The 56,209-nt window shown below is 63.9% G+C and carries 55 protein-coding genes and 1 riboswitch (2 of these 56 running past the window's edge); of the genes, 32 read left to right on the forward strand and 23 right to left on the reverse strand.

What is annotated here, in order from left to right:
• Positions 1-485: the 5' portion of an SDR family oxidoreductase gene (locus tag NOV72_RS06365; RefSeq protein WP_106853769.1), read on the reverse strand. It extends 358 nt beyond the left edge of the window; only the first 485 of its 843 coding nucleotides appear in the window; its start codon is at positions 483-485; its stop codon lies off the left edge, out of view.
• Positions 486-498: 13 nt separating this feature from the next.
• Here NOV72_RS06365 and NOV72_RS06370 point away from each other — a divergent pair, with 13 nt between their 5' ends.
• Both NOV72_RS06370 and NOV72_RS06375 read left to right on the forward strand, forming a co-directional pair.
• Positions 499-1,704, forward strand: a complete 1,206-nt coding sequence (locus tag NOV72_RS06370) for a class I SAM-dependent methyltransferase (protein WP_106853770.1) — start codon at positions 499-501, stop codon at positions 1,702-1,704.
• 10 nt (positions 1,705-1,714) lie between these two features.
• A complete protein-coding gene (locus NOV72_RS06375; protein ID WP_061173965.1) occupies positions 1,715-1,909 on the forward strand; it encodes a DUF2905 domain-containing protein in 195 nt (64 codons plus the stop codon).
• Between the two features lie 824 nt (positions 1,910-2,733).
• On the opposite strand, the gene NOV72_RS06385 is transcribed toward NOV72_RS06375, so the two are convergent.
• The 4 genes from NOV72_RS06385 to NOV72_RS06400 form a co-directional block, all read right to left on the reverse strand.
• A complete protein-coding gene (locus tag NOV72_RS06385) occupies positions 2,734-3,969 on the reverse strand; it encodes a multifunctional CCA addition/repair protein (protein WP_106853772.1) in 1,236 nt (411 codons plus the stop codon).
• Positions 3,966-4,586, reverse strand: a complete 621-nt coding sequence (locus NOV72_RS06390; RefSeq protein WP_106853773.1) for a glutathione S-transferase family protein — start codon at positions 4,584-4,586, stop codon at positions 3,966-3,968. Before NOV72_RS06390 ends, NOV72_RS06385 begins: the two co-directional genes overlap by 4 nt.
• Before the next feature lie 16 nt (positions 4,587-4,602).
• Positions 4,603-5,559 (reverse strand): complex I NDUFA9 subunit family protein, encoded by a 957-nt coding sequence (locus tag NOV72_RS06395; protein WP_106853774.1) that lies wholly within the window; start codon positions 5,557-5,559, stop codon positions 4,603-4,605.
• 124 nt (positions 5,560-5,683) lie between these two features.
• Entirely contained in the window at positions 5,684-7,651 is a 1,968-nt protein-coding gene (locus NOV72_RS06400; protein ID WP_106853775.1) for a lytic transglycosylase domain-containing protein, read from the reverse strand.
• 7 nt (positions 7,652-7,658) lie between these two features.
• On the opposite strand from NOV72_RS06400, the gene NOV72_RS06405 reads away from it, so the two are divergent.
• A complete protein-coding gene (locus tag NOV72_RS06405; protein WP_425428715.1) occupies positions 7,659-8,288 on the forward strand; it encodes a 5-formyltetrahydrofolate cyclo-ligase in 630 nt (209 codons plus the stop codon).
• Here NOV72_RS06405 and NOV72_RS06410 read toward each other — a convergent pair.
• A complete protein-coding gene (locus tag NOV72_RS06410) occupies positions 8,285-8,797 on the reverse strand; it encodes a winged helix DNA-binding protein (RefSeq protein WP_008352632.1) in 513 nt (170 codons plus the stop codon). The genes NOV72_RS06405 and NOV72_RS06410 overlap by 4 nt on opposite strands.
• Before the next feature lie 183 nt (positions 8,798-8,980).
• On the opposite strand from NOV72_RS06410, the gene pxpB reads away from it, so the two are divergent.
• The 15 genes from pxpB (at position 8,981) to NOV72_RS06485 (ending at position 25,182) form a co-directional block, all read left to right on the forward strand.
• Positions 8,981-9,634, forward strand: a complete 654-nt coding sequence (gene pxpB, locus NOV72_RS06415; RefSeq protein ID WP_106853776.1) for a 5-oxoprolinase subunit PxpB — start codon at positions 8,981-8,983, stop codon at positions 9,632-9,634.
• A complete protein-coding gene (locus tag NOV72_RS06420) occupies positions 9,631-10,671 on the forward strand; it encodes a 5-oxoprolinase subunit C family protein (protein WP_106853777.1) in 1,041 nt (346 codons plus the stop codon). Before pxpB ends, NOV72_RS06420 begins: the two co-directional genes overlap by 4 nt.
• Positions 10,672-10,737: 66 nt before the next feature.
• A complete protein-coding gene (gene pxpA / locus NOV72_RS06425) occupies positions 10,738-11,487 on the forward strand; it encodes a 5-oxoprolinase subunit PxpA (RefSeq protein WP_106853778.1) in 750 nt (249 codons plus the stop codon).
• Between the two features lie 101 nt (positions 11,488-11,588).
• Positions 11,589-12,308: a DUF969 domain-containing protein gene (locus tag NOV72_RS06430; RefSeq protein ID WP_106853779.1), complete on the forward strand. Its 720-nt coding sequence runs from the start codon at positions 11,589-11,591 to the stop codon at positions 12,306-12,308.
• Positions 12,305-13,261, forward strand: a complete 957-nt coding sequence (locus NOV72_RS06435; protein ID WP_106853780.1) for a DUF979 domain-containing protein — start codon at positions 12,305-12,307, stop codon at positions 13,259-13,261. Before NOV72_RS06430 ends, NOV72_RS06435 begins: the two co-directional genes overlap by 4 nt.
• A gap of 398 nt (positions 13,262-13,659) precedes the next feature.
• Positions 13,660-15,057: an undecaprenyl-phosphate glucose phosphotransferase gene (locus NOV72_RS06440; protein WP_106854041.1), complete on the forward strand. Its 1,398-nt coding sequence runs from the start codon at positions 13,660-13,662 to the stop codon at positions 15,055-15,057.
• 16 nt (positions 15,058-15,073) lie between these two features.
• Complete coding sequence (locus NOV72_RS06445) at positions 15,074-16,252, forward strand: polysaccharide biosynthesis/export family protein (protein ID WP_245932924.1); 1,179 nt, start codon at positions 15,074-15,076, stop codon at positions 16,250-16,252.
• Positions 16,253-16,266: 14 nt separating this feature from the next.
• A complete protein-coding gene (locus NOV72_RS06450) occupies positions 16,267-16,686 on the forward strand; it encodes a low molecular weight protein-tyrosine-phosphatase (protein WP_281261801.1) in 420 nt (139 codons plus the stop codon).
• Positions 16,683-18,896 (forward strand): polysaccharide biosynthesis tyrosine autokinase, encoded by a 2,214-nt coding sequence (locus NOV72_RS06455; RefSeq protein ID WP_106853782.1) that lies wholly within the window; start codon positions 16,683-16,685, stop codon positions 18,894-18,896. The genes NOV72_RS06450 and NOV72_RS06455 overlap by 4 nt, the downstream gene beginning before the upstream one ends.
• Positions 18,897-18,937: 41 nt before the next feature.
• Positions 18,938-20,083, forward strand: coding sequence for a non-hydrolyzing UDP-N-acetylglucosamine 2-epimerase (wecB, locus tag NOV72_RS06460; RefSeq protein WP_181290872.1), 1,146 nt, complete (start codon positions 18,938-18,940; stop codon positions 20,081-20,083).
• A 26-nt stretch (positions 20,084-20,109) separates the two neighbouring features.
• On the forward strand, positions 20,110-21,354 hold the full coding sequence (wecC, locus tag NOV72_RS06465; protein ID WP_106853784.1) for a UDP-N-acetyl-D-mannosamine dehydrogenase: 1,245 nt from the start codon (positions 20,110-20,112) through the stop codon (positions 21,352-21,354).
• Positions 21,351-22,592 (forward strand): polysaccharide biosynthesis protein, encoded by a 1,242-nt coding sequence (locus tag NOV72_RS06470; protein WP_106853785.1) that lies wholly within the window; start codon positions 21,351-21,353, stop codon positions 22,590-22,592. Before wecC ends, NOV72_RS06470 begins: the two co-directional genes overlap by 4 nt.
• A gap of 48 nt (positions 22,593-22,640) precedes the next feature.
• Complete coding sequence (locus tag NOV72_RS06475) at positions 22,641-23,702, forward strand: glycosyltransferase family 4 protein (RefSeq protein ID WP_181290874.1); 1,062 nt, start codon at positions 22,641-22,643, stop codon at positions 23,700-23,702.
• A 25-nt stretch (positions 23,703-23,727) separates the two neighbouring features.
• Positions 23,728-24,435, forward strand: coding sequence for a hypothetical protein (locus tag NOV72_RS06480; RefSeq protein WP_106853787.1), 708 nt, complete (start codon positions 23,728-23,730; stop codon positions 24,433-24,435).
• A 12-nt stretch (positions 24,436-24,447) separates the two neighbouring features.
• Positions 24,448-25,182 carry a WecB/TagA/CpsF family glycosyltransferase gene (locus tag NOV72_RS06485; RefSeq protein WP_106853788.1) on the forward strand — a complete coding sequence of 245 codons (735 nt, stop codon included), beginning with the start codon at positions 24,448-24,450 and terminating at the stop codon, positions 25,180-25,182.
• Between the two features lie 6 nt (positions 25,183-25,188).
• Here the strand turns inward: NOV72_RS06485 and NOV72_RS06490 are convergent, their stop codons facing one another.
• From NOV72_RS06490 to NOV72_RS06540, 11 genes are all read right to left on the reverse strand, one after another.
• Complete coding sequence (locus NOV72_RS06490; RefSeq protein WP_425428716.1) at positions 25,189-26,178, reverse strand: TraB/GumN family protein; 990 nt, start codon at positions 26,176-26,178, stop codon at positions 25,189-25,191.
• A gap of 146 nt (positions 26,179-26,324) precedes the next feature.
• Positions 26,325-27,329 carry a peptide ABC transporter ATP-binding protein gene (locus NOV72_RS06495; RefSeq protein ID WP_106853789.1) on the reverse strand — a complete coding sequence of 335 codons (1,005 nt, stop codon included), beginning with the start codon at positions 27,327-27,329 and terminating at the stop codon, positions 26,325-26,327.
• Complete coding sequence (locus NOV72_RS06500; protein ID WP_106853790.1) at positions 27,326-28,318, reverse strand: ABC transporter ATP-binding protein; 993 nt, start codon at positions 28,316-28,318, stop codon at positions 27,326-27,328. Before NOV72_RS06500 ends, NOV72_RS06495 begins: the two co-directional genes overlap by 4 nt.
• 1 nt (position 28,319) lies before the next feature.
• Positions 28,320-29,237, reverse strand: coding sequence for an ABC transporter permease subunit (locus NOV72_RS06505; protein WP_106853791.1), 918 nt, complete (start codon positions 29,235-29,237; stop codon positions 28,320-28,322).
• Between the two features lie 13 nt (positions 29,238-29,250).
• Complete coding sequence (locus NOV72_RS06510) at positions 29,251-30,261, reverse strand: ABC transporter permease subunit (RefSeq protein WP_061132439.1); 1,011 nt, start codon at positions 30,259-30,261, stop codon at positions 29,251-29,253.
• 124 nt (positions 30,262-30,385) lie between these two features.
• Positions 30,386-32,017 carry an ABC transporter substrate-binding protein gene (locus NOV72_RS06515; protein ID WP_106853792.1) on the reverse strand — a complete coding sequence of 544 codons (1,632 nt, stop codon included), beginning with the start codon at positions 32,015-32,017 and terminating at the stop codon, positions 30,386-30,388.
• 322 nt (positions 32,018-32,339) lie between these two features.
• Positions 32,340-33,179 (reverse strand): methylenetetrahydrofolate reductase [NAD(P)H], encoded by an 840-nt coding sequence (gene metF, locus NOV72_RS06520; protein WP_106853793.1) that lies wholly within the window; start codon positions 33,177-33,179, stop codon positions 32,340-32,342.
• A 38-nt stretch (positions 33,180-33,217) separates the two neighbouring features.
• The gene (locus NOV72_RS06525; RefSeq protein WP_106853794.1) at positions 33,218-33,571 is read right to left on the reverse strand and encodes a phage holin family protein; all 354 of its coding nucleotides are present in this window, start codon (positions 33,569-33,571) and stop codon (positions 33,218-33,220) included.
• 76 nt (positions 33,572-33,647) lie between these two features.
• Positions 33,648-35,066, reverse strand: coding sequence for an adenosylhomocysteinase (ahcY, locus tag NOV72_RS06530; RefSeq protein WP_106853795.1), 1,419 nt, complete (start codon positions 35,064-35,066; stop codon positions 33,648-33,650).
• A 32-nt stretch (positions 35,067-35,098) separates the two neighbouring features.
• A riboswitch (S-adenosyl-L-homocysteine riboswitch) is annotated at positions 35,099-35,235 on the reverse strand.
• Between the two features lie 69 nt (positions 35,236-35,304).
• Entirely contained in the window at positions 35,305-36,027 is a 723-nt protein-coding gene (locus tag NOV72_RS06535; RefSeq protein WP_106854043.1) for an LrgB family protein, read from the reverse strand.
• Positions 36,028-36,037: 10 nt separating this feature from the next.
• Positions 36,038-36,481 carry a CidA/LrgA family protein gene (locus tag NOV72_RS06540; protein ID WP_106853796.1) on the reverse strand — a complete coding sequence of 148 codons (444 nt, stop codon included), beginning with the start codon at positions 36,479-36,481 and terminating at the stop codon, positions 36,038-36,040.
• A gap of 113 nt (positions 36,482-36,594) precedes the next feature.
• Here NOV72_RS06540 and NOV72_RS06545 point away from each other — a divergent pair, with 113 nt between their 5' ends.
• Positions 36,595-37,539: a LysR family transcriptional regulator gene (locus tag NOV72_RS06545; RefSeq protein WP_106853797.1), complete on the forward strand. Its 945-nt coding sequence runs from the start codon at positions 36,595-36,597 to the stop codon at positions 37,537-37,539.
• A gap of 84 nt (positions 37,540-37,623) precedes the next feature.
• Here the strand turns inward: NOV72_RS06545 and NOV72_RS06550 are convergent, their stop codons facing one another.
• Complete coding sequence (locus NOV72_RS06550; protein WP_106853798.1) at positions 37,624-39,300, reverse strand: OmpA family protein; 1,677 nt, start codon at positions 39,298-39,300, stop codon at positions 37,624-37,626.
• A gap of 310 nt (positions 39,301-39,610) precedes the next feature.
• Between NOV72_RS06550 and NOV72_RS06555 the strand changes: the two genes are divergently transcribed.
• Positions 39,611-41,308 (forward strand): isovaleryl-CoA dehydrogenase, encoded by a 1,698-nt coding sequence (locus NOV72_RS06555; RefSeq protein WP_106853799.1) that lies wholly within the window; start codon positions 39,611-39,613, stop codon positions 41,306-41,308.
• Between the two features lie 9 nt (positions 41,309-41,317).
• Here NOV72_RS06555 and NOV72_RS06560 read toward each other — a convergent pair whose 3' ends face one another.
• From NOV72_RS06560 to fliE, 5 genes are all read right to left on the reverse strand, one after another.
• A complete protein-coding gene (locus NOV72_RS06560) occupies positions 41,318-41,632 on the reverse strand; it encodes an EscU/YscU/HrcU family type III secretion system export apparatus switch protein (protein ID WP_106853800.1) in 315 nt (104 codons plus the stop codon).
• Complete coding sequence (fliK, locus tag NOV72_RS06565; protein WP_106853801.1) at positions 41,629-42,942, reverse strand: flagellar hook-length control protein FliK; 1,314 nt, start codon at positions 42,940-42,942, stop codon at positions 41,629-41,631. Before fliK ends, NOV72_RS06560 begins: the two co-directional genes overlap by 4 nt.
• Positions 42,943-42,985: 43 nt before the next feature.
• Positions 42,986-43,315, reverse strand: a complete 330-nt coding sequence (locus tag NOV72_RS06570; RefSeq protein WP_106853802.1) for a flagellar protein FliT — start codon at positions 43,313-43,315, stop codon at positions 42,986-42,988.
• Positions 43,316-43,343: 28 nt separating this feature from the next.
• Positions 43,344-43,763 (reverse strand): flagellar export chaperone FliS, encoded by a 420-nt coding sequence (gene fliS / locus NOV72_RS06575; protein WP_106853803.1) that lies wholly within the window; start codon positions 43,761-43,763, stop codon positions 43,344-43,346.
• 216 nt (positions 43,764-43,979) lie between these two features.
• Positions 43,980-44,345 (reverse strand): flagellar hook-basal body complex protein FliE, encoded by a 366-nt coding sequence (fliE, locus tag NOV72_RS06580; RefSeq protein ID WP_106853804.1) that lies wholly within the window; start codon positions 44,343-44,345, stop codon positions 43,980-43,982.
• 303 nt (positions 44,346-44,648) lie between these two features.
• Between fliE and fliF the strand changes: the two genes are divergently transcribed.
• The 12 genes from fliF to fliQ all read left to right on the forward strand — a co-directional run.
• The gene (gene fliF / locus NOV72_RS06585; RefSeq protein ID WP_106853805.1) at positions 44,649-46,430 is read left to right on the forward strand and encodes a flagellar basal-body MS-ring/collar protein FliF; all 1,782 of its coding nucleotides are present in this window, start codon (positions 44,649-44,651) and stop codon (positions 46,428-46,430) included.
• On the forward strand, positions 46,420-47,415 hold the full coding sequence (gene fliG / locus NOV72_RS06590; RefSeq protein WP_035499267.1) for a flagellar motor switch protein FliG: 996 nt from the start codon (positions 46,420-46,422) through the stop codon (positions 47,413-47,415). The genes fliF and fliG overlap by 11 nt, the downstream gene beginning before the upstream one ends.
• Positions 47,408-48,082 carry a flagellar assembly protein FliH gene (fliH, locus tag NOV72_RS06595; RefSeq protein WP_106853806.1) on the forward strand — a complete coding sequence of 225 codons (675 nt, stop codon included), beginning with the start codon at positions 47,408-47,410 and terminating at the stop codon, positions 48,080-48,082. Before fliG ends, fliH begins: the two co-directional genes overlap by 8 nt.
• Entirely contained in the window at positions 48,037-49,599 is a 1,563-nt protein-coding gene (gene fliI / locus NOV72_RS06600) for a flagellar protein export ATPase FliI (protein ID WP_106853807.1), read from the forward strand. Before fliH ends, fliI begins: the two co-directional genes overlap by 46 nt.
• Positions 49,600-49,663: 64 nt before the next feature.
• Positions 49,664-50,119, forward strand: a complete 456-nt coding sequence (gene fliJ / locus NOV72_RS06605) for a flagellar export protein FliJ (RefSeq protein WP_106853808.1) — start codon at positions 49,664-49,666, stop codon at positions 50,117-50,119.
• 26 nt (positions 50,120-50,145) lie between these two features.
• A complete protein-coding gene (locus NOV72_RS06610) occupies positions 50,146-51,483 on the forward strand; it encodes a flagellar hook-length control protein FliK (protein WP_106853809.1) in 1,338 nt (445 codons plus the stop codon).
• 1,083 nt (positions 51,484-52,566) lie between these two features.
• Entirely contained in the window at positions 52,567-53,055 is a 489-nt protein-coding gene (fliL, locus tag NOV72_RS06620; RefSeq protein WP_106853811.1) for a flagellar basal body-associated protein FliL, read from the forward strand.
• A 24-nt stretch (positions 53,056-53,079) separates the two neighbouring features.
• Complete coding sequence (gene fliM, locus NOV72_RS06625; RefSeq protein ID WP_106853812.1) at positions 53,080-54,078, forward strand: flagellar motor switch protein FliM; 999 nt, start codon at positions 53,080-53,082, stop codon at positions 54,076-54,078.
• Positions 54,071-54,514 carry a flagellar motor switch protein FliN gene (fliN, locus tag NOV72_RS06630; protein WP_106853813.1) on the forward strand — a complete coding sequence of 148 codons (444 nt, stop codon included), beginning with the start codon at positions 54,071-54,073 and terminating at the stop codon, positions 54,512-54,514. Before fliM ends, fliN begins: the two co-directional genes overlap by 8 nt.
• Positions 54,511-55,002: a flagellar biosynthetic protein FliO gene (fliO, locus tag NOV72_RS06635; protein WP_106853814.1), complete on the forward strand. Its 492-nt coding sequence runs from the start codon at positions 54,511-54,513 to the stop codon at positions 55,000-55,002. The genes fliN and fliO overlap by 4 nt, the downstream gene beginning before the upstream one ends.
• 308 nt (positions 55,003-55,310) lie before the next feature.
• The gene (gene fliP / locus NOV72_RS06640; protein ID WP_425428717.1) at positions 55,311-56,018 is read left to right on the forward strand and encodes a flagellar type III secretion system pore protein FliP; all 708 of its coding nucleotides are present in this window, start codon (positions 55,311-55,313) and stop codon (positions 56,016-56,018) included.
• A gap of 10 nt (positions 56,019-56,028) precedes the next feature.
• Positions 56,029-56,209: the 5' portion of a flagellar biosynthesis protein FliQ gene (gene fliQ / locus NOV72_RS06645; RefSeq protein ID WP_008352562.1), read on the forward strand. The gene runs 89 nt beyond the window's last position; only the first 181 of its 270 coding nucleotides appear in the window; it begins with the start codon at positions 56,029-56,031; its stop codon lies beyond the right edge, outside the window.

The raw sequence follows: 56,209 nt of genomic DNA on the forward strand, positions 1-56,209 counted from the left end.
ACGTTGATGACGACGCCGCGTTGCGCGTCGTCCGCGGCGGCGGCATCGGGCATGATTTCGTGCAGCATGCGCGCGAGCGTCAGCGGCGCGGCGACGTTGATCGCGGTCATCGCGAGCAGTTTCGCGTAGCCGAAGTCGATGGCCGTGTCTTCGTCGAAACGCGACGCGCAGTTCACGACGCAGTTCAGCCCGCCGAACGCCTCGACGCACGCCGGCACGAGGCGAACGACGTCGGCCTCGACTTCCAGATCCGCTTTCAGCGCGATCGCGCGCCGCCCGAGCGCCTCGACATCCGCGACGGTTTCTCGCGCTTCACGCTCCGAACCGCCGTAGTGCACGGCCACGTCCCAGCCTTGCCGCGCGAATTCCAGCGCGACGCCGCGCCCGATGCGCTTCGCCCCGCCGGTCACGAGCACGGCGCGGGAACGAGAAACGGCACCGGAAGACGGCGAGTTGGGGGAAGAAAACGGCGTGGAAGCGCTCATTTACAATACTGGGATGAATCCGAAAGCCAGACAAACCGATAGTTTACCTGCTCCGGGCGCCGATGCGCTCGCGCAGTCCGAAGCGCTGACCGACCTGCTGCGCGGACGCATCGCCGCGGCGGGCGGCTGGTTGCCGTTCGACCGCTACATGGACCTCGCGCTGTACGCGCCGGGCCTCGGCTACTACAGCGGCGGGGCGATGAAATTCGGCCGACGCGCGGAAGACGGCAGCGATTTCGTCACCGCGCCGGAATTGTCCCCGCTTTTCGCGACGACGCTCGCGCGGCCCGTCGCGCAGGCGTTGCAGCAAAGCGGCACGCGGCAACTGATGGAATTCGGCGCGGGCACCGGCAAACTCGCCGCAGGATTGCTGACCGCGCTCGCCGATCTCGACGTGCCGTTCGACAGTTACGCGATCGTCGATCTGTCCGGCGAGTTGCGCGAGCGCCAGCGCGAGACCATCGAAAAGCAGGCGCCCGCGCTCGCCGCGAAGGTGAAATGGCTCGACGCGTTGCCCGAGGCATTCGAGGGCGTCGTGATCGGCAATGAAGTGCTCGACGCGATGCCTGTGCGCCTCGTCGTGCGCAAGCTCGGCGCGTGGCATGAGCGCGGCGTCGTCGTGCAGGGCGAACGTCTCGCTTTCGACGACCGGCCGATTACGCCGGACGCGCAAGTCGATCTGATCGATACCGCCATCGACGACGCCAACGACGAGCCGTTCGCCGAGTACGTCACCGAAACGCACGAAGCGGCGCTGGCGTTCACCAAGACCATTTGCACGATGCTCACGCGCGGCGCGGCGTTTTTCATCGATTACGGATTTCCGCGACGCGAGTTCTACCACGCGCAGCGCGCGACGGGCACGCTGATGTGTCACTACCGGCATCGGGCGCACGCGGATCCGTTTCTGTATCCCGGTTTGCAGGACATCACCGCGCATGTTGAGTTTACGGGCATCGCGGAGGCTGGCGTCGAAACTGGCGCCGATCTGCTCGGCTTTACGTCGCAGGCGCGTTTTCTGATGAACGCGGGCATCACCGATGTTTTGAGCGACCTCGATCCCGCCGATGTGAAGCGCTTTTTGCCGGCTGCAAATGCGGTGCAGAAGCTGCTGTCGGAAGCGGAGATGGGCGAGCTTTTCAAGGTGATCGCGTTTTCGCGCGGCATTCCCGGTACGCTCGACGCTTTCGCGACGGGCGATCGTTCTCACACGTTATGAGTGCGCGATCATGATCCGCTGGCTGCTTACCACGTTTATCGCACTCGCGATTCTTTCCGGCTCGATGCCGTGGCTGAAGAAAATCGGAATCGGGCGGTTGCCGGGGGACTTCACATTGCGGATTTTTGGGCGCGAGTATTCGTTTCCGTTTATGTCGACGTTGTTGTTGTCGGTTTTGTTGTCTTTGATTGCGCGGGCGCTTTAGGCCTTTTTTGTCGCCGGATCCCGTTTTGCTTTTGGTCTATTGGCGTTGCCCCTGTGCGGGGCGGCAGTCACTTTCTTTGCTGCTGCAAAGAAAGTAACCAAAGAAAGCAGCTTTTCCATCCAAAGTGCTTCATGCCGGCCGCGGCACGGGCGATTGGCTGAATGGCCCGGCAGTAGCGAGTGCCCTCAAAGGTCTCGCGCGGCGTGGACCGCGCACGGTCTGACACATCGCACCACAAAACAAACTGGTTCAGCACCAAATAGCTCCAGCCCGCTTCGCGGCCGACCGGTCAATCGGGTGGGCGCGCGCTTTCTTGCTAACGCCGCCATCTCACGGCGCTCGTTATTCGTCGGTTTCCCTTGCAGACCCGACGGCAGCGCGAAGCGCTGTGCCGGAGCTATTTCGTGCTGAACCAGCGCGCTAAAACATATGGTGCGGCGGACCGTGCGCGAGCCAAGTCCGGTTGGGCCTGTGAGGGCGACACTTAGGCGAGGGCCAACTTGAGGGAGAAAATTGGCCAAGTTGCGTGTGACCGCGGGCCTGAAAAGCTGCTTTCTTTGGTTACTTTCTTTGCAGCAGCAAAGAAAGTGACTGCCGCCCCGCACAGGGGCAACGCTAATAGACCAACACGAAATCGGGATCCGGCAAAGAGTCAAAACTCTGGGTTCCATTCAGCCAATCGCCTGTGCCGCGGCCGGCATGAAGCACTCTGGATGGGGAAAGCTGCTTTCTTTGGTTACTTTCTTTGCAGCAGCAAAGAAAGTGACTGCCGCCCCGCACAGGGGCAACGCCAATAGACCAATAACGAAACGGGATCCGGCGATTCAAATCTTCAAAGCATCCTTCACCGCCGCGACCCGCGCATCATGCACGGCATCCTTAATCCCGGCAGGCCGATCGGCCAACTGCCCCGCGACAGCACCCGCATCCACCGACCGCGCAGCCACCAAAGCCTCCCGCAACCGCTCCGCCTGCGGATAAGCCTGCTGCTCCATTCCAAGCCGCCCGCGCGCATCCGCGAGACACGCCTGCAGCGCCTCGGCAAACCGCGCCGGCTTGCGCAACGCATCCGATCGTTCGAACAGTCTCACGAGCGCGGCCGCGCCCATCTCCATCACGCGATGAATATTGCCGTGCTCACGCGCGACGAGCATCGCCAGATCGCGGCAGTCGTTCGGCACGCGCAAGCGCTCGCACAGCGGCCGCAGCAAATCGACGCTGCGCCCCTCATGGCCGATGTGACGCGGCAAGATGTCCTCCGGCGTCGTCGCCTTGCCGAGGTCGTGCGTAAGCGCGGCAAAGCGCACCGGCAACGCGAATCTCTGCGACGCGGCGTAGTCGAGCACCATCATCACATGCACGCCCGTGTCCACTTCCGGGTGATAGTCCGCGCGCTGCGGCACGCCCCACAAGGCATCGACTTCGGGGAGAATCCGCGCGAGCGCGCCGCAACTGCGCAGCACGTCGAACATGCGCGACGGCTTCTTTTCCATCAGTCCGCGCGACACTTCCTGCCAGACGCGCTCCGGCACGAGCGCATCGACTTCGCCCGCGGCGACCATCTTCTTCATGAGTTCGGCGGTTTCCGGCGCGACGTCGAAATCGGCAAAACGCGCCGCAAAGCGCGCCAGCCGCAGAATGCGCACCGGATCTTCGATGAACGCATCGCCGACATGCCGAAACAGCTTGTTCGCGAGATCCGCGGCACCGCCGAACGGATCGATGACCGGTCCGGTCAGCTCGCCCGCCGGCGTGACCTCGCGCGCCATCGCGTTGATCGTGAGATCGCGCCGCGCGAGGTCTTCCTCGAGCGTCACATCGGGCGAAAAGTAAAACTGGAAGCCGTGATAGCCCGCCGCCGTCTTGCGCTCGGTGCGCGCGAGCGCGTATTCCTCGTGCGTTTCGGGATGCAAAAACACCGGAAAATCCTTCCCGACCGGCCGATACCGCTGCGCCACCATCTGCTCCGGCGTCGCGCCCACGACGACATAATCGCGATCCACCACCGGCACGCCCAGCAACGCGTCGCGGATCGCGCCGCCGACTGCGTAGATGTTCATCGCGCTTCCTCGCGCGCGCCGTCGATCCACGCCGCGACCGCCGGCAGCGCCGTGACGCGCTTCCCATAGTCGAGCGATGTCGCGCTCAGCTTCGGCGCGTAGCTGTTGAAACGCATGACGACCGGCGCGAACATCGTGTCCGCTATGCCGAACTCGCCGAACAAAAACGGCCCGCCCGATTTGCCGAGGCATTCCGCCCAGATCGCCTCGATGCGCGCGATATTCGCAAGCGCATCCGGCGTCGCGCCCGCGCCCGGCGCGTGCGTCGTGATTTCCATCGGCATGTTCTGGCGCAGGTCCGCAAAACCCGCGTGCATCTCCGCGCTGACGCTTCGGGCGCGCGCGCGAGCGGCGGCGTCGCGCGGCCACATCGCGTGTTCGGGATGCAGCTCGGCAATCGTTTCGACGATCGCGAGCGATTCCCACACCGAATCGCCCGCGTCGGTGACGAGGCACGGCACCTTGCCGGACGGCGAGACGTCGAGAATCTTCGCTTTCGTGTCGGGATGGCCGAGAGGGATCAGCGCCTCCTCGAACGGGATGCCGAAATGTTTGAGCAGCACCCACGGCCGCATCGACCAGGAAGAGTTGAGCTTGTCACCGATAACGAGTTTCATGCGATCACAAAAAGTTTTAACGATGCGCGGTTGCGCGGAATGTGTTGAAGCGCGAGCGCGACGAATTGCCGGTCAGATACAGCGGCGCGATGGTCTCGATGCTCGCCGGCTCGTCGATGCCCAGTTCCGGCGCGAGCGGTCCGCTCGCGATGTTCGGCGTCTTCATCGAATCGAGATTGTCGCGCGAGATGATGGGCTCGCCGGGCGCCATTTCCATGGTCATCGCCTGAAGGCGGCCGAGGCTTTCCGGCAGCTTGATGATGCGCGAATGCTTGCCGATGGTCGCACCCGCGAAACGCACGAGCTCCGCCAGCGTGTAGACGCCCGGCCCCGCGAGTTCGTAGACCTGGCCGTTGGCGGCGTCGAGATCGAGCACGTTGACCATCGCCTTCGCCACGTCGCCGACGAACACCGGCTGGAACTGCGCGTCGGCGCACGCGAGCGGGATCACCGGGAACATGCGCTCGAGAAAGGCAAACTGGTTGAGCAGATTGTCCTCGGGCCCGAACACGACGGAACTGCGGAAAATGGTCCAGTCGAGTCCCGATTCGCGGACGATCTTCTCGCCATCGCCCTTCGAGCGCAGGTACATGCTCGGACCTTCGGGGTCCGCGCCGAGCGCGCTCATGTGCAGGAGACGCCGCACGCCCTTCGCCTCGCACGCGGCGGCGATCTTGCGCGGCAGCTCGACGTGAGCCTTCGCGAACTCCGGTCCGTATGGATCGTCGCGGCGCCCCTGAAGAATGCCGACGAGATTGATCACCGCATCGCATTGATCGATAAACGCGGCGAGTTGCACGGGATCGTGCACATCGGCTTCGATGACATCGATGGGCAGCAGCGTGAGATGCGCCGCGTTGACGCGCCGCCGCGTCGCGACTCGCACGGTCTTGCCGAGATCGACGAGCGCATTGACGAGATGACTGCCGATGAAACCCGAACCGCCGATCAGCGCTACATGTTGGTGTCGCATAGTTCGCCTCTTGGGTCGCGGCCTGACGAATGCGGCTTCGATTCAGAACGGCGGGGGCCGAAAATGAAAACGCCCGCGCGTCCTTTCGTTCGACGCGCGGGCGTGAGGTTTCGCTGCAAGACGGTCAGGGAGCGATGTAGCCCAGACGCGCCTTCAACGACTGCGGACGGCCTTCGAACAGTGCCGCGTAATAGACGGTGTTCGACAGCACGTTCTTCACGTAATCGCGAGTCTCGGTAAACGGGATCGTTTCAGCAAAAACCGCGCCCTCCACGGGTGCGCGCAAGCCTTGCCGCCATTGGCTCGGACGGCCCGGCCCGGCGTTGTAGCCCGCGGTGGCGAGTACGGCCGAGTTATCGAATTGATTGTAGATCATCGACAGGTAATTCGTGCCGAGCAGGATATTCGTGTTGATGTCGTTCATCTGCGCGCGCGACACCGGACCGAGACCGATTTTCTTCGCGACGAGTTGCGCCGTGCCGGGCATCAACTGCATGAGGCCGCCCGCGCCGACTTCCGAGCGCGCATTGATGATGAAGCGCGACTCCTGGCGGATGAGGCCATACGCCCATTCGATGTCGAGACCGGTGTTCTGCGCATCGCGCTCGACGATATCGCGGAACGGCGACAGATAGCGCAGCGTGAAATCGTGCTCCGCTTTTGTCTTGTCGGCCGTGTTGACGGTGCGGTCGAACAGTTCGATGCGCTTAGCGTACTGCGCAGCCGCGATCAGTTGCCGGTCGGTCATGGTGCGCAGCGGCCAGTTCCATTCGCGATTGCCTTCGAGACGCATGTTCAGCGCGTAGAAACGCTGCGACAGCGCGAAGCCCGGCACCGATTGCATCTGCGCGATCTCGGCGTCCGAAACCGTGGTGCGCGGCGGCACGCTGATCTTTTGACCGAGTTCTTCGAGCGCGAGCTGACCATAGAAGTTGTATTGATCCGCGATGGTCTGGAGTTCCTGGTTCGCCGTGGCCGTGTCGCCAGCCTGCTTCACGGCGCGCGCGTGCCAGTAGATCCACGCCGGTTGCGCGCGCAATGTGGGCGGCATCTGTTCGATGGACCAGCGCACCATGTTCCAGTCGTTGACGAGCAGCGCGCTGCGCGTGCGCCATTCGTACGCCGGATTCGACAGTTGCGCATTCGCCGACAGCCGATACCAGTCCGCCGCCGCCGGCATGCGCTTGAGCGCCGCCTGATAGCCGATGGTGCCCCAGCCGACCGCGCGCTCGGCGGGCGTCAGGCTCGGCGCGACGGAAGGAAAGGTGGCGGCGGCCATCGCCGGATCGTTGCGGGCCATGCGCGTGATCGCGAGCAGCGTCAACTGATGCGCCGGCGTATTGGGCATCACGCCGCGCGCGAGATAAAGCGGCGGCTTGTTGACGGCGTCGTCCAGCAGCGAATCCTTCGGCTTTTCCTGGCCGAGCGCTTCGACGATGTTCGAGCCGGTCGACGTGTAGTTCTGCTCGTAGGCGAGACGAATTTGCTGCCAGATGTCGTCGCTCGTGAACTGGCCCGACTGCGCGAGTGCGCCGATCAGGTCGACGCAGCCGTCGCCGTACCATTTCGGATCGACGAGCAGCGCGCGCGCCGCTTCCGCGACGTTTTCGCCGCGCGACAGGCGCCCTTCGAGCGCGTAGCACTTGACCTGCGTGTCGTCATTGAGAACGAAACGGGAATATTGCTGCTCGAAGTTCTTCCAGTCGTGACGGCTGCCGAGCACGACGAGATAGTCGTTGCGCATGCGGTCGGCGATCGCCTGACCGTCGTAGCGCTGCAGGAACGAGAGCACGGGCGCGTCGGGCGCGTCGATGCGCGCGTGGCCTTGCGAATCGAAAAGCTGCGGCTTGATGGTGAAGTATTCGATATAGCTCGGCGCCGGATAATCCGGAATCTGCGCGGCGAGCGCGGCGGCCTTGCCGGCATCGTTCGCACGCGCGGCTTCGCGCAATTGCAGGAAGATGCGGTCGTCGGACGTGGGCGGGAGATCGGCATCGGGACGGACGGCGGAAGCCGTTCCGCAAGCGACGAGCGCCGCTGCGGCAAGGGCCGCGCCGACCGCGAGATATACTCGGTTGAGGCGTTTTGACATCTATTTTCTGGAGCGCGAGGTGGTCCTGAGATCGGAGGAAAGCATAGCACGCAACGTTTGCGATCAACCCAAGAACCAGCCGAAAAGCGCATTGCGCGCAAGGCTTCTCGCGGCGCGCGAGGCGCAAAGCGAGCAAGCCGGCCAGGCCGCGATAAACGACTCGCTCGCGGCGCGCATCCAGGCCGTGCTCGCGCGGCACGACGCGCGGTGCGTCGGCTTATACTGGCCCGTCGCGGGCGAGTTCGACGCGCGCGACGCGCTCGCACGCTGGCTCGACGCCGACGCAACGCGCGGCGCCGCGCTGCCGGTGGTCGTGAAACCGCACGCGCCGATGGTTTTCCACGCATGGAGCGCGCACTCGCCGATGAAGGAAGGCCGCTACCGGATTCCGGTGCCCGCTGAAGAAAAGGTCGTGGTGCCGGAACTGCTGCTGATTCCGTGCGTCGGTTTCGACACGGATCGGTACCGGCTCGGTTATGGCGGCGGCTATTACGATCGGACGCTCGCCGCCTGGCCGAACGAAGCGCGGCCGGTGACGATCGGCATCGCGTACGAATCGGGGAAATGCGGCGCGTTGCCGCGCGAGGTTCACGACATGCCGCTCGACGCGATCGTCACCGAATCCGCGATCTATTAGAGCGATGCCGCCGCGCGCGCGGCGGTATCGTAGAGGCCGGACGCATTGCGCATCAATTGCGCGGCCTCGCCGATCTGCTCGTTGGTGAGACCGCTTTCGCGCAGTGTCTCGATGAGGCACGCCTCGCGCACTTCGCGATACTTGCCGCACAGTTCGCGTCCCGCCGGCGTCGCGGAAAAGAACACTTCCTTGCCGGATTTCTCGCTCTGCACGTAACCGCGAGCGACGAGTTTTTTCAGCGCATACGTGGCAACGTGTGTGTCCTCGATGTTCAGCACGAAGCAGATGTCGGCGAGCTTCTTCTTGCGGTCGCGATGGCTCACATGATGCAGCAGCGACACTTCCACCGCCGTCATGTCCTTCGCGCCCGCCGCGGACATGCAGCGCACCATCCAGCGATTGAACGCATTGCCCGCCATGATGAGGCCGTATTCGAATTCCGACAGTTCCGCGCTGGCTTCGGAGACGAGATGCTCGGACGAGACGATCTTGGTGGGATGACGCGGCATGGCGATGACCGGTTTGCAGTGCGTTGGAGTGTAGCGCAACGTCATTTTTGCGAGCGACGCATGCCTCGGCAAAAACGTGAATTGATAATTTCTTGATAATTTATTGACAATGTAACATTCTGCGACGACGCGAAGCGCATCGGATAGACGAATTTCGCGTCCCGAAAAGGCAAATTTTCAGGCATGACAAGACCACGTATTCATTCGCTGGGCGACGCCGCGCTCGTGTGCGAAGCCGCGCCGCCCGCCACGCTCGACTGCCAGCGCCGTATCTGGGCGCTGGCGGAACGCGCGCGCCTCATGCCGCACGTCGTCGAGGTGGTGCCGGGCATGAACAATCTGACGATCGTGTTCGATCCGCTCGAAGCGGACTACGAAACGCTCGCCGCCGAACTGGACAGCGGCTGGGACGCCGCCGAGCCAACCGACATGGACAGCGCCGAAATCGAGATTCCGGTGCGCTACGGCGGCGCCGACGGCCCGGATCTCGCCGCGCTCGCGCAGCACACAGGCCTTTCCGTCGACGAAGTGGTGAAGCGTCATACGCAAGCCGAGTACGTCGTGTTCTTTCTCGGATTCCAGCCGGGCTTCGCCTATCTCGGCGGGCTCGATCCCGCGCTCGCGATGCCGCGCCGTTCCGAGCCGCGTCTCGAAGTGCCGGCGGGATCGGTCGGGATCGGCGGGGCGCAGACGGGCATTTATCCGGCGGTGTCGCCGGGCGGCTGGCAGTTGCTCGGACGCACGGAGCTGAAGCTCTTCGACCCGGCCAGAAACCCGCCGACGCTCATGCAGCCTGGCGACCGCGTGCGCTTCACCGCGCTGGAGGTGCGCGCATGATCGACGTGATTCGCGCAGGCGTGCTCACTTCCGTGCAGGATCTCGGACGACGCGGCTACCGGCATCTCGGCGTGAGTTCGGGTGGCGCGCTCGATGCGCTGTCGCTGGAAATCGGCAATCGCATCGTCGGGAACCGGCCGGACGCGGCGGGCATCGAGGTCACGTTCGGGCCGACGGTGCTGCGCTTCAAACATGCAACGCGCATCGCCATCACTGGAACCGATTTCGGCGCGACGCTCGACGACAAGCCCGTCTATTCGTGGTGGAGCCTGCCCGTGCGCGCGGGCCAGGAACTGACGCTGCGCGTGGCGAAGCGCGGCATGCGCGGCTATGTGTCGATCGCGGGCGGCATCGACGTCTTGCCGATGCTCGGCTCGCGCTCGACCGATCTCGCCGCGTGCTTCGGCGGCCTCGGCGGGCGTGCGTTGCGCGACGGCGACCGTCTGCCGGTCGGCGTGCCGCAGCCGCACAAGGGCATCGCGTTTTCGCCGGAAGAACCCGCGTTCGGCGTGAAGGCGCCCGCGTGGTGCAAGTTCGTGCTCGTCGACGAACCCGTGCGGCGCGGCCGCCATTCGCCGGGACTCGCGTGGGCGGTGCCGATCCGCGTGCTGCGCGGCCCGGAATACGACAGCTTCAACGACGCGGCCCAAACGAGTTTCTGGAACGAGGAATGGACGATCACGCCCAACAGCAATCGCATGGGTTTCCGGCTTGCGGGCACGGCGCTGGAGCGGCGCGAAAAGATCGAACTGCTGTCGCACGCGGTCTTGCCCGGCACGATCCAGGTGCCGCCGAACGGCCAGCCGATCATCCTGATGGGCGACGCGCAGAGCACCGGCGGCTATCCGAAGATCGGCGCGGTGATCAGGGCGGACCTGTGGAAGCTCGCGCAAGTGAAGCTGAACGGCGGCGTGCGCTTTATCGAGACATCGGTGGAAGAGGCGCGCCACGCGCTCGCCGACGAGCGGCAATACGTGAGCCAGGTGGAAACGGCCATCGCGATGCACGAGGAGCGCATCGCGCGCGCGGGCTCCTGAGTTGAAAGCCGCGCGAGAGACGCGGCGCATCACTTCAACACTAACGGAACGACTGCACAAAACATCATGGAAATCGATCTCAATGCCGATCTCGGCGAAGGCTGCGGCTCCGACGAAGCCCTGCTCGATCTCGTGAGTTCCGCGAACATCGCGTGCGGATGGCACGCGGGCGGCGCCACCGCGATGCGCGATTGCGTGCGCTGGGCCGTCGAAAAGGGCGTCGCTATCGGCGCGCACCCGAGCTTCAACGATCCCGAGAACTTCGGCCGCAAGGAAATGGACCTGCCGCCCGAGGAAATTTACGCGGGCGTGCTGTATCAACTCGGCGCGCTCTCGGCGATCGCGCAGGCGGAAGGCGGGCGCATCGCGCACGTGAAGCCGCACGGCGCGCTCTATAACCAGGCCGCGAAAAGTACCGCGATCGCCGATGCGATCGTCTCCGCCGTGCACGACTTCGATCCGTCGCTGCTCGTGTTCGGGCTGGCGAACAGCGGGCTCGTCGAAGCGGCGCGGCGCGCGGGGCTGATCGCGATCGAGGAAGTGTTCGCGGATCGCGGCTATCGCGCGGATGGTTCGCTCGTGCCGCGCAAGGAGCCGGGCGCGCTGCTCGACGACGAAAACCTCGTGCTCGACCGAACGCTGGCGATGGTGCGCGAGCAGCGCGTGCGGGCCGTGTCCGGCGAATGGGTGCCGCTCAACGCGCAGACGATCTGCCTGCACGGCGACGGCGCGCACGCCCTCGACTTCGCCCGGCGCATTCGCGATGCGCTGGCCGATGCGGGCATCGAAGTCCGCGCCGCGCACGCCGCCGCCTGAAGCATCCCGCAGCAAATTTCGACGCCCCGCATGCCGGGGCGTTTTAACAAGCAAGCGCCCGATTCGAGACGCGAGTGTTTCTTGTCAGTACGGAGATAAAAATGACGAATGCAGTGAATCTATGGCCGCTCATCGGCGTGGCCGTCATCATCGCAGGCTTCGTGCTGCGCTTCAATCCGATGCTGATCGTCGCGGCCGCCGCGATCATCACCGGCTTCGCGGCGCACTTTCCCGTCGAGCGCATTCTGACCGCGATCGGCAGCGGCTTCATGAAGACACGCAACATTCCGCTCATCATCCTGTTGCCGCTCGCGGTGATCGGTCTGCTCGAACGGCACGGCCTGCGCGAGCGCGCCCAGATGTGGATTTCGAGCATCAAGGCCGCGACGGCGGGCCGTCTGCTGATCGTGTATCTGTTCGTGCGCGAGATCACGGCGGCGGTCGGCCTGACGGGACTCGGCGGACATCCGCAGATGGTCCGCCCGCTGCTCGCGCCGATGGCCGAAGGCGCCACCGAAGCGCGCTACGGCAAGCTCTCCGACGCGACGCGCCACAAGCTGCGCGCCTACTCGGCGGCCACCGACAACGTCGGCCTGTTCTTCGGCGAGGACATTTTCGTCGCGTTCGGCGCGATCGTGCTGATGGTCACGTTCCTGAAGGAAGCGGGCATCGTCGTGGAGCCGATGCACGTCGCCGTGTGGGGCATCCCCACGGCGATCTGCGCGTTCCTGATCCACGGCTTCCGGCTGTGGCTGCTCGACCGCAGGCTCGCCCGCGAACTGGAAGCGCTCACGCGCAATGTTGCGGGAGAAAAAGCATGACGCTCACGATCAACTATCTGTTCTATCTCGTCGGCATCATTCTGCTGGTCGTCGGCGGGATGATTCTCACCGACAAGGCGCATCCGAAGCGATTCAGCGCGGGCGTGTTCTGGCTCATTTACGCGCTGATCTTTCTGATCGGCGACTGGATTCCGGTGCCGGTGGTCGGCGTGCTCGTCGTGGCGATGGCGCTGATCGCGGGCCTGGGCGGCGTCACGGGCGCGAAGCCGAAAATGCTCTCCGACGAAACGCGCCGCCAGAGCGCCGTGCGGCTCGGCAACAGGCTCTTCGTGCCCGCGCTGACGATTCCGGTCGTCACCGTGATTCTCACGCTCGGCGCGAAGTATCTCGTGTTCGGCGGCGTGCCGCTGATCGAGCTGAAGAACGTGACGCTGATCGGCTTCGGCGTCGGTTGCGTGATCGCGCTCGCCATCGCGTGCGTGATGACGCGCGACACCGTCGGCCAGTCGATGCGCGAGACGCGCCGTCTCATCGACGCGCTTTCGTGGGCCGCCGTGTTGCCGCAGATGCTTGGCATGCTCGGCCTCGTGTTCTCGGATGCGGGCGTCGGCAAGGCGGTCGCGCATGTGACGACCGCTTACGTCAACATGGACTACCGGCTCGTCGCGGTGACCGTGTATGTCGTCGGCATGGCGCTCTTCACGATGGTCATGGGCAACGGCTTCGCCGCGTTTCCGGTGATGACGGGCGGCGTCGGCGTGCCGATTCTCGTCGGCGTGTTCCATGGCAATCCCGCGACGATGGCGGCGATCGGCATGTTCTCCGGCTACTGCGGCACGCTCATGACGCCGATGGCCGCGAACTTCAACATCGTGCCCGCCGCTTTGCTGGAACTGCCGGACAAGAACGCGGTGATCAAGGTTCAAGTGCCGACGGCGGTCACGTTGATGATCGTCAATATCTTTCTGTTGAACTGGTTGATGTTCATCTAAGCGAAAGCGTTTGACCCGCGCGCGTATCGCGGAACAAGGCCGCGATACGCGCGCGTGATTGCGTCATCTCCCTTCTCCTTGCCCTTCCTCATGCATGACTGGCTGCATCTTCGCCGCGCGTCGTGCATCGATCCGTTATCGCAAACCTGCATCGTATATCGCTGACGCTCAGCAATTCGGACTGCTCTTATATGTCCGTACCGGATGCATGACGGAGACTCCTGCGCTTTCTGTGGCGCTTAAGGAAAACATGGCGTGCGACATCTTCGCCGCTTGACCGATCAAGCGTGACACGGCATCCCTCCGCGCATTTCCCGGACTGACCGGGGCGTCGGTTTGCGGTTTCGCACCTATTAACGCGAGCGTTGGCGAGCATTCTTTCCGTCAAAGATTCTTTCATGCGTTTGCCGAGTTACTCCCGTCTGCTCGCCTTGCCCTCGGGTTCCAATCTGCTGCTTCGCTGGCTCGAGACGATCATCGTCACGGCCAGTGTGCTCGCGGCCTCAGGAATCTCCGGCGACGGCGCTGCCGCCCGCTATGACAGCGCGGTCGTTGCCTTCACCGTCATCTTCGCGTGGAGCGCGTCGTCAGGACTCCGCATGACGGGCCTGGCGCGCCGCGTGTCGCTGCCGTGTGCCGTTCTCCTTCCAGCGCTTGGCTGGATGATCTGCGAGGCCGGCGCGGTATTCGTGATCGAGTGGATGCATGGCGAATACCACCCTTCGGGCGCATGGCTCGTCAGTCTTTTCGCGCCGACGGCCATCGGCGTGATGCTCTGCCGTCTCATCGACCGGATCGCTCGTGCGCGCTGGGGCCGGCGCTTGTCGGTGGCGGTGGTCGGGCGAGGCGAGCGCTGCGCGGCATTCGCGCGAACCATCGCCGCCATGGACGATTCGACTTGCCGCGTCGACGCGCTCCTCGACCTGAACGCCGATGCCGATGCGACAGTCGGCGGCGTTCCGCTCTTTCACGACATCGAGACATTCGCTGCCCAGTTGCGCGCGCGACATACCGACGAGTTGTGGCTCGCGCTGCCGCTCGCGGACGAGGCGGCGCTCCTGCGCTGTCTCGACGCGTTCCGCGACGACCTGCTGAACATTCGCTTCGTGCCGGACGTGAGCCGCGTCGTGCGCTTTCACGGCCATCGCGTCGATCTCGACGGCGCGCTCGCGATCAACCTCGTCGCCTCGCCGCTCAGCGCTCGCGCCTTCGCCAGCAAGGCGGTGTTCGACTGGCTCTTCTCCGCTTGCGCCGTCGTCGCACTTGCGCCCGTGTTGGTCGCGATCGCGCTTGCCGTCAAGTTGACGTCATCCGGACCGGTGTTTTTCAGGCAGCGGCGCCGGGGCGCGAACGGAAAGCCTTTCGACATCTACAAGTTCCGCACGATGCGCACGCATGCGACGCACGGCGGCGTGCTCGTGCAGGCCACGCGCGGCGATCCGCGCGTGACGCGCGTCGGTGCGTTCCTGCGCCGCACGAGCCTCGACGAGCTGCCGCAGTTCTTCAACGTGCTGCGTGGCGAGATGTCGGTCGTCGGCCCTCGTCCGCATGCGATGGAGCATGACGCGCTCTATCAGCATGTCGTCGACGGCTATATCCATCGTTACCGCTTCAGGCCGGGCATCACCGGCTGGGCGCAGATCAACGGGCTGCGTGGCGAGACGGACTCCATCGACAAGATGGAGCGGCGGGTCGAACACGATCTCCACTACATCGGCAACTGGTCGTTCGCGCTCGACATGCGCATCGTGCTCGCGACGATCGTGCGCGGGTTCGTTCATCGCAACGCGTACTGACTTGCAGGACTCACCCATGAATCAAATCATCGAACGCGTTATTTCGGCTAACTGGCGCGCGTCCTTTCCGCGGACAGCGGCAACTCTCGCGCTCGCGGCAATGCTGAGCGCGTGCGCGATCGCGCCGGGCTTTCACATGCCGGTCGATTCCGACGAGGCCGCGGAGGGCGGCGATGCCGCCCCGCACATCGACGCGACCGCGGCCACGCCCGAGATCCCCGTCACGGAACTCGATCTCGCGCTCGTCAGGCGCGACGTGGAACAGCGCAAGACGAATCAGGACCAGCAGGCGAAGCGGCTGCTCGGCGCGCCGACGGCCTACACGGTCGGCGCGGGCGACGTGCTGCAGATCGTCGTCTGGGATCATCCGGAGTTCGCGGCGGCGCTCGGCTCCGCTCAGAATCAGGCGAGCGCGAAGGCGAGCGATCCGGCGGCCGGTTTCGTCGTCGATCAGAACGGCAATCTGCGCTTTCCCTACGCGGGCACGCTGGCCGTGGCCGGGCTGCGCACCGACCAGATTCAGCAAGAGCTGACCGCCGCGCTCTCGACGTATCTCGTCAAGCCGCAAGTCACCGTGCGAATGGCGTCGTATCGCGCGCGGCAGGTTTATGTCGATGGCCAGGTCCGCGACCCCGGCGCGCTCTCGCTGACGGACGTGCCCCTCAGTTTCTACGACGCGATCGCGCGCGCCGGCGGCTTCAACGAAAACGCCGATCAGAGCGACATCATGCTGGTGCGCGGCGGAGATTCGTATCGGATCGATCTGCCGCAACTGCTTGCGCAGCGGCTCAATCCGGCGAAGCTGTATCTGCGCGAAGGAGACCTTCTGCGCGTCGCGTCGCGCAACGACAACATCGTCTACGTGATGGGCGAAGTCAGCAAACCGGGGTCGGCCGCGCCGCGCCGCGATGGCCGGCTTACGCTCGCCGATGCGCTTTCTCAGGTCGGCAGCATCAATTCGAGCACGGCGGACACCGCGCAGATGTTCGTGATCCGGCAAGGCGACGACACCCCGCGCGTCTATCACCTCGACAGCAGTTCGCCTGTATCGATGCTGGTCGCGAACGAGTTCGAGCTGCAGCCGAAGGACATCGTTTATGTCGATGGCAGCGGCCTCGTGCGCTTCAATCGCGTGCTCAGTCTTTTGATGCCGCTGATCAGCACCGGGCTTACGGCGGGAGTGATCGCGAAATGATCCGGTCGGTGTTGATGGTTTGTGAGGGAAATATTTGCCGGAGTCCGATGGCGGCGGCGTTGCTGGGGCGGGAGCTGCCGGCGCTCGACGTAACGTCGGCGGGCACACACGCGCTGGTCGGGGCACCCGCCCACGCGGTCGCCGCCGAACTGGCGCGGGCGCACGGCATCGCGCTCGGCGCGCACGTCGCCACGCAACTCGACGCGCCGCTCGCTCGCGCCGCAGACCTGATTCTCACGATGACGAAGCCGCAGCGCGAATGGGTCGAGGCGATGTTTCCATCGACACGCGGCAAGGTGTTCCGACTCTGCGACACATTCGGCGTGGACGTCACCGATCCCTACCGGCGGCACCGCACGGTGTTCGACCTGGCCTTTGCTCAGATCCAAGAAGGCATTTCGCACTGGACCCGCTCACTGGCGGGACAACGATGAACGACATTACCTTCAACCCTTCCCGGCCCGAAGCCTCGACCGGCGACGATGAAATTCGCCTCTCGGAGATCGTCTCCGTGTTGCGCGAGCGTCGCGTGCTCATCGCGGTCGTCACCGCTTGCACGCTGGCGGCCGGATCGCTCTATGCGTTCGTCTGGACGCCGACGTATCGCGCCGACGCGCTCATTCAGGTCGACGACGACAGCGGCTCCGGCACGCTCAACGACAAGCTCGGCGACCTCGCGGCCCTGTTCCAGAGCAAGGCGAGCGCCGATGCGGAGATCGAACTGATGCGCTCGCGCATGGTGGTCGGCGAAGCGGTCTCGCGCCTGCATCTCGACATCAATGCGCGTCCGCACTATCTGCCGCTCGTCGGCGCGCCCTACGTCCGCTACACCGCCGGCGACGGCGTCGCCAGCGCGCCGCTCGGTCTCAAAAGTTTCGCGTGGGGCGGCGAGCGCATCGGCGTCTCGACCTTCGACGTTGCGCCGCGCCAGTTCGACGCGACTTTCACGCTGATTGCGGGCGAAGGCGAGCGCTACGAACTCCAAGCGCCCGACGGCACGACGGTCTTGCGCGGCCGCGTCGGTGAAACGGCCACGGCGCAAGGCAGCGCCGGACCCGTGAAGCTGATGGTGACGTCGCTGCTCGCGCGTCCCGGCACGCGTTTCGACCTGACGCGCGCATCGACGCAGCAGACCATCGCGGACTTGCAGAAGGCGCTCGCGATCAGCGAGCAGACGAAACAATCGGGCATCATCGGCATGTCGCTCGACGGTCCCGACGCGCAACGCATCACGACGACCGTGAATACGATCGCGACGCTCTACGTGCAGCGCAACGTCGACCGGAAGTCCGCGCAGGCGCAACAGATGCTCGCGTTCCTCGGCGATCAACTGCCGCAATTGCGCGCCGACCTCGATCGCGCCGAAGCGCGCTATAACGCGTTTCGCGCGCAGAACGGCGCGGTCGATCTGGAAGAGCAAAGCAAGTTGCTGCTGCAGACGGTCGTCGAGAATCGCTCGAAGATCGTCGAATTGCAGCAGCAGCGTGCGGAGCTCGTGCAGCGTTATACCGCGATGCATCCGTCGGTCACGGCGATCGATGCCCGCATCGGCGAACTTCGGCACCAGTCCGACGAGACCGACGGGCAGATCAACGCGCTGCCTTCGGTGCAGCAGGACGCCGTGCGCCTGCTGCGCGACGTGAAGGTCAGCAACGATCTCTACACGAGCCTCCTCAACAGCACGCAACAGTTGCGCGTGCTGAAGGCCGGGCAGCTCGGCAACGTCCGCACCGTGGATTACGCGGTGACGCCGGAGAAGCCCGTCGCGCCAAAGAAAGCGCTGACCCTCGCTCTGTCCGTCGCGCTCGGCCTGATGGCCGGCTGTGCGCTCGCACTCGCGCGGCGCCTGTTCGATCGCGGTCTCGAAACGCCCGCGGAAATCGAGCAGGCGGTCAATTTGCCGGTCTACACGATCATCTCGCACTCCGAGCGGCAGGCGTCGCTGCCGACGTCGCGCCGACAGACGCCGACGAAGCCGCAAGTGCTGGCGGAAATCGCGCCGAACGACGTGGCCGTCGAAGGCTTGCGCAGCCTGCGCACTGCGCTTCAGTTCGGCGTGATCAAGCCGCGCAACAACGTGATCATGGTGACCGGACCGCGACCCGGCGTCGGCAAGTCGTTCGTGTCCGCGAACTTCGCGACGGTGCTCGCGGCGGGCGGCCAGCGCGTACTGCTGATCGACGGCGACATGCGTCGTGGCGACCTCAATCGCACGTTCGCGCTGCCTCGCAAGCCGGGGCTCGCGGAGTTGCTGGGCGGCGTCGAACCGGATGCCGCGATTCATCGCGGCGCGCTCCCGAATCTCGATGTGATCACTGGCGGCGCCGCGCCCGAACTGCCCGCCGAGTTGCTGATGCGTGAGCGCTTCGTGCGCGTGCTCGACGAACTGCGCGCGCGTTACGACTTCGTGATCATCGATTCACCGCCGGTGCTCGCGGTGACCGATCCCGGGTTGATCGGACGAAACGCGGGTGCGTCGCTGCTCGTCGTGCGTCATGGACTTCACACCGCGGCGGAACTGCGGCAGGCCGCGCGTCAGCTCGCCAGCGCGGGCGTGCAAGTGGATGGCGTGCTGCTCACCGACACGCCGTCGCGGGGGACGTCGTATGGGGCGTTCTCGAAATACTCGAGCCGCGGCGAATGAAGCGCTCCGACTCACTCAATCACCCAATAAGCCCGACTTCTGTGAAAAAACTGCTGTTTACATTCGGCACGCGTCCCGAAGCGATCAAGATGGCGCCGCTCGTCAAGCGCCTTGCGCGTGAGGCTGGCATCGAGTATCGCGTGTGCGTCACGGGCCAGCATCGCGAGATGCTCGACCAGGTGCTCGCTCTATTCGATATTCGTCCCGACTTCGACCTGAACATCATGAAGCGCGGGCAGGATCTCTACGACGTCACCGCCGCGATTCTGAGCGGTATGCGCGATGTGCTTTCGACGTATCGCCCGGACATGGTTCTGGTTCACGGCGATACGACGACCACGATGGCGACGACGCTTGCCGCGTTCTATCAGCGCATAGCCGTCGGGCATGTCGAAGCAGGCTTGCGTACCGGCAATCTGGCGTCGCCGTGGCCCGAAGAAGCGAACCGCAAACTGACGGGCGCGCTGGCGTCGCTGCATTTCGCGCCGACAGGCCGTGCGCGCGACAACCTCCTCGCCGAAGGCATACGTGACGAGTCCATCGTCGTGACGGGCAACACGGTCATCGATGCACTGCTGCATGTGCGCGAGCGCCTCGCGAACGACGACGCCCTGCGTGCGCGCGCCGATCTCGCGTTGCCATCGTTCGCGCCCGGCCGACGGCTCGTGCTCGTTACCGGGCATCGTCGCGAAAGCTTCGGCGGCGGTTTCGAGCGGATCTGCGAGGCGCTTGCACAGATCGCCCGTGGGTCGGCGGATGTCGACATCGTCTATCCGGTGCATCTGAACCCTAACGTGCGCGAGCCAGTGAATCGCTTCCTGACCGGCATCGGCAATGTTCATCTGATCGAGCCGCTCGACTACCTGCCGTTCGTACGACTGATGGATCGCGCCGATCTCATTCTGACCGACTCGGGCGGCATTCAGGAAGAAGCGCCATCGCTCGCCAAGCCTGTGCTCGTGATGCGCGAGACAACCGAGCGTCAGGAAGCCGTCGATGCGGGCGTGGTGAAACTCGTCGGCACGGATACGCGGGCCATCGTCGAGAACGTCATGCACCTGCTACGCGATGCGGACGCATACGCCGCAATGAGTCGCGGCGCGAACCCCTATGGCGACGGTCACGCATGCGACCGGATCGCCGCCGTCCTGCAAGGGCTGGAGCTTTCCTCCGCTTTGGCCGCCTGAATATCACGAAATAGAAAAGCAAATTCATGGAATTCGAAACTATCTCCGTCATCGGTCTTGGCTATATTGGTTTGCCGACGGCAGCCGCATTTGCCGCGCGCAGAAAAAGCGTGATTGGCGTCGACGTGAATCAGCACGCGGTCGACACGATCAATCGCGGCGAGATTCATATCGTCGAGCCTGAGCTCGACATGCTGGTGCACGCCGCGGTGACGCAAGGTCATCTCAAGGCGACGACCACGCCGCAAGCCGCCGATGCCTTCCTGATCGCGGTGCCGACACCTTTTTCCGATGGCTTCAAGCCAGATCTTTCGTACATCGAAGCCGCGAGCCGCGCCGTGGCGCCGGTGCTCAAAAAGGGCGATCTCGTCGTGCTGGAGTCGACGTCGCCGGTCGGCGCGACGGAGCAGATGGCAGCCTGGATGGCCGAAATGCGGCCGGACCTGAGCTTTCCGCAGCAACGTGGCGAAGCCTCCGACATTCGCATTGCCCACTGTCCCGAGCGTGTCCTGCCGGGTCATGTGATTCGCGAGTTGGTTGAAAACGACCGCGTGATCGGCGGTATGACGCGCCGTTGCGGAGAAACTGCGCGCGAGCTTTATCAGATCTTCGTGCGCGGTGAGTGCGTGCTGACGCATGCGCGCACCGCCGAGATGTGCAAGCTGACCGAGAACGCGTCGCGCGACGTGGGCATTGCGTTCGCCAACGAGTTGTCGCTGATCTGCGACCGGCTCGACATCAACGTGTGGGAACTGATCAAGCTCGCCAACCGCCATCCGCGCGTGAACATTCTGCAGCCGGGACCCGGTGTCGGCGGGCATTGCATCGCGGTGGATCCGTGGTTCATCGTCGATTCCGCACCGGACGAGGCGCGACTGATTCGCACGGCGCGCGTTGTCAACGATTCCAAGCCGCATTGGGTCATGGAGCGCGTCGAGCGCGCGGCGAAGCGTTTCAAGGAACCGGTGATCGCGTGTCTGGGGCTGGCGTTCAAGGCGAATATCGATGATTTGCGGGAGAGTCCGGCGGTGGAGATTACCGCTGAACTCGCGCGGCGGTATCCGTCGTGCGTGCTCGCGGTCGAACCGAATATTCCCGAACTGCCGGCGCGGCTGAAGGACGAGGTCGAACTGTGTTCGCTAAACGAGGCCTTGCTGCGCGCTGACGTGATCGTGATTCTGGTCGATCATTCGCCGTTCAAGAACGTCGATCCGCTTCGACTCCAGACGAAGGTCGTGATCGATACGCGCGGGATGCTGGCGCAGGCATGATGAAGCGCTGGACGCAGATAGTGCCAAACGTTCGCGGAGCGACGCGCAGGCTGGATGCCATTCTCGCCACCGGACTGCCGGGACTTTATCGGGTCATAGCGTTTTTCGGCGTCCAGAAGCTTTATAGCCTGGGCGACCTCGGTCGCACCGGCGTCGCCTTCTCAATTGCTCAGAGCCTCGCGTTCTTCACTGCAATCGGCTGGGCCGGACTCATTCTCGTACGCGTCCCGGCCGCGCCCGATCATGCAAGTCGCGTGCAGCGATTTTACGAACTCGCCTTCATGGGGATAATGACGCTAGGCGTGTGCAGCGCGATGATCGCGATAGTCGGGAGGTTGCATCAGTTCGATTTTCCGGTTCTGGAGACCGTCGTCATCCTAATTGGATGGACAATCTATCAGCTTGCACGTCACTATTTTCTGTCTTATCGCGATTATCGCTTCATTGTGCTGAGCGACGTTGTGTTACTGCTCATCACATTCTTAAGCATCTTCGGGTTCCGCAAGATAAATGCAGTTGCAGGGTTGCCGCTGGCTTTCTCGCTGGCTCTTTCGGGCCTATTGATGCTTGCGCGCATCGGCAGGCCTCGCAAGTTCGAAGTGCCTCGCTACGACCCCAAAGGACTCGAATTCGGCTTCACCAACTTCCTTTCGGGCGGCATTGCGCTAAGCCTGGTTCCAATTGCGTCTTATACGGACGGTGTCCGTTTCGCGGGATTGATGTCTCTGATCGGGTCGATATGTGCGATCAGCGCACTTATCCCCAGGGCGATCACAATGTATCGACTGCCGGAGTTAAGTCGAATTGCAGCGGCCGGCGAGTCACTACATGACCTGACGCGAAGAACCAACCGCGCGATCCAATTTGCCAGCATCGCGGCTTTCGTCGGAAATGCCGTTTTCATCGCTGCGATCTGTTATCGCAACACAACGGCAGGCGAGTTCTTCAACGCCTTTAAGTGCGGCCTCGCAATATCGGCTATCGGGTGTATCAGCATGTCGAGCATGGCTCACAGCAGCGTGCTCATGGTCCGGGAAGCGAGCAGATCGGCCGTGCTGATCAATCTGATCGCATGCGGGGCTTACATCGGCACCACCCTTCTTCTCTACGTATCCGGCGGATTGCACTTCTTCGCGGTGCTGACGGCCTGCATCGCCGTGACGGTTATGCGAAATCTCCTCTTGAAAGCAAAAAGCACGTCGTTGTGCACACCGGCCAACTCGGTGTCGCGCAGCTAACCGCAGTTGAATCTCCATCCAATGCCAATGTCCCGAAGAGACGTTCCAATGACTGCGATTCACGTCGTTCTATCCACCGAGCCCAAGGGTGGAAAGGGTGGAGTCGCAACGGTAATCCCGCTTCACCTCGAACTGCTAGGCGCGTTCGGTGGGGTGGTCCATATTCCGACGCATCGGTCCATACCGGTATGGGGAAAGCTGGTTCCCTGGTTGATCTCGTTTTTTGGCTGCATCAACGTGACGCGGCGCTATGCCGGAACAAAGAAGCTCTTTCACGTACATCCGGGATCAGGCTTCTGTCTTCTGCGAATGCTTGCGTTGACCGCATTCCTGCGCCTTCTCCTTCGTCAGTCCGTCTTCGTCTATTTGCATACGCCGTACCTCGAGCGTTATCTCGAGAGCCGTTTCTGGAGGCACTTGATTGCGGCCCTCGTGCGACTTTCCACGCGTACTGTCGCTCTGACCCGTCACGCGAAGGATTTGCTTGAACGGCACGGGTTATCGAAGAAGATCAAAGTCATCCCGAATCCTTATCGCCAGGAGACTTCTGTCGCTCGCGCAAAGAAGGAAAAAGATGGCATCTGTCGCGTGCTCGTCATGGGTCGAATCGTTCCCGGAAAGGGGTTTCTCGAGACGCTGAGAGCGTTCGCTCAACTGCCCGAACATTTCCACCTGATTGTCGCCGGGGAGGGACCACTAGTCGAGGCGATGCGCGCGGAAGGTCAGGAGCTGGCCCTCATGAGCCGCGTCGAATGGGTCGGATGGATTTCGGGGGACGCGAAGCAGCGACTGCTCGATTGCGTGGACGTTTTCTGTCTGCCGAGTCGCGTCGATTCGTTCGGAATGAGTTTTGTCGAGGCGCAGTACCACGACTTGCCTATCGTCGCGTTCAGGCATCCCCCCGTCCTCGAGGTTATTCGGTGCGAACAGGCCGTGTATGTGGATTCGCTCGATCCGGCCACGCTTGCGCGAGCCGTTATCGACGCGGCGCGGCTAGCAGGATCGATCGAGCCCGGCAGCGGGCGCCGTTGGATCGAGGATCACTTCGGTCTGTCTCGCGTGACTCGAATCGTGGAAGAAGCGATCACCGAAATTTCCGATACGGACTAACCAAGCCGAGGCAATCCTGCGCGACATGGTGGTGGAACTCTCGACGAGGGCGCGAGAAAAAATGATTTACTTGATCTGCGTCGCAAATCTGGCGGGACTGACTTTTTACTGGTTCCGGCTTGGGATCAATAGTTTGCGCCGAGTCTATCTAACGATATTCATCTCGTGCTACATCTTCACGTATTTCGGCGGCGTGCTGCTGGCAAACGCGCTGTACGTTAGCTACGGAATCAACAAGATCAGCGCATCCGATGCCACGACGCGGGAGCTCGTTCTGCTGGCGCAGGGGTGCCTTCTTCTATTCGTCCTGGGTTACTGGATGGCCAGCCCCTTGCGTCGATTGATATCCAAGCGGACGAAGATCGATTGGAGAACCGGCACAGGATGGTCCGTGAGAATCTTGAGTGGGGCGTTTATTCTGTCCATGCTCGTTTACCTGATTGGCTCAGGTGGTCCAGTGCTGCTGAAAGAGGGCGGCTACGAAAACCGTTATGACGCCAACGTCGGTATGGGAAGTTATTCACTCTTCTTCTCGATGGGTCTAATGGCCTGCACCTTAGCTTCCCTAAGAGCGCAGACGAGCAAGGAGAAGCTCCGCGTGACGGGCGTCCGATGTAGAGATACGAACCATCGAGTACGGAAGCATTTCTATCTCCGAATGCATGATTCCGGACGAGTCAATGAGCGCGACAGGCTCGAAGCGGTCGCCGTCGGTTCGGACCAGCAAATATAAGGTAATCGAAAAATGAAGCTCCTTGAATTTTTGGGAGTTCCGATGCATGCCGGAACCATGGATGAAACCGTTTCGCTCATCGCTGACAGACTGGAGGCGAGGGAGTTCACGCAACACGTTGTCGTGAACGTTGCCAAGCTCGTTCATATGAAACGTGATCGCGCGCTTGCTGAATCGGTTCAAGCTTGCGACGTGATTAATATTGACGGCATGGGCGTTGTGTGGGGCGCGCGCATGCTGGGACACGATGTACCCGAACGAGTAGCAGGAATCGATCTGTTCTGCCGTCTGCTCGAAGCTGCTGCCCATCAATGCTGGCCTGTGTATCTACTGGGAGCGACGGATGCGGTCGTATCAAAGACGGTTGAGCTTGTGACGAAAAATTATCCCGGTTTGCGAGTTGCGGGCTATGCCAACGGATATTTCTGGGACGATGAAGAAGCGGCGGTAACAGCCATCCGAAATTCCGGTGCGCGGCTGCTGTTCGTCGCGATCACATCACCCAAAAAGGAGACATTCATCGAGCGCTGGAAGAACCAACTTGGGGTCGACTTCGTAATGGGCGTGGGCGGAACCTTCGACGTGATCGCTGGCAAGGTTCGCAGGGCGCCGGTATGGATGCAGCGTTGTGGACTCGAATGGCTGTTTCGTGTGAGTCAGGAGCCTAATCGAATGTGGAAGCGCTACCTGGTGACCAACGCACAGTTTGCCGTGATGCTTGCGAAGGCATATCTAGCACGTAGATAGGCACACTCACCCCCCCACCACCACAAACCCCCTCTTCCTCAACAACTCAAGCACCCCCCTCGCCCCTCCAAGATGCAGCGCCCCGATCGCCACAAAAACCGGCCTGTCCGGCGCAGCCAGCGCAACCATCCTCGCGACGAACCGCCGGTTGCGCTCATAAACCACGCGATTATCGACCTGCGCCGCCAGCGGCGCGTTCCTCGCGAGCTTGCTGCTCTTCGCATCGTCCCAGGCTTTCAACGCATCCGCATCGCCGATACGCCATAGCCTGTGCAACTCCTTCACATCGGCGACATTCTCCGCGGGCGTCTGCACCAGATCCTGCGCCAGCATCTCGCGCTGCTGCGCCGATGTGAGCCGCGTAAACGTCGATATCTGCTCGTTCAACGTCTCCAGCCCGACGATCTTCCCGCGCGCCCGCAGATACACATTCTGCAACTGCGCCTCGGTGCCGTACTCGCTCTGGAATCCTGCCTTCAACGTATCGTAGGTTTCGATCAGCATCGACGCCAGCCACGGGCGCGTATGCCGCAACTCCCTCAACGCCGCCGGATTGCCGCGCATGCGCGTCTCGACCTTCTTCCACATCGCGTCCGGCAAATAGTCGATGAGACACTCGCTGCGACACATGCCATAGCGATTCACGTCGTCCTGAGACAGCAGCAGTTCATCGGGAGAAATTTCGAGCGCCAGCGTGGGCGATGCATCGAGCGCCGCGAGTATCGATTTGCGAAACGGCTGCTCGGGCGGATAGTCGCTCGCGAATCCCACATGGAGCGTGCCGAGCACATAGAGGGTCGTCGTGCCCTTGGTTGCAACGTAGAAGGGCATGCGCGGCGGCTGCGCGCGCACCGGACCGCTCGCGGTCGTGCCGTTCGAGCGATCCGCGCGCGGCGGCGAAGCGGGAAGAGGCGGCGCGGCGGCGGACCCGGCATCGCCCGCCGCTTGCGGCGTGCGCGATCCGACCACCGCGAAGCCCGGCGGCGAAACGAACATTCCCGCCGTAAACAGAACGAACGACAGCACGATGGCTGTCGTTTTGGCGAACGCCACGCACCGAAAGCGCGGCTTGTCGTATGAATCCGGCACGGCTCACATCTTAAAACATTCGCGTGACGCGCCGAACACCCGCACGGCGCGTTTCAGACTTCGATTTCGCCGACCTCCTCGGCGCGATGGCACGACACCTGACGTCCATCGACCGCGCGCAGCTTCGGCTCCTCCACGCGGCATCGCTCGATCGCATACGGGCAACGCTGATGGAATGTGCAGCCCGACGGCGGATTGAGCGGCGAAGGCATCTCGCCCTGCAGCTTGATCTTGATGCGCCGGTCTTCCTCGAAGATCGCGGGCGTCGCGGACATCAGCGCGCGCGTGTACGGATGGCGCGGCTTTGCGAAGATCGTCTTCTTGTCGCCGACTTCGGCGACGCCGCCGAAGTACATCACCATCACGTCGTCGGCAATATGCTCCACCACCGACAAGTTATGCGAAATGAACACGTAGCTCGTGCCGAACTGCGCCTGCAAATCCATGAACAGGTTCAGGATCTGCGCCTGAATCGACACATCGAGCGCGGACACGGGTTCATCCGCGACGACGATCTGCGGATCGAGAATCATCGCCCGCGCAATCGCCACGCGCTGACGCTGCCCGCCCGAAAACATGTGCGGATAACGCGACGCATGCTCGGGTCGCAGGCCGACGGTGCGCATCATCTTCGCGATGCGCTCGGCGCGTTCCGTCGACGAAAGCGGCGTGTTGATCGCGAGCGGCTCGCCGAGCGTCTGCTCGACGGTCTTGCGCGGATTCAGCGAAGCGAACGGATTCTGAAACACCATCTGCACGCGCTGGCGCAACTCGGCGATCTTCGCCTTGCTCGCGCCCGCGACGTCGTCGCCCTCGATCAGCAAGCGGCCCGACGTGGGCGGCTCGATCATCGTCAACTGGCGCGCGAGCGTGGACTTGCCGCAGCCCGATTCGCCGACGACCGCGAGCGTGCGGCCGCGTTTCAGTTCGAACGAGACGCCGTTGAGCGCCTTCACCGTGCCGTGCTGGAACGCGCTGCGCTTCACGTCGTAGTGCTTCGTGAGCTGGTCGGCGGCGAGCACGATGTCCTGATTGATTTCCTTCGGTACGGCGTTCATCGCGCGCCTCCTTCCACCACCACATCGATGTTCAACGGCTTGATGCAACGCGCGCGCACGTCCGGATCGTGCTTGTCGAGCTGAAACAGGTTCGGCCGGCCCTTCCAGCAATCGTCGACGACGTACTTGCAGCGCGGCGCGAAAAGACATCCGCTCGGCCGGTCGTCCCTGCCCGGCACCATGCCCGGCAGCGCGGCGAGACGCTCCGCGCCGCGGCTATGCTCGGGAATCGCGGCAAGCAGCGCTTCCGTGTACGGATGATGCGGCTCGCTGAAGATCGTCGGCACGTGATTCGTTTCGATGATCTCGCCCGCGTACATCACCGCGACGCGCTGCGCCACTTCGGACACGACCGCGAGGTCGTGCGAGATCAGCACGAGCGCCATGCCGCGCTCCTTCTGCAGCTTCACGAGCAGTTCCATGATCTGCGCCTGGATCGTCACGTCGAGCGCGGTGGTCGGCTCGTCGGCGATCAGGAGCTTCGGATTGCACGCGACGGCCATTGCGATCATCACGCGCTGGTTCATGCCGCCCGACATCTGATGCGGAAACGCGTTGATGCGGCTCTTCGCGTCCGGAATGCCGACCTGATCGAGCAGTTCGAGCGCGCGCTTGTTGAGCGCATCGCCGCGCAAGCCTTCGTGCAGCTTCAGCACTTCCTTGATCTGATAGCCGACGGTATAGCTCGGGTTCAGGCTCGTGAGCGCGTCCTGAAACACCATCGCAATGTCCTTGCCGATGATCCTGCGGCGCGCACGCGCCGACGCCTTCAGCAAGTCCTTGCCGTCGAACGTGATCTGATCGGCGGCGACTTTGCCGGGTGCGTCGATGAGGCCCATCAGCGCCATCATCGTGACGCTCTTGCCGGAGCCCGATTCGCCCACGACGCCGACCACTTCGCCCGGCTTCACGGAAAGGTCGATGCGATCGACGGCCTGGGTGCCGCCGAACGTCACCTGCAGGTTACGGATAGTCAGAAGATCGTTCATGTCAGCCCATCCGTTTGAGTTTCGGATCGAGCGCGTCACGCAGACCGTCGCCGAGCAGGTTGATGACGAGCACCGAAACGAGAATCGACAGGCCCGGCATCGTCACGATCCACCATGCGCTTTCGATGTAATCGCGCGCCGATGCCAGCATCGCGCCCCATTCGGCCGCCGGCGGTTGCACGCCCAAGCCGAGGAAGCCGAGCGCGGCGGCGTCGAGAATCGCGGACGAGAAGCCGAGCGTCGCCTGCACGATGAGCGGCGCGGCGCAGTTCGGCAGCACTTGCGAGAACATGAGCCGCACGGTGCCCGCGCCCGCAACGCGCGATGCCGTCACGTATTCCTTTTGCAATTCGCCGAGCGCCGACGCGCGCGTGAGGCGCACATAACCCGGCAGCGCGACGATCGCGATCGCGAGCATCGTGTTGACGAGTCCCGGCCCGATGATCGCGACAACCGCGACCGCGAGCAGCAGCGACGGCAACGCGAGCAGCACGTCCATGACGCGCATGATCGGCGTATCGAGCCAGTTGAAGAACGCGGCCATGAGACCGAGCACGACGCCCGGAATCAGCGCCAGCACCACCGACACGAAGCCGATCCAGAACGACAGCCGCGCGCCGTACATCAGACGCGAGAGGATGTCGCGGCCGGCTTCGTCGGTGCCGAGCAGGAACATGCGGTTGCCGCCTTCGAGCCACGCGGGCGGAATCTTCACGTAATCGCGGTATTGCTCGATCGGGCTGTGCGGTGCGATCAAGGGCGCGGCGATCGCGACCAGAACCAGCACGACGACGATCAGGCCCGCAACGACGGCGCCGCGATTGCGCGAGAAGTTCGCCCAGAATTCGCGCGCCGCGACCATGCGGCCGGAAGGCGGCGTGAGCGCGCCCGGTGGGAGATTGTTTTGAACGTCAGCCATTTGTCGTGTTTCCTCAGCGAGTATGGCGAATGCGCGGATTCAACACGCCGTACAACAGATCGACGACCAGATTCACGACGATCACGAGTGTCGCGATCATCAGAATGCCGCCTTGCACGACCGGATAGTCGCGACGCGAAATGGCATCGATGAGCCATTTGCCGACGCCCGGCCACGAGAACAGCGTCTCGGTCAGCACCGCGCCCGCGAGCAGCGTGCCGACTTGCAAACCGATCACGGTCACGACAGGAATCAGCGCATTGCGCAACGCATGCACGACGACCACGCGCAGCGGCGACAAACCCTTCGCGCGCGCCGTGCGGATGTAGTCCTCGCGCAGCACTTCGAGCATCGAAGAACGCGTCATGCGCGCGATGACCGCGAGCGGAATCGTGCCGAGCACGATGGTCGGCAGAATCAGATGCGACAGCGCCGACGTGAACGCGCCTTCATCGGTGGAAAAGAGCGCATCGATCAGCATGAAGCCCGTGACGTGCGGAATGTCGTATTCCACCGCGATGCGGCCCGAGACCGGCGTCCATCCGAGCTTCGCCGAGAAGAACATGATGAGGATCAAGCCCCACCAGAAAATCGGCATGGAATAGCCGGTGAGCGCGGTGCCCATCACGCCGTGATCGACGACGGTGCCGCGCCTGAGCGCAGCCGCGACGCCCGCCGGCAATCCGACGACGAGCGCGAAGATCATCGCGCAAATGGACAGCTCGACCGTCGCGGGAAAGCGCGCGAGAAACTCGCCCATCACGCTCGTATTCGTGATGATCGAGGTGCCGAGATCGCCTTTCAGCGCATGCCCGACGTAAGTGAGGTATTGCAGCGGAAGCGGCTGATCGAGGCCGAGGCGCTTCATGGCTTCGGCGTGCATTGCCGGGTCCACGCCGCGCTCGCCCATCATCACTTCGATGGGGTCGCCAGGAATCAGGTGGATCAGCGCGAACGCGAGAATCGTAATGCCGATGAACGTCGGTATCACCATTCCTATGCGTCGCAAAACGAATCGGAACATGATCGCCCTTTTCGGTATTGGAGGGACTAAAACGTGTCCGGCGGCTTGGATCGCTGTCGACCCGCGCCGCCGGACCTTTTCGATTAGTTATGGTTTAGTGCAAAAACCGTTCCGCAGCAAAAGCTTATTGCAAGCCGACGCCATCGAAACGCGCGTAGCCGAGCGGCTCGATCTTCATGTTCGTCACCTTCTTGCTGACAGGCTGATACACGGTCGAGTGCGCGATCGGCGAGAACGGCAGTTGCTGCGCGAAGATCTGCTGCGCGTCGGTGTAAGCCTTGGTGCGCGCGGCGACATCGGTGGTGGAGCGGCCCTTCACGACGAGATCGTCGAACGGCTTGTAGCACCACTTCGAGAAGTTGCTGCCCTTCACCGCGTCGCAGCCGAGCAGCGTGCCGAGCCAGTTGTCCGGATCGCCGTTGTCGCCCGTCCAGCCGATCAGCAGTGCGTCATGTTCGCCGGCGTGCGCGCGCTTCAGATACTCGCCCCACTCGTACGACACGATGTTCGCCTTCACGCCGATCTTCGCCCAGTCGGCCTGGATCATTTCCGCCATCAGGCGCGCGTTCGGGTTGTACGCGCGTTGCACGGGCATCGCCCACAACGTGATCTCGAAGCCGTTCGGGAAGCCCGCTTTCGCGAGCAGCGCCTTCGCCTTCGCGGTGTCGTACGTCTGGCCCTTCAGGTTCTTGTCATAGGACCATTGCGTCGGCGGCATCGGCGCGGTGGCCGGCTGGCCCGCGCCCTGATACACGGAATCGATGATCGCCTTCTTGTTGATCGCCATGTCGAGCGCGCGGCGCACGTCGGTGTTGCCGAGGTCCTTCTTCGTCACGTTGTACGCGACATAGCCTTCGTTGAAGCCCGCCTGCGACGGCGTATCGACATTCGACGCCGCCTTCAGCGCCGCGATGTCGCCCGGACGCGGATAGCTCATCACCTGGCATTCGTTGTTCTTCAGCTTCTGCACGCGCACGGCGGCGTCCGGCGTGATCGAGAAGATCAGCTTCGAGATCTGCACCGCGTTCGGCTTCCAGTAATCAGGATTGCCGTCGAAGCGGATGGTCGCGTCCTTCGTGTAGCTGCGGAAGATGAACGGGCCCGTGCCGACCGGCTGCTGGTTGATGTCGGCGGCCTTGCCGTCCTTCAGCAGCTTGTCCGTGTACTCGGCGGAGAGGATCGACGCGTATTCCATCGCCATATTCTGGATGAACGGCGCGCTCACTTCCTTCAGCGTGAACTTCACGGTGTACGGATCGACCTTCTCGATCTTCGAGATCAGCTTGTCCATGCCGAGGTCCGTGAAGTACGGAAACTGCACGTTGTACGCCTTGCGGAACGGATTGTTCGGATCGAGCATGCGGTTGAACGTGAAAATCACGTCATCCGCGTTGAATTCGCGCGTGGGCTTGAAGAACGACGTCGTCTGGAACTTCACGCCGTGGCGCAGATGGAACGTGTAGGTGAGGCCATCGGACGACACGTCCCACTTTTCGGCGAGACCCGGCTCGACCTTCGTGCCGCCGCGCTCGAACTCGACGAGACGGTTGTACACGGTGAACGTGTTCGCGGTGAAATCGGTGCCGGTCGTGTATTGCGCCGGATCGAAGCCGGCCGGGCTGCCTTCCGAGCAGTACACGAGCGTCTTGTTCGGGATGGCGGCGTTTGCCGCGCTTGCGGCGAAGAGCGATGCCGTGGCCACGGCGCCCGCGAGCGCCGACATGCGGACGGCTCGCAACAGGCTGTTTTTGTTCATGTTTCCTCCAGGTCAATACCGGCTTCTGGCCGGCGTAGCGCGAGTGTACTTGATCGCACCGCCCGATTTTTTCGACGCATGTGCGCAAAGTCGGGCGCTACCCTAGCACGAACAAAAGTGACATGCGCGCTTGGTTTTCCCCACTAGAGTTTGTTGTCGACGACGCTTCGATAAGGGTAGGTTATCGGCCATGCGCGAAGGTGATGGACGAGCGAAGAAATATTGCGCGTTGCAGCGAAAATCGGCAGAAAAATGGAGAAAATTTAAAAGAAACGAAAGAACCGCGCGGCGAGCGCCGCGCGGGTGAAACATTGGTGCAGCTTCAGGCGCTCTTGAATCCGAGACGCTCGCACACCGTCTTCGAGGCCCACGCGCCGTTGAGCGTGTAGAAATGCAGCCCCGGCGCGCCGCCGTCGAGGAGGCGACGGCAAAGGCCCGTCACCACTTCGACGCCGAAAGCGCGAATCGATTCGCGATCGTCGCCGAAGCTTTCGAGACGGCGCGCGATCCACTTCGGCACTTCCGCGCCGCACATGTCGGAGAAGCGCATCAGTTGCGAGAAGTTCGTGATCGGCATGATGCCCGGCACGATCGGCACGTCCACGCCGAGCTTGCGCGCTTCTTCGATGAACCTGAAGTACGAATCGGCATTGAAGAAGTACTGCGTGATCGCGGAATTCGCGCCCGCCTTCACCTTGCGCGCGAAGTTCTCCAGATCGGCGCGCGGCGACTTCGATTGCGGATGAAACTCCGGATACGCGGCCACTTCGATGTTGAACCAGTCGCCGTGCTCCTGGCGAATGAACGCCACGAGCTCGGACGCATAGCGCAACTCGCCGACTTCGCCCATGCCCGAGGGCAGATCGCCGCGCAACGCGACGATATGGCGAATGCCGTGCTCACGGTACTGCGTGAGAATCGCGCGCAGATTCTCCTTCGACGAACCGATGCACGAAAGATGCGGCGCGGCTTCAAAGCCTTCCGCGGCCATTTCGAGCACGGTGTCGAGCGTGCCTTGCTGCGTGGACCCACCCGCGCCGAACGTCACGGAGACGAACTTGGGCGAGAGCGTCTTCAGTTCGGCGCGAGACGCGCGCAGCTTGTCCACGCCTTCCTGTGTCTTCGGCGGGAAAAACTCGAATGAAAGTTCGATCGGTTTCATGATGTTTTATGACGGACGGCAGCGTCCGTGCTTCAACGTCACCCGAAATTGCGATTCCCGAATATCAGCGCCGACAGCAGCCACGACACGATGCTGTACAGAATCGAGCCGAAGAACGCGGACCAGAAGCCCGATACTTCGAAGCCCTTCAGCAGCGACGAGCACAGCCAGAAACACAGCGCATTCACGACGAGTATGAAGAGCCCGAGCGTGACGATCGTCACCGGCAGCGTGAGGATGATGAGCACCGGTCTGATGATCGCGTTGATGAGCCCCAATACCACCGCGATGATGAGCGCCGTGCCGAAACTGCGAATGTGAATCGACGGCACCAGATACGTGATGATCAGCAGCGCGAGCGCGTTGATCAGCCATGTCAGCAGCACGGTCATCGAGGAATCTCCGGTTGATGCATTGAACCGCGGGCGTGGTGCTCACGCCCGCGCAAACTACGGCCGCCGCGTGCGATCAATAGCGATAGTGGTTGGGCTTGAACGGACCGTTCTTGTCGACGCCGATATAGCCGGCCTGCTCATCCGACAGCACGGTCAGCTCCGCGCCGATGCGGCCGAGGTGCAGGCGCGCGACCTTCTCGTCGAGATGCTTCGGCAGCACGTAGACCTTGTTCTCGTACTTCTTGCCTTGCGTGAACAGTTCGATCTGCGCGAGCGTCTGGTTGGTGAACGAGTTCGACATCACGAACGACGGATGGCCCGTCGCGCAACCGAGGTTCACGAGACGGCCTTCAGCCAGAATGATGATCTTCTTGCCGTCCGGGAAGACGATGTGATCGACCTGCGGCTTGATGTTGTCCCACGTGTACTGGCGCGTGGAAGCGATGTCGATTTCCGAATCGAAGTGGCCGATGTTGCAGACGATCGCGTTGTTGCGCATCGCCTTCATGTGGTCGTGGTTGATGACGTGGTAGTTGCCCGTCGCCGTCACGAAGATGTCGGCACGGCTCGCGGCGTATTCCATCGTCACGACGCGGTAGCCTTCCATCGCGGCTTGCAGCGCGCAGATCGGATCGATTTCCGTGACCCACACGGTTGCGCCGAGACCGCGCAGCGATTGCGCGCAGCCCTTGCCCACGTCGCCGTAACCGGCCACGACCGCGATCTTGCCCGCGATCATCACGTCGGTCGCGCGCTTGATGCCGTCGACGAGCGATTCGCGGCAGCCGTACAGATTGTCGAACTTCGACTTCGTGACCGAATCGTTCACGTTGATGGCCGGGAACGGCAGACGGCCGTCCTTTTCCATCTGATACAGGCGATGCACGCCCGTCGTGGTTTCTTCCGTCACGCCCTGGATGTGCGCGAGGCGCGTGGAGTACCACGTCGGATCGGCGTCGAGGTGCGTCGCGATCGACTTGTACAGCGCGACTTCTTCTTCGTTCGTCGGCTTGGCGATGACCGAGCGGTCCTTCTCCGCCTTCGAGCCGAGAATGAGCAACAGCGTCGCGTCGCCGCCGTCATCGAGAATCATGTTGGCGAACTGACCGTTCGGCCATTCGAAGATGCGGTGGCTGAATTCCCAGTACTCGTCGAGCGATTCGCCCTTGAACGCGAACACCGGCGTGCCGCCGTCGGCGATTGCCGCGGCTGCGTGATCCTGCGTCGAGAAGATGTTGCACGATGCCCAGCGCACGTCCGCGCCCAGCGCCGTGAGCGTTTCGATCAGCACGCCCGTCTGAATCGTCATGTGCAGCGAACCGGCGACGCGCGCGCCCTTCAGCGGCTGCTGCGCCTTGTATTCCTCGCGCGTCTGGATGAGGCCCGGCATTTCCGTTTCGGCGATGTCGAGTTCCTTGCGGCCCCATGCGGCGAGCGACATGTCGGCGACGACGTAATCTTTGGAATTTGAATCGAGAACTGCGGCGTTCATCACGCCCTCCTTTTCTAAAAAGACTAGAAATGTTGACGTGAGCGCCGTTCGATGCGGTGGCTCAGCGGGCGCCTTGATTGCGTGGCGCTTTCGAACCGTCCGGATTGAATGCTTCCGAGCCTGGCGGGCCAATTTTCGACAATTGCCCGTCGCAACGCTCCTCGGAAACGAACGCCGATTGTAGCAAAGCTTTATGCGACCAATCGTATTCCGTCGCTGCGATGCGGGCTTTGCGCGCTCAGAACGGAAGCGCGGAGAGAAGCGGCGCGAGCAGCACCATCGCGACGCCCGCGATCATCATGGTGAGACTCGCGACGACGCCTTCTTCGCTGCCGAGTTCGCGCGCCTTCGCGGTGCCGACGCCGTGCGCCGCCGCGCCGAACAACGCGCCGCGCGCGAGCCGCGTGCGCAACGGCACGAGCGCGAGCACGATTTCGCCGAACAGCATGCCGCAGACGCCCGTCGCGATCACGAAAAGCGCGGTCAGGTCTTTCGGCGCGTGGATTTTGTCGGAGACGGCGAGCGCGAAAGGCGTCGAGACGGAGCGCGTCGCGAGGCTGCGCTGCAGTTCCGGCGACAGATGCAGCAGCTTCGCGAGCATCAGCGAACCGCCGACCGCCACCAGAATCCCGACCGTCACGCCCACGGTGAGCGAAATCCAGTGACGTTTGATGAGCTCGCGATATTCATAGATCGGCACCGCGAACGCGACGGTCGCCGGGCCGAGCAGCCACATGAGCCAGCGCGTGTCGGCGTAGTAAACCGAATACGGAATGCGCGCCATCACGACGATGAGCGCAAGCACGGCCGGCACCGCCAGAAGCGGCGTGAGCCACGGCCGGCGGAAGCGCGCGTAGAGATGCTTGGCCGCGAAATACAGCGCGACGGTCAGCACGAAGCAGCCCGCCGCGATGAGCCGCGCGGCGTCGTCTTCGATAAGCGTGGCGAAAAAGTGGTTCATGTCGGCTCGCTCAGGCGCGCGCGGCATGCCGCGCCACGAGCGCGCGACGCAGCGCGAGGCGGCGTTCGAGGCGTGCCGCACGGTCCACCGCGAACGCGACGGCCACCATCACCATCAACGTTCCGCCGACGACGACCAGCGCGAGCCGCCAGCCGTCTTCCATGAAGAGGCCGCCGTACTGGACCGCCGCGACCGCCGCCGGAATGAAGAACAGCAGCATGTCGGAAAGCAGCCAGTCCGCGCCCGCCTTCACCCAGCGCGGCGCGATGCCGCCGCAGAACAGAAGCGCGAGCAGCGCGACCAGGCCGACCACGCCGCCCGGCACCGGCAGCGCCAGCTTGCGCGCGACGAAATCCGCCGCGACCCAGATCGCCGCGAGCGCGGCGGACTGCACCGCGACGCGCAGAAAGCGGCCGAAGGCGGATTGCGAGGGATTCGTGAGGACGGCGGACATGGCGGGCTTTTGACCTAGGGTTAACCTGTAGCCGAGTATATGGGCGCACCAAGCATAATAAAAATGAATTAACCTTATCCGAAATATTCTGAACTGGAATTCTGGAGCTGATCATGGAATTGCGCGCGTTGCGGTATTTCATCGAAGTCGTGAAGCAGAAGAGCTTCACCGCCGCCGCCGAGCACATGTTCGTGACTCAGCCGACCATCAGCAAGATGGTGAAGGCGCTGGAAGATGAAGTCGGCTCGCCGCTGCTTCTGCGCGAAGGCCGCCAGATGGTGCTGACGGACGCCGGGCAGATCGTCTATCAGCGCGGCGTCGAGGTGCTGGCGGCGCACGCGCGGCTGGAGGCCGAACTCAACGATCTCGGCACTTTCGGGCGCGGCACGCTGACGATCGGCATTCCGCCGATGGGCGGCTCGCTCTTCACGCCCGCCATCGCGGCATTCCGGCGCCGCTATCCGAAGGTCGAGCTCAAGCTGTTCGAGCGCGGCTCGAAGGCGATCGAAGCGGCGCTGATCGACGGCGAACTGGAACTGGGCGGCGTATTGCAGCCCGTCGATACCGCGATGTTCGACGTCCTCCCCGTCAGCCGGCAGCTCCTGTGGCTCGTCGCGCCGAAGGGATCGCGCTGGGACGATGCCCGCGAAGTCGCCCTCACCGATCTCGCCGCCGAGCCGTTCGTGTTCTACGGCGAGAGCCTCGCGCTCAACGACGTCGTGCTCAACGCGTGTCGCGCGGCGGGCTTTGCGCCGACGATCGTCGGACGCAGCGGGCACTGGGATTTCATGGCGGCGCTCGTGCAGGCGGGCATCGGCATTGCGCTGCTGCCCGCGCCGTATTGCCGGCGGCTCGACGCGAACGCGTTCACCTGTCGTCCCGTCGTGGCGCCGGAGATTCACTGGGACATGGCGCTCGGCTGGCGACGCAACGGTTATCTGTCCCATGCGGCGCGCGCGTGGATCGAGGTCGCGCGTGAAATGCTGCCCGCGAATCTCGATCAGGATTTCATGGCCGACGGCTTCCCGCGTGCGCGACCCGGCGATCCGGGAAACTGACGCGCCGAAACAAAAACGAAAAACGCGCCGGCCGCATTGAGCGGGCCGGCGCGTTTTTTCTGCTACTTCCGGGCGTTGGCCGAATCAGTTCAACTCCGTGAATGCGATCCGGCGATTTGCCGCGCGACCGCCGCGAGTCGAATTGTCCGCGACCGGATCGGCGTCGCCGAGACCTTCCGCCGCGAGCGTGTCCGCCGGCACGCCATGCTTGATCAGATAGCTGCGCACGGCCTGCGCGCGCTTTTCCGACAAGCGGAGATTCACCGCGTGGTCGCCGGAACTGTCCGTATAGCCGCCGATTCGCAGCTTGATCGGCTTGCCGGCCGCGCTGCATTCCTTCAGAGACTTGGCCGATTCGGCAAGTTCGTTCAGCGCCGCGCGCGGCAGCGCGTTCGACGCGAAACCGAAGTTGATCGGATGCAGATTCAGATTCTTCGCGGCGTCGCCGGGTGCGCACGCGGTGGCCGGCGCTTCGGCGGCGGCGACGGGCTTCGCTGCGGCCGTGGTGTCCGTTGCGGCGATCGCCCAGCCGTTGCCGAAGAACGCCTTCAGCTTGTCCAGCCAGCCGAGCTTCGGATCGCTCGCGCGGCCGCTCAGATCGATCTTGCCGCCCGCGATGCGCACTTGCGCGCCCGGCAGCGTCATGACGGGCAGCAGGCCGCCGAGTTTGCCGATCCACGTGGCCGGCTTCGTGTCCGAATCGACCGTGATGTTCGCGTGGAATTTGTCCGCGCCGAGCTTGGCCGCAAGCAGGTCGATCAACTGGCGCTTCTCGTCCTCGCTGTTGACCGTGGCGCTCAGCGTGGGAACGCCGGACGAATCGACGGCGAAGGACATCGTCGAATCTTTGCTCGGCAGCGCGACGGGCGCCGACGATGGATCGGCCGTGGCGATTGCCGCCGGCGCCGGTTCGGAAGCGGCCGTTGCGCTCGAACTCGAATCGGAGAGCGTATCGGGCTTCGCCTGGGGCGCGGCGTCCTGCTCCGGCGTGTTCGTCGAGCAGCCGCGGCCGAGCAGAGCCGCGAGCAGCGCGAGCGCGGCGGCGAACGCGATCCACCACCAGGTCTTCTTGCCGGCGTTCTCCTTCACGGGCTGCCCGGGCGCGACGGGCGCATCCAGCGGCTGCGAGAACGCCGCTGCTTCCAGCGTCGCCGGATGCTCGAGATGCGCTGCCACGGCCTTCAGCCGCGACGCGGCTCCGGCGAGGAACGTGCCGACCGAACCGAGACCGAGCGCATGCGCGAACGAGTCCGTCAGGTTCGCGCGCACCACGGGCAACTGATGGCCGAGGAGCGCCGGAATCTGGTCGGCAGTGCCGGCGTGCTGCGTGAGATGGCGCTTGAGCACGCCGAGGAGCGTCGCGCCGACCACGCCGATCAGCGTGCGCGTGGCGCTCGTCGCGACGCCCGTGTATTCGGCGACGCGCTCGGCGAGCACGTTGATGCCGTCAGTCGAGGCGATCGCCGTATCGGCTTTCGCGCCGGCATCGACGAGCGTTTTGAAGCCGTCGTCGTGAATCGCGAAATGCGGCAGCTCTTCGGCGATGAGCGCGTTCGTGCCCGGCGACATGATCGACGCGAACAGAGCGCGCGCGCCCTCCAGCGACGACGCCTTGTTCATCAGCGCGCCGATGAGCGCCGGACCAGAGAGCGACACCACGCGTTTGGCGGATTCCGGCGTGCAGCCGATGCGCCCGGCGATATGCTGCAGCACGCTTTCTGACAAAGCGCCCTGGACAAGCTGATTGAGGTTGATGCTCATTGAGAATGCTTCCGTGAAAGGCGTTATTGCATCCGCCCGAATAGGCGCGCCGATTATAGGTTCGGCCTCCTGCGCGTCATTGGGGCAGGATTAACAATCGGATTTGTCTCAGTGATTGGCGCTTTAGGACCGATCATCGGAAAGACGTGCGTATTTGTGAAAAGAACGATCCGTCTACACGTCCGATCTATGCGCGGCCTATGATTCCTGAATTCGAGATGGCGTCCGGAACAGTGGAACGGCTGTTGCGCCCGCCCGACAGTGACGCATCAGCGCGCCGCCGACCCGCGCGAAAAGAAGGAGACCGACGATGTCCGATTCCGCCGATCGCCCGTTCGGGCAGACACACGACGTCACCAATCAGGCGCCGCCGCTCGTCGGCTACGACGCGTTCGCCTTCGATCCGGCGCTCGTGGCCGCCGTCGGGCGCGAGGGCGCGCAATGGCACGCGGAAACGCTCTCGCGCGACGGCATGGCGCTGACGCAGCCGGACGTCGTCGCGCTGGCGGATCTCGCCAATCGCCATGAGCCGGAACTCGCGACGCATAATCCGCGCGGCGAGCGCATCGACGCCCTGGAGTTTCATCCGGCGTGGCACGAATTGTTGCGGCGTCTGCGGCACGAAGGCCTGCATTCGCTGCCGTTCGAGCCGTCCGCGCGCGCCGGATCGATGGCCGCGCGCTGTGCCAGCTACTATCTGCACGGCCAGCTCGAATCCGGCTCGCTGTGTCCGATAACGATGACCTTCGCGAGCATTCCGGTCCTGCGCAACGAGCCCGACCTGTTCGCGCGCATTGCGGGGCCGCTGCTGTCGCGTGAGCACGATCCGCGCGACATCCCGCTCGAAGCCGGCAAGCATTCGATGATGATCGGCATGGGCATGACCGAAAAACAGGGCGGCTCCGACGTGCGCAGCAACCGCACGCGTGCGCATGCGCTCGGCGTGGCGGGACGTGGCGGCGCTTATCGGCTGGTCGGTCACAAATGGTTCTTCTCGGCGCCGCAATGCGATGCGCATCTCGTGCTCGCGCGCACCGCCGACGAAGGCGGCCTGTCCTGCTTCTACGTACCGCGCTTCGCGCCGGACGGCCGCAAGAATGCGGTCCAGATCCAGCGGTTGAAGGACAAGCTCGGCAATCGTTCGAACGCGAGCAGCGAGGTGGAGTTCTTCGATGCCTACGGCCTGATGATCGGCGATGAAGGGCGCGGCGTGCCGACCATCATCGAGATGGCGAACTTCACGCGGCTCGATTGCGTGATCGGCAGCGCGGCGCTGATGCGCGCGGCGCTCGTGCAGGCGATCCATCACGCGCGGCATCGCAGTGCATTTGGCGCGCATCTCGCCGACCAGCCGCTGATGCGCAACGTGCTCGCCGATCTCGCGCTCGAATCCGAGGCGGCGACGGTCCTGTTCATGCGGCTCGCCGGCGCGTTCGAGCAGAGCGCCGCGCCGGGCGGAGCGCTCGTCGAGCGCGCGTGGCGGCGCATCGTGACGCCCGCCGCGAAGTTCTGGGTGTGCAAGCGCGCGCTCGAATTCACCGGCGAAGCGATGGAAGTCTGGGGCGGCAATGGCTACGTCGAAACCGGGCCGATGGCGCGTTTCTATCGCGAGGCGCCGGTCAATTCGATCTGGGAAGGCTCGGGAAACGTGATGTGTCTCGACGTGCTGCGCGCGTTCGAGCGCGAGCAGGACGCCGCGCACGCGCTTCTGGGCGACTGGAAGACGACGGCGGGTGCGCATCCGGCGCTGGCGGGCGCGTTGTCGTCGCTGGTCGGCATGCTGACGGGCGATCCGGCCGCGCGGGAGGCGTCGGCGCGGCGCATCGCGCAGCAACTCGCGCTATGCGCGCAAGGCGTGTTGCTGGCGCGGCATGCGCCGCAGGAAGTCGCGGATGCGTTCACCGAAACGCGGCTCGGCGATGCGCGCGGTGAAACCGGGCGCGTGTACGGCACGCTGCCCGTGCGGTTCGATCATGCGGGGATGGTTGCGCGGGCGTTTGGCGTCTAGCCGAAGGCTTCAGCGAATCCCCCGCCCCGACTCCCGCATCGGCTCCTCGTTCTCCAGCCGATAAACCCACGACAGCAATTCCGCCACCGCCTGATACAGCGCGGGCGGAATGTGCGCGTCGAGATCGACCTGCATGAGCAGCGACACCATTTCCGGCGACTCGTGCACGTACAGGCCCGCTTCCTTCGCGCGCTGCACGATCATTTCCGCGACCATGCCATAGCCCTTCGCGACGACGCGCGGCGTGCCCTCGCGATTGCCCGCCTCGTAGGCGAGCGCGGTCGCCTGCCTGCGCGTGTACGGCGGATGATCCTGGCCGCTCATGCGTCACTCCCTTCGCCCTGCTGCGGACGAAACAGATGTTCGAGCGGCGAGCGCACCGGCTTTTTCGCGGCGGCATTGTCGCCGGACAGCGCGAGATCGGTCACGCCGTCCATCGAGCGAACCGAAAGCGACGCCAGCGCGATGCCCGCCGCTTCGAGCTGACGCGCGAACGCGGCGCCATCGGCGGCGAGACGGCGCGCGCCCGCATCGCCCGCCTTGATGCGCGCGACGAGCTTTTCGCCCGTCAGCACGAGTTCGGCATCGACGGTGCCGAGCGCAGGCAGCGACAGCGTGATGCGCGTGCGCCACGCGCGTTCGTCGGCGGCGTCGTCGGCGGTGCGCGCATCGCGCGGCTCGCGGGCGACTTCCCATTCGAAGCGCGTGCCGGGCCACGCCTCGCCCTGCCAGCGGAATTGCTGGTTCGCGAGCACGTCGAGTTGCTGGCGCACGACATTGAGCGTCGCCGGATGAATACCCGCCGCCACCGACGCCTGCAGCGCCGATTCCTGCGGGCTCGGCTGCGCGGCCAGCGCGTTCGCAGAATTGCCGCTCTGCGAATTCGACAGCGCCGACGGCGGCGCATCGCGCACCGACGCCGCGAGCGCCGCCGCCTGCTGTGGCGTCTGCGGCGTGGCGACCGGGCGTCCGTGAAAGTCGGGCAGATCGGGCGTGAATTGCGGCGCGCGGGCGTCGTCCAGCCATGCGTCGCCGGGCGTCGCGCCGTTAGCGAGATCGAACGGCAAGGCCATCGAACGCGCATCGGCGCGCGCCTGCGGCTCGTTGCCGAGCGACGCCGCGCTGCGCTGGCCCGCGAGCCATTGCACCAGATGCGATTCGTAGAAAAGCCCGCTTTCGTCGACGGTTTTCGCCAGCGCGGTCGCGATGGCGGCGGCGGGCAGCGGCGGCAGATTCTGCGTCGCGGCGCGTGCAGCGGCGACGGCGGCGGCATTGGAAGAGAAAGCGGTATCGAAGAGGCCGGTCGTGAGCGCGGCGAAGGCGCTCGCCGGGCGCGGCGGCGTCGGCCAGAGCGGGGCGTCGCCGGTCAGCGCGGGCGTCGCGCCGCCGAATCGCGAGATAACGTCGAGCGTGCGCGCGACGCTGGAGAACGCAGTTTGCGCCGATGCCGCCGGCGCGGCCGCTCCGGGCGGCGTGCCGACGGTCTGCGGGATGTCCGCTTGCGTCGTCGTCTGTCCGACGCTCGCGCCGGTCACGCCGCTGCCGCTCACCCCGCCCGGCGCGCGAATCGCGGACAGCAGGAGCTCGGTGCGGTTGGCGAGCAACGATGCGATCGCGGTATCGAGTCCTGTCATGCCCACATCCTCAATATGCGCCTCGGCCGGGCGCGGACAACGCCTAGCGCAGTCCGATCATTTTTTTCAGTACGCGAGCCGGGCGGTTGACCGTGAAAAGCGCCGACAGACGCGCGAGGCTCGGCGACGTCAGATCGCGAATCGCGGCATCGTCGGCAAGAATCTTCTTCACGAGGTCAAGCTTGCGCGCCCGGGCGTTGTCGTCGAGGTCCGAGCCGGAATCCACCTGCTTGAGCTGGTCGATCAACTCGCGGTAGGTGCCCTGCAACGCCTTCAGCTCGCTCCATTCACCGCCGCGCGCGGCCGCCAGCATCTGTCCGGAAACCGCGGCGATGGCTTCGTAGTGGGCGAAATATTCTTGTGTCGTCTTCATTCTTTCGAGGCAGTCGACTCGCATCCCGTCACACGGGCGCGGCGGTCATTTGCGCCACTTCCGGTCCAATTCCCACCCATGCTTCTTCGAGCGTCGCGAGCAGATTGTCGACCTCCACGAGCATCGCCTCATCCTGCTTCAGATTCGCCTCGAGCAGCCGGTGCGTCATATACGTGTACAGCGCGTCCAGCCGCTGCGCGATTTCGCCGCCCGCATCCTTGTTGAGCGCCTGCTGCAAGCCGCTCTCGATGATGCTGATGGCCTTGCTGATCGCCGTGCCGCGTGCGCCGACGTTGTGCTGCTGCAGGTGCATGCGCGCCTGCGCGATCGCCTGGCGCGCGCCCTGATACAGCATCACGATCAGCCGGTGCGGGTTCGCGCCCATCACCCCCGTCTGCACGCCCACGCGTGCGTAGGCGTTGGCTCCAGCGTGTCCTGGGGAATACATCTCTCGATTCTCCTTATGCGATGCCGCGGCATTCCGCTTCAAACGGACGCCGTGCCGCTCGTCCTGATCCGTGTGCGCCCGGCAAAACCGGTCCGGGCAAACGAACCATCGTTCGCCGTGCCGTTATCGGGGTTATCGGAGAAACGCGGCAAAGCTTTAGGACTCAAGGCTCTGGAGCCGTCGCTGCGAAGATGGGGCTGGATCGCGAAGGCGGCGTCAGACGGAGATCTGCATGATGTCGTTGTAGGCCGACACGAGCTTGTTGCGCACCTGCAGCCCGAACTGCAGGCCGACGTTCGCTTTCTGCATGTCCACCATCACGTCGTTGAGCGACACGTTCGGCGCGCCGATCTCGAACGCGTGCGCCTCGCCGAGCGCCTTGGTCTGGTTGTCGCTGATCTTGTCGATGGACGATTTCAGCGCCTCCGAGAAACTGCCGACGCTCGCCGCGCCCGATGTCCCGCTCTGTCCGGTGACGGCGCCCGACGCGCTGGTCGGACCGGACGTTCCGCCGGCGGCTTGCGAAGCCATCGACTGAATGGCGGAGAGCGCGGCGGAAAGCGGATTGATCGGAAAGTTCATGTTGACTCCGGTGACAGGAAATAGCCGGCGGAAACGCGTCCGAAGGCGGGACGGGCCGCGCCGCTCGTGGCGGTGGCCTGGGTTTCGGCGCCGCATGTGCGGAGGTTCGCCGAGTACGAAAAAGATTAGCAGCCGGCGGTTTTTCAAAGCGCGGGAAGAACGGGGAAAACCCCGCTCTATTCGCCGAATCGACTTGCAATCTTCTGCGGATAATCCCCATCGTGAAAAGTCCTCCACCGCCGCTTACATGAGAAGCGGGAAGCGGCGGGAGGAGAACCTCAGGATTCGGAGCTTCGACGCTAAATGGATACGCCCAACAACTCACTCATCACGCCCGACGCCAGAATGGGCCTGGCGGGCGCACAACCGGGTGCAGCCGGCACGGCCGCGGCCCCCGGACTCGCGGGTGGCGCGGGCGCCGACTTCGGCGGCTTCGCGCAGCGCGTGCCGATGCTCAACCAGTTCCGCTCGAATCCGCGCGTGCCGCTCATCGTGGCCGTCGCGATTCTGGTGATGGTGATCGCCGGCCTCGTCATGTGGTCGCGCCAGCCGGACTACCGCGTCCTCTTCTCCAATCTCTCCGATCGGGACGGCGGCGCAATCGTTACCGCGCTCCAGCAGGGCAACATTCCCTACAAGTTGTCCGACGGCGGCGGCGCCATTCTCGTGCCGGCCGAGCAGGTTCACGAAACGCGTCTGCGTCTCGCGAGCCAGGGCTTGCCGAAAAGCGGCTCGGTCGGCTTCGAGCTGATGGACAACCAGAAGTTCGGCATCAGCCAGTTCGCCGAGCAGATCAACTATCAGCGCGCGCTGGAAGGCGAGCTGGAACGCACGATCGGCGCGATTTCGTCGGTGAAGTCGGCGCGCGTGCATCTGGCGATTCCGAAGCCGAGCGTCTTCGTGCGCGACAAGGAACTGCCGACCGCCTCCGTGATGGTCAATCTGTATCCGGGCCGCGTGCTCGACGAAGGCCAGGTGGTCGCGATCGCGCACATGGTCGCTTCGGGCGTGGCGGACATGCCGGTCAAGAACGTGAATATCGTCGATCAGGACGGCAACCTGCTCACGAGCCAGAGCGCCGCCAGCGGCCTCGACGCGTCGCAACTGAAGTACGTGCAGCAGATCGAGCACAACACGCAAAAGCGCATCGACGCGATCCTCGCGCCGCTCTTCGGCGCCGGCAACGCCCGTTCGCAGGTGAGCGCCGACATCGACTTCTCGAAGCTCGAACAGACCGCCGAAAGCTACGGCCCGAACGGCAACCCGCAAAGCACGGCGATCCGCAGCCAGCAGTCGAGCGAATCGAGCGAAACGACGGGCAGCGGCGCGTCGGGCGTGCCGGGCGCGCTGTCGAACCAGCCGCCGCAGCCGGCGTCCGCGCCGATCGACGCGGCGGCATCGGGCGCGGCCGGCGCGAAGTCCACGCCGCAGAACCAGCGCCGCGACACGACGACGAATTACGAAGTCGATCGCACCGTGCGTCATTACGAGCAGGCGACGGGCGGCATCAAGCGCCTGTCGGTGGCGGTGGTCGTGAATTACGACAAGAAGGTCGACGCGAAAGGCAACGTCACGATGACGCCGCTCGCCGCGGACAAGCTCGCGCAAGTCCAGCAGCTCGTGAAGGACGCGATGGGCTTCGACGAGAAGCGCGGCGACTCGGTGAACGTGGTCAACAGCGCGTTCTCCGCCGATCTGAACGTGACGCCGGACGCGCCGTGGTGGCGCACCCCGCAGATGATCGCGTGGGGCATTCAGGCGGCGAAGTACGTGGGCATCGGCATCGTCGGGCTGTTCCTGTACTTCAGCATGGTGAAGCCGGCGATGCGCCGCGCCTTCCCGCCGCCGCCCGAAGCCGCGCCCACGCTCGGCGCACCGGATGAACTCTCGCTGCTCGATGGCCCGTCGCTCGACGGCGGCCAGACGAAGGAAGACGAGGAACAGGATGCCGAGGTCAGTCTCCTCGGTCATGAAAGCAAGAAGGCCAAATTCGATCGCAACCTCGACTACGCGCGCATGGTGGCGCGTCAAGACGCGCGAATCGTTGCGACGGTCGTAAAGAACTGGGTGTCCGATGAACGCTGAAGGCCTGAACAAAGCCGCTCTCCTCCTGATGTCGATCGGTGAGGAAGAAGCCGCCGAAGTATTCAAGTATCTCGCTCCGCGCGAGGTGCAGAAGATCGGCGCGACCATGGCGGCGCTGAAGAACGTGACGCGCGAACAGCTCGACAACGTGCTGACCGAATTCGTTTCGGAAGCGGAGCAGCACACCGCGCTGTCGCTCGATTCGAGCGAGTACATCCGCTCGGTGCTGACGAAGGCGCTCGGCGAAACCAAGGCCGGCGCGCTGATCGACCGTATCCTGCAAGGCAGCGATACGAGCGGCATCGAAGGCCTGAAGTGGATGGACTCGGGCGCGGTCGCGGAACTGATCAAGAACGAGCATCCGCAGATCATCGCGACGATCCTCGTGCATCTGGACCGCGATCAGGCTTCGGAAATCGTGTCGCTGCTGGCCGACCGCCTGCGCAACGACGTGCTCTTGCGCATCGCGACGCTCGACGGCATTCAGCCCGCCGCGCTGCGCGAACTCGACGACGTGCTGACGACGCTCCTCTCCGGCAGCGACAACCTGAAGCGCGCGCCGATGGGCGGCATTCGCACGGCAGCCGAGATTCTCAACTTCATGTCGAGCAATCACGAGGAAGGCGTCATCGCGAACGTGCGCGAATACGACGCCGAGCTCGCGCAGAAGATCATCGACCAGATGTTCGTGTTCGAGAACCTGCTCGACCTGGAAGACCGCGCGATCCAGCTTCTGCTGAAGGAAGTCGAGTCGGAAACGCTGATCGTGTCGCTCAAGGGCGCGCAGCCGGCGCTGCGCCAGAAGTTCCTGTCGAACATGTCGCAGCGGGCGGCCGAACTGCTCGCCGAAGACCTCGATTCGCGCGGTCCGGTGCGCGTGTCGGAAGTCGAGCAGCAACAACGCAAGATTCTGCAGATCGTCCGCAATCTCGCGGAAAACGGGCAGATCCAGCTAGGCGGCAAGGCGGAGGATGCATATGTCTGACGCCCGCGTGCAGAAGACTCCGCTCTCGGCGTATCAGCGCTGGGAAATGGCGTCGTTCGATCCCGTCGAAATCAAGGTCGACAACAGCGCGGCGGAACAGGCCGCGCTCGAAGCGCACCTGCGCCGCGTCGAGGAAGACGCGCATCAGCAGGGGCTCGCGAAAGGTCATGTCGCGGGCCAGGCGCTCGGTTATCAGGCCGGTTACGAGCAAGGTCAGGCGAAGGGTTTCGAGGACGGCCGCAAGGAAGCGCTCGAAGAGGCCGCGCGTCTCGCCGAAATCGCCGATGCGTTCAAGACCGCGCTGCAAGCCGCCGATGCGGCCATCGCGGAGTCGCTCGCCGAACTCGCGATCGATATCGCGCAGCAGGTCGTGCGCCAGCATCTCGCGCTCGATCCGACCGCGCTCGTCGCCGTGGCGCGCGAAGTGATCGCCGCCGAGCCCGAGCTTTCGGGTGCGCCGACGCTCGTCGTGAATCCGGCCGACATGCCGATCGTCGATGCCTATCTGAAGGACGAACTCGAGGCCGCCGGCTGGACCGTGCGCCCCGATCCGGACGTCGAGCGCGGCGGCTGCAAGGCGCACGCCGCGACCGGCGAAATCGACGCGACCATCGTGTCGCGATGGGAGCGCGTCGTGGCTGCGCTGGGGAGAAACAAGCCGTGGTGAGCCGAATCACTCAGGATGGTTTGAGCGAGCTGGAACAGGAACTCGCGCGTGCGTCGTTCGGCCCGCTCGCCGCCGATGAATCCGCCGGCGAAGATTCGGCCGACGAGCTGGCCGCGCGCACCATCGCCGAACTTGCCGGTATCGCCGGCAATCCGCACATCGATTCATGGCGCGAGAAGCTCGACGCGCTGCGCTCGCGCAATGCCATCGCGAAACCGCTGCGTCCGTGTGGGCGTCTCACGCGCGCGGCCGGTCTCGTGCTGGAAGCGGTCGGCCTGAAGATGGGCGTCGGCTCCGAATGCATGATCGAACTGCCGCCGGGCAGCGCGATTCCGACCGCCGAAGCCGAAGTCGTCGGCTTTGCGGGCGACAAGCTCTTTCTGATGCCGACCACCGAAGTGGCCGGCCTGTTGCCCGGCGCGCGCGTTTATCCGCTCGAAAGCGCGCCGATCAACGATCCGATGGCGGGCGCGAAGCGCTTGCCCGTCGGCTGGGAAATGCTCGGCCGCGTGGTCGATGCATCCGGCCGTCCGCTCGACGGACTCGGCCCGCTCGGCGCGAAAGTCGATGCGCCGCTGTCCGCGCCGGTCATCAATCCGCTGAATCGCGAGCCGATTCACAAGGTGCTCGATGTCGGCGTGCGCGCGATCAACACGCTGCTGACGGTCGGGCGCGGCCAGCGCATGGGCCTGTTCGCGGGTTCGGGCGTCGGCAAGTCGGTGCTGCTCGGCACGATGGCGCGCTACACGAGCGCGGAAGTGATCGTGATCGGGCTGATCGGCGAACGCGGCCGCGAAGTGAAGGAATTCATCGAGCAGATTTTGGGCGAGGACGGTCTCGCGCGCTCGGTGGTCGTCGCGGCGCCGGCGGATGTGTCGCCCGTGCTGCGCATGCAGGCCGCCGCGTACACGACTTCGCTCGCCGAATATTTCCGCGATCAGGGCAAGCACGTGCTGATGCTGATGGATTCGCTGACGCGCTACGCGATGGCCCAGCGCGAGATCGCGCTCGCGATCGGCGAGCCGCCCGCGACGAAGGGTTATCCGCCGTCGGTGTTCGCGAAGCTGCCGGCGCTCGTCGAGCGCACCGGCAACGGCCCGGAAGGCGGCGGCTCGATCACGGCGTTCTACACCGTGCTCACCGAAGGCGACGACCAGCAGGACCCGATCGCCGATTCGGCGCGCGCGATTCTCGACGGCCATATCGTGCTGAACCGCTCGCTCGCCGAGGCGGGGCACTATCCGGCCATCGACATCGAACAGTCGATCAGCCGCGCGATGACCGCGCTCATCGACGACAAGCATCTCGAACGCGTGCGTCTGTTCAAGCAGATGCTTTCGCGTTATCAGCGCAACAAGGATCTGATCAACGTGGGCGCGTATTCGAGCGGCCGCGATCCGTTGCTGGACCGCGCGATCGCGTTGTATCCGCGCATGGAGTCGTTCTTGCAGCAGGGTTTTCGCGAGCAGGCGCCGTTCGAGCCGAGCATCGCGATGTTGAATCAACTGTTCGAATAATTTTCGACTAGCATCCGAAGCATTCGTCACAAGAAAGCCAAAGACCACACGGGACCGCCACGCCATGTCCAAGAATCTGCCGATCAACACCCTCATCGGACTTGCCGAAGAGGAACTCGACGCCGCCACGAAGAAGCTCGGCAAGCTCCAGCAGGAACGGAACGAAATCGAGACGCAACTGAACTCGCTCGTCACTTACCGTGACGAGTACCACGCGCGATTCACGGCATCGGCGCAGGAAGGCACGACGGCGCAGACGCTGCGTAACTTCCAGGCGTTCGTCGACACGCTCGATTCGGCGATCGCGCAGCAACGCACGGCGCTCGTGATGGCCGATCAGCGCATCGAGGCGGCGAAACCCGACTGGCGTCTCAAGAAGCAGAAGCTGGGCAGTTATGAAGTGCTGGCCGCGCGCGGCGAGGCGATGCTCGCGAAGAAGGCGGCGCGCGTCGAACAGCGCGAAGCCGACGAGCACGCCGCGAAGGTGCTGCGCATGCGCGCCGAGCGGGCTTCGTCTTAATTTTTTTCGATTTTTAGAGGTCACGCATGTCCTCCGTATCCCTTCTTGGCGCGATGTCGGGCGCCACGTCATCGAGCAAGACGGCGACGCAGCGCGCGGCGAGCGCGGGCGCGTCGTTCGGCATGACGCTGCAAAGCATCACCGACAAGGCCAATGCCGACGCACAGGCGGCGAAGGCGCTGGCGGATTCGTCCGCCGACAAATCGAGTGTGCACGACGCGCCGAAGCCGGACGACAGCGCGTCCGATGCCGCATCGAAGAGCGATGACGCGTCGGATACGCAGGCCGCCGCGAAACCCGATCAGGCCGACGCGCCGAAAGAGGCGTCGAAGAACACGGGCAAGACCGACAAGGCGGAGGCATCGAAGCCGGCGGCGCAGGCGGCCGGTTCTGCGTCGGATGCCGCGACGGCTGCGGCGCAGGCGAAAGCACGCGCGGACGCCGCCGATGCCGACGATACCGGCACGGACGCCACGCTCGCCGATCTGGCGGACGCGGCGACTGCTGCTGCGACGGCGACCGCTTCGACCGACGACACCAAATCGACGGGCGAAACGCACAAGAGCGGCGACCCGAAGACGGCGCAGGACGCGTTGCAATCGGCGCTCGCGGCGATGACCAACACGCCGCCGCCCGCGAACGTTCCCGTGACGACGGCGCGCGAAGGCACGAACGGCGAGGACCAGGGCGGTCTTTTCGCCAAGGGCGGAAAGGGGCAGAGTCTGACCGGGCTGGCGAGCAGCGTGAACGCGGATGCCAAGACGACCGATGCGACCGCGCTGGCCGTCCCGGCGACGCCTGCGGATGCCGCGACCGCCGCGTACAAGCAAGCCGCCGACGCGGCTGCGCATGCGGTGGCGATGCAGACGGCATCGGCGAATTCGGCGGTGTCGAGTCCGCAGGGCGCGATGGCGGCGGCGACGAGCGCGGCGATTGCGCCGCACGTGGGCGCGTCCGGCTGGGACGATGCGTTCAGCCAGAAGGTCGTGTTTCTTTCGAAGGGAGATCAGCAGAGCGCCGAGCTGACGTTGAATCCGAAGGACTTGGGGCCGTTGCAGGTGACGTTGCAGGTTTCGGAGAGTCACGCGCACGCGCTGTTCGTGTCGCAGCATCAGCAGGTGCGGGAGGCGGTCGAGGCCGCCATGCCGAAGCTGCGTGAGGCGATGGAAGCGAACGGAATTAGTCTCGGGAGTGCTTCGGTTTCGGATGGATCGGCGTTTGGACGGCAATCGCAGGATGGCGGCGGGCAGCGCTCCGGTTCGGGGAGCGGGCGTGGGTTTGGTGGTGGTGGTGTCGATTCGGCTACCGCCAGTGTGAGTGCGCCGGTGCGGCGGAATGTGGGACTGGTCGATACGTTTGCTTGACGGTTTTTTTGTGTCGTTCGCTGGATCCCGATTCGCTTTCGGTTTAATAGCGGCTGTGCGGGGCGTTCTTTGCTGCTGCAGGGACTTCGGGAAACTTGTATTCGCGTCGGTTTATTGGCGTTGCCCCTGTGCGGGGCGGCAGTCACTTTCTTTGCTGCTGCAAAGAAAGTAACCAAAGAAAGCAGCTTTTCCCATCCAAAGTGCTTCATGCCGGCCGCGGCACGGGCGATTGACCTAATGGCCCGGCCATAGCGAGTGCCCTCGCAAGCAGAATCGGGCTTGGCTCGCGCACGGTCTGAACCATCGCACCACACGCCAGATTGGTACAGCACCAAATAGCGCCAGCCCGCTGCGCGGCCGATGGGTCAATCGGGTCGGCGCACGCTTTCTTGCTAACGCGGCCATCTCACGGCGGTCGTTATTCGTCGGTTTCCCTTGCGTACCCAGCGGCAGCGCGCAGCGCTGTGCCGGAGCTATTTCGTGCTGAACCAGCGCGCTAAAACATATGGTGCGGCAGACCGTGCGCGAGCCAAGTCCGGTTGGGCCTGTGAGGGTGACACTTAGGCGAGTGCCATCGACAGGGAGAAAAGTGGCCAACGTGCGTGTGACAGCGGGCCTGAAAAGCTGCTTTCTTTGGTTACTTTCTTTGCAGCAGCAAAGAAAGTGACTGCCGCCCCGCACAGGGGCAACGCCAATAGTCCGACGCGAATACAAGTTTCCCGAAGCCCCCCGAAGCCTCAAAAAGCCCCGCGCCGAGCGCGATAAAAGCTGCTTTCTTTGGTTACTTTCTTTGCAGCAGCAAAGAAAGTGACTGCCGCCCCGCACAGGGGCAACGCTAATAGACCGACGCGAATACAAGTTTCCCGAAGTCCCTGCAGCAGCAAAGAAAGCCCCACAGTGGGCGCACCACCAACAACCACCCCAAATAAAAGTTTCCCGAAAATCCCCCGTTAACCCTAAAACCGCCGTCGCGAAAGCGACCCACCGGCAATCAGACGGAATAACCCCAAATCCCCCCTCTGTTCGACCCATCGCTTTACACGGCGATAGCCAACAATTCACCCTATCGAAAGAGGCAAGCAAATGGCTACCACGACCGCAAACCAGCAACCCATCGTTCCCGCGAAAAGCGGCAAGCTCAAAAAGATCCTGATCATCGCCGTCGGCGCGATCGTGCTCCTCGGCGCGGGAGCCGGCGGCGCTTATTTCTTTCTCGGCAAAAATCACGGCCCGGCCAAGCCCGCGCCGGAACCGCCGCCCGTGTTCTTCCCGCTCGAATCGCTCACAGTGAACCTCCAGTCCGACGACGGCTCCATGCACTATCTGCGCGCCGGCCTCACGCTCAAGCTGAAGGACGAAAAGGTCCAGTTGCTCGTCACCGAGCACATGCCCGAAGTCCGCAGCCGCGTGCTGCTCCTGCTCTCCGGCAAGCGCCCCGACGATCTCGCGACCGTCGACGGCAAAAAGCAGCTCGCGGGCGAACTGCGCGCAGCGGTCGAAACCGCGGCGAGCTCGGCCGAAAAGCCGGTGCGCGTCGAGGAAGTGCTGTTCACCGAATTCGTCGTTCAGTAACGCCGCATCATCGAGTAAAGAGCCATGGGCCACGAAGAGTTCATGTCGCAGGAGGAGGTCGATGCCCTCCTCAAAGGCGTCACCGGCGAAATCGATCAGGAATCTGACGAAAAAAAGCCCGTCGGTGTACGTCCGTACAACATCGCGACGCAGGAACGCATCGTCCGCGGCCGGATGCCCGGCCTCGAAATCATCAACGACCGCTTCGCGCGCCTCATGCGCGTGGGCATCTTCAACTTCATGCGGCGCTCGGCGGAAATCTCCGTCGGTCCCGTGAAGGTGCAGAAGTACAGCGAATTCACGCGCAACCTGCCGATCCCGACCAACCTCAACCTGGTCCACGTGAAGCCCCTGCGCGGCACGTCGCTGTTCGTGTTCGATCCGAACCTCGTGTTCTTCGTGGTCGACAACCTGTTCGGCGGCGACGGGCGCTTTCACACGCGCGTCGAAGGCCGCGAATTCACGCAGACCGAGCAGCGCATCATCAGCAAGCTGCTGAATCTCGTGTTCGAGCACTACGCGACCTCGTGGCGCAGCGTGAAGCCGCTGCAGTTCGAATACATGCGCTCGGAGATGCACACGCAGTTCGCGAACGTGGCGACGCCGAACGAAATCGTCATCGTGACGCAGTTCACGATCGAATTCGGCTCGATCGGCGGCACGCTGCACATCTGCATGCCGTACTCGATGATCGAGCCGATCCGCGACGTGCTCTCCTCGCCGATTCAGGGCGAAGCGCTCGAAGTGGACCGCCGCTGGGTGCGCGTGCTGTCGCAGCAGGTGCAGTCGGCCGAAGTGGAACTGACGGTGGATCTCGCCGAGATCCGCTCGTCGTTCGAACAGATTCTCAACATGCGCGCGGGCGACGTGCTGCCGATCGATATCCCGCAGCAGGTCGTCGCGAAGGTGGATGGCGTGCCGGTCATGGAATGCGGCTACGGAATGTTCAATGGTCAATACGCGCTTCGCGTGCAAAAGATGATCAGCGCGAGCGACACGATGAAGGAAGGTGGATATGAGTGATCTGATGCAGGAAGGCACGCAGCCGGGTTCGCCCGGCGTGCAGGAAAAGGACGACGAGCTGATGCTGGACGATTGGGCCAGCGCCCTCGCCGAGCAAAACGGCAACGACGCGCCGGTGGCGGCGAGCGCAGGCGTGTTCCAGCCGCTGTCGAAGGCGGCGGCGCCGTCGACGCGCAACGACATCGACATGATTCTCGACATCCCCGTGCAGATGACGGTGGAACTCGGGCGCACGAAGATCGCGATCCGCAACCTGTTGCAACTCGCGCAAGGCTCGGTCGTGGAACTCGACGGCCTCGCGGGCGAGCCGATGGACGTGCTCGTGAACGGCTGTCTCATCGCGCAGGGCGAAGTGGTCGTCGTGAACGACAAGTTCGGCATTCGCCTGACCGACATCATCACGCCGTCCGAACGCATCCGGAAATTGAATCGATGAAACGCTTTGCCGCCTTGCTGTCCGCAGCGCCGCTTCTTGCGCGCGCCGCGGACATGAATGCCGTGAACCACGCCGCGCAGATCGCCTCGGGCGTCGGCGCGGGCACGGCGGTGCCGTCGCTCGGTTTCGGCGCGGTGCTGCAGACGCTCGTCGGGCTCGTGGTCGTGATCGGCTTCGTGTTCGGTTGCGCGTGGCTCGCACGCAAGTTCGGCTATCAGGGCGGCAAGCGCGGCGGTCTCGTGAAGGTCGTGGGCGGCGCGTCGCTCGGCAATAAAGAGCGCGTCGCGGTCGTCGAAGTGGGCGATACATGGCTCGTGCTCGGCGCCGGTCCCGGCAACGTGCGTCTGCTCCACACGATGCCCGCCGGATCGGCCGACGTGGAGGGCGTGAGCGTTCCGGCGCCGTCGTCGTCCGGAAATTTCGGCGCGCGCTTCCGCGACGCCCTCGCCGGCGAGGCGAACAAGCGGCTCCAGAAGTTCGTCAAGTAAGTTCGTTCGACGATGACATCGGGCGTGCTCCGCGAGGACCACGCCCGATGCGCGTTTACCGGGCCGCTTTGCAATAGAACGAGTTAGCCCGGCTTTTCCCCTCTTTTCGCGCCATCGTTCCATGCCGCGATAGCCGAGAATTCACGCTATCGAAAGAGGCAGGATTTCATGTTCATCACGTTTGTCGTTCTTCAAGGTCAGCGCATTCTCGATGCCCTCGCAAGCATCGCCGGCGGGAGCAAGTCATGCAGTTGAGTCGTAACATCGTGCGCGGCGTGAAGATCGCGCTACCGGTCGCGATCGGTTTGATGCCGTATCTCGCGTTCGCGCAAAGCACGGCGGGTCTGCCCGCCTTCAATACGAGCCCCGGCCCGAACGGCGGCACGACGTACTCGCTCAGCGTGCAGACGATGCTGCTGCTGACGATGCTCTCGTTCCTCCCGGCGATGGTCCTGATGATGACGAGCTTCACGCGCATCATCATCGTGCTGTCGCTGTTGCGCCAGGCGCTCGGCACGACGAGCACGCCGCCGAATCAGGTGCTCGTCGGCCTCGCGCTGTTCCTGTCGTTCTTCGTGATGTCGCCCGTGCTCGATCGCGCGTACACCGACGCGTACAAGCCCTTCTCCGAAGGCCAGATCGCGCTGGATCAGGCCATGACGCGCGGCGTCGCGCCGTTCAAGCAGTTCATGCTGAAGCAGACGCGCGAATCGGATCTCGCGCTCTTCGCGCGCATCTCGCACGCCGCGCCGATGAACGGTCCCGAGGACGTGCCGCTGTCGCTGCTGGTGCCGTCGTTCATCACGAGCGAGTTGAAGACGGGCTTTCAGATCGGCTTCACGATCTTCATTCCGTTTCTCATCATCGACATGGTGGTGGCGAGCGTGCTGATGTCGATGGGCATGATGATGGTTTCGCCTACGACGATCGCGCTGCCGTTCAAGCTGATGTTGTTCGTGCTCGTCGATGGCTGGCAGTTGCTGATCGGCTCGCTCGCGCAAAGTTTCGTATCCTGAGGAGACGCGCATGACCCCCGAATCCGTCATGACGATGGCGCATCAGGCGATGTACGTCGCCTTGCTGCTTGCCGCGCCGTTGTTGCTGGTTGCGCTTGTCGTCGGTCTGGTCGTGAGCCTGTTTCAGGCGGCCACGCAGATCAACGAGTCGACGTTGTCGTTCATTCCGAAGCTGATCGCGGTTGCCGTGA

Origin of the sequence: Caballeronia novacaledonica (assembly GCF_900258035.1) — a bacterium.
GTDB classification, from domain to species: Bacteria; Pseudomonadota; Gammaproteobacteria; order Burkholderiales; family Burkholderiaceae; genus Caballeronia; species Caballeronia novacaledonica.

Excerpts from the sequence above, each read along its gene's own strand:
- NOV72_RS06370 (WP_106853770.1), top strand. The coding sequence starts at position 499 with ATGAATCCGAAAGCCAGACAAACCGATAGTTTACCTGCTCCGGGCGCC.
- NOV72_RS06375 (WP_061173965.1), top strand. The coding sequence starts at position 1,715 with ATGATCCGCTGGCTGCTTACCACGTTTATCGCACTCGCGATTCTTTCC.
- NOV72_RS06385 (WP_106853772.1), bottom strand. The coding sequence starts at position 3,969 with ATGAACATCTACGCAGTCGGCGGCGCGATCCGCGACGCGTTGCTGGGC.
- NOV72_RS06390 (WP_106853773.1), bottom strand. The coding sequence starts at position 4,586 with ATGAAACTCGTTATCGGTGACAAGCTCAACTCTTCCTGGTCGATGCGG.
- NOV72_RS06395 (WP_106853774.1), bottom strand. The coding sequence starts at position 5,559 with ATGCGACACCAACATGTAGCGCTGATCGGCGGTTCGGGTTTCATCGGC.
- NOV72_RS06400 (WP_106853775.1), bottom strand. The coding sequence starts at position 7,651 with ATGTCAAAACGCCTCAACCGAGTATATCTCGCGGTCGGCGCGGCCCTT.
- NOV72_RS06410 (WP_008352632.1), bottom strand. The coding sequence starts at position 8,797 with ATGCCGCGTCATCCCACCAAGATCGTCTCGTCCGAGCATCTCGTCTCC.
- pxpB (WP_106853776.1), top strand. The coding sequence starts at position 8,981 with ATGACAAGACCACGTATTCATTCGCTGGGCGACGCCGCGCTCGTGTGC.
- NOV72_RS06420 (WP_106853777.1), top strand. The coding sequence starts at position 9,631 with ATGATCGACGTGATTCGCGCAGGCGTGCTCACTTCCGTGCAGGATCTC.
- pxpA (WP_106853778.1), top strand. The coding sequence starts at position 10,738 with ATGGAAATCGATCTCAATGCCGATCTCGGCGAAGGCTGCGGCTCCGAC.
- NOV72_RS06430 (WP_106853779.1), top strand. The coding sequence starts at position 11,589 with ATGACGAATGCAGTGAATCTATGGCCGCTCATCGGCGTGGCCGTCATC.
- NOV72_RS06435 (WP_106853780.1), top strand. The coding sequence starts at position 12,305 with ATGACGCTCACGATCAACTATCTGTTCTATCTCGTCGGCATCATTCTG.
- NOV72_RS06440 (WP_106854041.1), top strand. The coding sequence starts at position 13,660 with ATGCGTTTGCCGAGTTACTCCCGTCTGCTCGCCTTGCCCTCGGGTTCC.
- NOV72_RS06445 (WP_245932924.1), top strand. The coding sequence starts at position 15,074 with ATGAATCAAATCATCGAACGCGTTATTTCGGCTAACTGGCGCGCGTCC.
- NOV72_RS06450 (WP_281261801.1), top strand. The coding sequence starts at position 16,267 with ATGGTTTGTGAGGGAAATATTTGCCGGAGTCCGATGGCGGCGGCGTTG.
- NOV72_RS06455 (WP_106853782.1), top strand. The coding sequence starts at position 16,683 with ATGAACGACATTACCTTCAACCCTTCCCGGCCCGAAGCCTCGACCGGC.
- wecC (WP_106853784.1), top strand. The coding sequence starts at position 20,110 with ATGGAATTCGAAACTATCTCCGTCATCGGTCTTGGCTATATTGGTTTG.
- NOV72_RS06470 (WP_106853785.1), top strand. The coding sequence starts at position 21,351 with ATGATGAAGCGCTGGACGCAGATAGTGCCAAACGTTCGCGGAGCGACG.
- NOV72_RS06475 (WP_181290874.1), top strand. The coding sequence starts at position 22,641 with ATGACTGCGATTCACGTCGTTCTATCCACCGAGCCCAAGGGTGGAAAG.
- NOV72_RS06480 (WP_106853787.1), top strand. The coding sequence starts at position 23,728 with ATGGTGGTGGAACTCTCGACGAGGGCGCGAGAAAAAATGATTTACTTG.
- NOV72_RS06485 (WP_106853788.1), top strand. The coding sequence starts at position 24,448 with ATGAAGCTCCTTGAATTTTTGGGAGTTCCGATGCATGCCGGAACCATG.
- NOV72_RS06490 (WP_425428716.1), bottom strand. The coding sequence starts at position 26,178 with ATGTTCGTTTCGCCGCCGGGCTTCGCGGTGGTCGGATCGCGCACGCCG.
- NOV72_RS06495 (WP_106853789.1), bottom strand. The coding sequence starts at position 27,329 with ATGAACGCCGTACCGAAGGAAATCAATCAGGACATCGTGCTCGCCGCC.
- NOV72_RS06500 (WP_106853790.1), bottom strand. The coding sequence starts at position 28,318 with ATGAACGATCTTCTGACTATCCGTAACCTGCAGGTGACGTTCGGCGGC.
- NOV72_RS06505 (WP_106853791.1), bottom strand. The coding sequence starts at position 29,237 with ATGGCTGACGTTCAAAACAATCTCCCACCGGGCGCGCTCACGCCGCCT.
- NOV72_RS06510 (WP_061132439.1), bottom strand. The coding sequence starts at position 30,261 with ATGTTCCGATTCGTTTTGCGACGCATAGGAATGGTGATACCGACGTTC.
- NOV72_RS06515 (WP_106853792.1), bottom strand. The coding sequence starts at position 32,017 with ATGAACAAAAACAGCCTGTTGCGAGCCGTCCGCATGTCGGCGCTCGCG.
- metF (WP_106853793.1), bottom strand. The coding sequence starts at position 33,179 with ATGAAACCGATCGAACTTTCATTCGAGTTTTTCCCGCCGAAGACACAG.
- NOV72_RS06525 (WP_106853794.1), bottom strand. The coding sequence starts at position 33,571 with ATGACCGTGCTGCTGACATGGCTGATCAACGCGCTCGCGCTGCTGATC.
- ahcY (WP_106853795.1), bottom strand. The coding sequence starts at position 35,066 with ATGAACGCCGCAGTTCTCGATTCAAATTCCAAAGATTACGTCGTCGCC.
- NOV72_RS06535 (WP_106854043.1), bottom strand. The coding sequence starts at position 36,027 with ATGAACCACTTTTTCGCCACGCTTATCGAAGACGACGCCGCGCGGCTC.
- NOV72_RS06540 (WP_106853796.1), bottom strand. The coding sequence starts at position 36,481 with ATGTCCGCCGTCCTCACGAATCCCTCGCAATCCGCCTTCGGCCGCTTT.
- NOV72_RS06545 (WP_106853797.1), top strand. The coding sequence starts at position 36,595 with ATGGAATTGCGCGCGTTGCGGTATTTCATCGAAGTCGTGAAGCAGAAG.
- NOV72_RS06550 (WP_106853798.1), bottom strand. The coding sequence starts at position 39,300 with ATGAGCATCAACCTCAATCAGCTTGTCCAGGGCGCTTTGTCAGAAAGC.
- NOV72_RS06555 (WP_106853799.1), top strand. The coding sequence starts at position 39,611 with ATGTCCGATTCCGCCGATCGCCCGTTCGGGCAGACACACGACGTCACC.
- NOV72_RS06560 (WP_106853800.1), bottom strand. The coding sequence starts at position 41,632 with ATGAGCGGCCAGGATCATCCGCCGTACACGCGCAGGCAGGCGACCGCG.
- fliK (WP_106853801.1), bottom strand. The coding sequence starts at position 42,942 with ATGACAGGACTCGATACCGCGATCGCATCGTTGCTCGCCAACCGCACC.
- NOV72_RS06570 (WP_106853802.1), bottom strand. The coding sequence starts at position 43,315 with ATGAAGACGACACAAGAATATTTCGCCCACTACGAAGCCATCGCCGCG.
- fliS (WP_106853803.1), bottom strand. The coding sequence starts at position 43,763 with ATGTATTCCCCAGGACACGCTGGAGCCAACGCCTACGCACGCGTGGGC.
- fliE (WP_106853804.1), bottom strand. The coding sequence starts at position 44,345 with ATGAACTTTCCGATCAATCCGCTTTCCGCCGCGCTCTCCGCCATTCAG.
- fliF (WP_106853805.1), top strand. The coding sequence starts at position 44,649 with ATGGATACGCCCAACAACTCACTCATCACGCCCGACGCCAGAATGGGC.
- fliG (WP_035499267.1), top strand. The coding sequence starts at position 46,420 with ATGAACGCTGAAGGCCTGAACAAAGCCGCTCTCCTCCTGATGTCGATC.
- fliH (WP_106853806.1), top strand. The coding sequence starts at position 47,408 with ATGTCTGACGCCCGCGTGCAGAAGACTCCGCTCTCGGCGTATCAGCGC.
- fliI (WP_106853807.1), top strand. The coding sequence starts at position 48,037 with ATGGGAGCGCGTCGTGGCTGCGCTGGGGAGAAACAAGCCGTGGTGAGC.
- fliJ (WP_106853808.1), top strand. The coding sequence starts at position 49,664 with ATGTCCAAGAATCTGCCGATCAACACCCTCATCGGACTTGCCGAAGAG.
- NOV72_RS06610 (WP_106853809.1), top strand. The coding sequence starts at position 50,146 with ATGTCCTCCGTATCCCTTCTTGGCGCGATGTCGGGCGCCACGTCATCG.
- fliL (WP_106853811.1), top strand. The coding sequence starts at position 52,567 with ATGGCTACCACGACCGCAAACCAGCAACCCATCGTTCCCGCGAAAAGC.
- fliM (WP_106853812.1), top strand. The coding sequence starts at position 53,080 with ATGGGCCACGAAGAGTTCATGTCGCAGGAGGAGGTCGATGCCCTCCTC.
- fliN (WP_106853813.1), top strand. The coding sequence starts at position 54,071 with ATGAGTGATCTGATGCAGGAAGGCACGCAGCCGGGTTCGCCCGGCGTG.
- fliO (WP_106853814.1), top strand. The coding sequence starts at position 54,511 with ATGAAACGCTTTGCCGCCTTGCTGTCCGCAGCGCCGCTTCTTGCGCGC.
- fliP (WP_425428717.1), top strand. The coding sequence starts at position 55,311 with ATGCCGTATCTCGCGTTCGCGCAAAGCACGGCGGGTCTGCCCGCCTTC.